The organism is Segniliparus rotundus DSM 44985 (assembly GCF_000092825.1).
GTDB classification, from domain to species: Bacteria; Actinomycetota; Actinomycetes; order Mycobacteriales; family Mycobacteriaceae; genus Segniliparus; species Segniliparus rotundus.
Map to the genome: position 1 here is coordinate 1,966,186 of NC_014168.1, position 55,803 is coordinate 2,021,988.

Annotated in this window: 58 protein-coding genes and 2 pseudogenes (1 of these 60 only partly in view); 18 read left to right on the forward strand and 42 right to left on the reverse strand. The window is 65.5% G+C overall.

Features of this window, described 5'->3' with window-relative positions:
* The first annotated feature begins 41 nt into the window (after positions 1–41).
* Both SROT_RS09710 and SROT_RS15685 read left to right on the forward strand, forming a co-directional pair.
* A complete protein-coding gene (locus SROT_RS09710) occupies positions 42–1,133 on the forward strand; it encodes a hypothetical protein (RefSeq protein WP_013138853.1) in 1,092 nt (363 codons plus the stop codon).
* The gene (locus SROT_RS15685; protein ID WP_013138854.1) at positions 1,133–1,618 is read left to right on the forward strand and encodes a hypothetical protein; all 486 of its coding nucleotides are present in this window, start codon (positions 1,133–1,135) and stop codon (positions 1,616–1,618) included. Before SROT_RS09710 ends, SROT_RS15685 begins: the two co-directional genes overlap by 1 nt.
* 7 nt (positions 1,619–1,625) lie before the next feature.
* Here SROT_RS15685 and SROT_RS16505 read toward each other — a convergent pair whose 3' ends face one another.
* From SROT_RS16505 to SROT_RS09745, 7 genes are all read right to left on the reverse strand, one after another.
* On the reverse strand, positions 1,626–1,829 hold the full coding sequence (locus SROT_RS16505; protein WP_148223412.1) for a hypothetical protein: 204 nt from the start codon (positions 1,827–1,829) through the stop codon (positions 1,626–1,628).
* A gap of 165 nt (positions 1,830–1,994) precedes the next feature.
* On the reverse strand, positions 1,995–2,873 hold the full coding sequence (locus SROT_RS09725) for a hypothetical protein (protein WP_013138856.1): 879 nt from the start codon (positions 2,871–2,873) through the stop codon (positions 1,995–1,997).
* Positions 2,870–3,337, reverse strand: coding sequence for a hypothetical protein (locus SROT_RS09730; protein ID WP_013138857.1), 468 nt, complete (start codon positions 3,335–3,337; stop codon positions 2,870–2,872). The genes SROT_RS09725 and SROT_RS09730 overlap by 4 nt, the downstream gene beginning before the upstream one ends.
* Positions 3,338–3,359: 22 nt before the next feature.
* The gene (locus SROT_RS16510) at positions 3,360–5,558 is read right to left on the reverse strand and encodes a hypothetical protein (RefSeq protein WP_187288026.1); all 2,199 of its coding nucleotides are present in this window, start codon (positions 5,556–5,558) and stop codon (positions 3,360–3,362) included.
* A gap of 110 nt (positions 5,559–5,668) precedes the next feature.
* Positions 5,669–6,190 carry a hypothetical protein gene (locus SROT_RS16515; RefSeq protein WP_013138859.1) on the reverse strand — a complete coding sequence of 174 codons (522 nt, stop codon included), beginning with the start codon at positions 6,188–6,190 and terminating at the stop codon, positions 5,669–5,671.
* A gap of 75 nt (positions 6,191–6,265) precedes the next feature.
* Entirely contained in the window at positions 6,266–6,595 is a 330-nt protein-coding gene (locus SROT_RS09740; protein WP_013138860.1) for a hypothetical protein, read from the reverse strand.
* Positions 6,596–6,747: 152 nt separating this feature from the next.
* The gene (locus SROT_RS09745) at positions 6,748–7,560 is read right to left on the reverse strand and encodes a hypothetical protein (protein WP_013138861.1); all 813 of its coding nucleotides are present in this window, start codon (positions 7,558–7,560) and stop codon (positions 6,748–6,750) included.
* Positions 7,561–7,914: 354 nt separating this feature from the next.
* On the opposite strand from SROT_RS09745, the gene SROT_RS09750 reads away from it, so the two are divergent.
* Complete coding sequence (locus SROT_RS09750) at positions 7,915–8,856, forward strand: transposase (protein ID WP_013138862.1); 942 nt, start codon at positions 7,915–7,917, stop codon at positions 8,854–8,856.
* 421 nt (positions 8,857–9,277) lie between these two features.
* Here SROT_RS09750 and SROT_RS09755 read toward each other — a convergent pair whose 3' ends face one another.
* Both SROT_RS09755 and SROT_RS09760 read right to left on the reverse strand, forming a co-directional pair.
* On the reverse strand, positions 9,278–10,114 hold the full coding sequence (locus tag SROT_RS09755; protein WP_013138863.1) for an inositol monophosphatase family protein: 837 nt from the start codon (positions 10,112–10,114) through the stop codon (positions 9,278–9,280).
* The gene (locus SROT_RS09760) at positions 10,101–10,973 is read right to left on the reverse strand and encodes a DUF5919 domain-containing protein (RefSeq protein ID WP_013138864.1); all 873 of its coding nucleotides are present in this window, start codon (positions 10,971–10,973) and stop codon (positions 10,101–10,103) included. Before SROT_RS09760 ends, SROT_RS09755 begins: the two co-directional genes overlap by 14 nt.
* 240 nt (positions 10,974–11,213) lie before the next feature.
* Here SROT_RS09760 and SROT_RS09765 point away from each other — a divergent pair, with 240 nt between their 5' ends.
* The 3 genes from SROT_RS09765 (at position 11,214) to SROT_RS09775 (ending at position 14,506) form a co-directional block, all read left to right on the forward strand.
* Positions 11,214–11,597: a hypothetical protein gene (locus tag SROT_RS09765; RefSeq protein ID WP_013138865.1), complete on the forward strand. Its 384-nt coding sequence runs from the start codon at positions 11,214–11,216 to the stop codon at positions 11,595–11,597.
* Positions 11,598–11,711: 114 nt separating this feature from the next.
* A complete protein-coding gene (locus SROT_RS09770; RefSeq protein ID WP_013138866.1) occupies positions 11,712–13,103 on the forward strand; it encodes an FtsK/SpoIIIE domain-containing protein in 1,392 nt (463 codons plus the stop codon).
* Positions 13,100–14,506 (forward strand): replication initiator, encoded by a 1,407-nt coding sequence (locus SROT_RS09775; RefSeq protein WP_013138867.1) that lies wholly within the window; start codon positions 13,100–13,102, stop codon positions 14,504–14,506. Before SROT_RS09770 ends, SROT_RS09775 begins: the two co-directional genes overlap by 4 nt.
* 179 nt (positions 14,507–14,685) lie before the next feature.
* Here the strand turns inward: SROT_RS09775 and SROT_RS09780 are convergent, their stop codons facing one another.
* A complete protein-coding gene (locus SROT_RS09780) occupies positions 14,686–16,116 on the reverse strand; it encodes a recombinase family protein (RefSeq protein ID WP_013138868.1) in 1,431 nt (476 codons plus the stop codon).
* A 2-nt stretch (positions 16,117–16,118) separates the two neighbouring features.
* Between SROT_RS09780 and SROT_RS09785 the strand changes: the two genes are divergently transcribed.
* Positions 16,119–16,703 (forward strand): DNA-processing protein DprA, encoded by a 585-nt coding sequence (locus SROT_RS09785; RefSeq protein WP_083777865.1) that lies wholly within the window; start codon positions 16,119–16,121, stop codon positions 16,701–16,703.
* Here the strand turns inward: SROT_RS09785 and SROT_RS09790 are convergent.
* Positions 16,700–17,557, reverse strand: coding sequence for a metal-dependent hydrolase (locus tag SROT_RS09790; protein WP_013138869.1), 858 nt, complete (start codon positions 17,555–17,557; stop codon positions 16,700–16,702). The genes SROT_RS09785 and SROT_RS09790 overlap by 4 nt on opposite strands.
* Positions 17,558–17,682: 125 nt before the next feature.
* Between SROT_RS09790 and SROT_RS09795 the strand changes: the two genes are divergently transcribed.
* The 3 genes from SROT_RS09795 (at position 17,683) to SROT_RS17100 (ending at position 19,625) form a co-directional block, all read left to right on the forward strand.
* Positions 17,683–18,333, forward strand: coding sequence for a TetR/AcrR family transcriptional regulator (locus SROT_RS09795; protein ID WP_013138870.1), 651 nt, complete (start codon positions 17,683–17,685; stop codon positions 18,331–18,333).
* Between the two features lie 55 nt (positions 18,334–18,388).
* On the forward strand, positions 18,389–19,303 hold the full coding sequence (locus SROT_RS09800) for a tyrosine recombinase XerC (protein WP_013138871.1): 915 nt from the start codon (positions 18,389–18,391) through the stop codon (positions 19,301–19,303).
* A gap of 121 nt (positions 19,304–19,424) precedes the next feature.
* Positions 19,425–19,625, forward strand: coding sequence for a hypothetical protein (locus tag SROT_RS17100; RefSeq protein WP_041407160.1), 201 nt, complete (start codon positions 19,425–19,427; stop codon positions 19,623–19,625).
* 26 nt (positions 19,626–19,651) lie between these two features.
* On the opposite strand, the pseudogene SROT_RS17105 reads toward SROT_RS17100, so the two are convergent.
* From SROT_RS17105 to rplS, 5 genes and pseudogenes are all read right to left on the reverse strand, one after another.
* A pseudogene (locus SROT_RS17105) lies at positions 19,652–20,077 on the reverse strand (M23 family metallopeptidase); the annotation flags it as partial.
* A 97-nt stretch (positions 20,078–20,174) separates the two neighbouring features.
* Complete coding sequence (locus SROT_RS09810) at positions 20,175–20,489, reverse strand: DUF2469 domain-containing protein (RefSeq protein ID WP_007470795.1); 315 nt, start codon at positions 20,487–20,489, stop codon at positions 20,175–20,177.
* 33 nt (positions 20,490–20,522) lie between these two features.
* A complete protein-coding gene (locus SROT_RS09815; protein WP_013138873.1) occupies positions 20,523–21,188 on the reverse strand; it encodes a ribonuclease HII in 666 nt (221 codons plus the stop codon).
* 36 nt (positions 21,189–21,224) lie between these two features.
* Positions 21,225–22,100, reverse strand: a complete 876-nt coding sequence (gene lepB, locus SROT_RS09820) for a signal peptidase I (RefSeq protein WP_013138874.1) — start codon at positions 22,098–22,100, stop codon at positions 21,225–21,227.
* On the reverse strand, positions 22,097–22,450 hold the full coding sequence (gene rplS / locus SROT_RS09825) for a 50S ribosomal protein L19 (RefSeq protein WP_013138875.1): 354 nt from the start codon (positions 22,448–22,450) through the stop codon (positions 22,097–22,099). The genes lepB and rplS overlap by 4 nt, the downstream gene beginning before the upstream one ends.
* A gap of 374 nt (positions 22,451–22,824) precedes the next feature.
* On the opposite strand from rplS, the gene SROT_RS09830 reads away from it, so the two are divergent.
* Positions 22,825–23,877, forward strand: a complete 1,053-nt coding sequence (locus SROT_RS09830) for a hypothetical protein (protein WP_013138876.1) — start codon at positions 22,825–22,827, stop codon at positions 23,875–23,877.
* A 14-nt stretch (positions 23,878–23,891) separates the two neighbouring features.
* Here the strand turns inward: SROT_RS09830 and trmD are convergent, their stop codons facing one another.
* The 7 genes from trmD to SROT_RS09865 form a co-directional block, all read right to left on the reverse strand.
* Positions 23,892–24,599, reverse strand: a complete 708-nt coding sequence (gene trmD / locus SROT_RS09835; RefSeq protein ID WP_013138877.1) for a tRNA (guanosine(37)-N1)-methyltransferase TrmD — start codon at positions 24,597–24,599, stop codon at positions 23,892–23,894.
* Positions 24,600–24,705: 106 nt separating this feature from the next.
* On the reverse strand, positions 24,706–25,233 hold the full coding sequence (gene rimM, locus SROT_RS09840) for a ribosome maturation factor RimM (RefSeq protein ID WP_041407167.1): 528 nt from the start codon (positions 25,231–25,233) through the stop codon (positions 24,706–24,708).
* Positions 25,234–25,248: 15 nt separating this feature from the next.
* Entirely contained in the window at positions 25,249–25,491 is a 243-nt protein-coding gene (locus tag SROT_RS09845) for an RNA-binding protein (protein ID WP_013138879.1), read from the reverse strand.
* Entirely contained in the window at positions 25,488–25,988 is a 501-nt protein-coding gene (rpsP, locus tag SROT_RS09850; protein WP_013138880.1) for a 30S ribosomal protein S16, read from the reverse strand. The genes SROT_RS09845 and rpsP overlap by 4 nt, the downstream gene beginning before the upstream one ends.
* 140 nt (positions 25,989–26,128) lie before the next feature.
* Entirely contained in the window at positions 26,129–27,679 is a 1,551-nt protein-coding gene (gene ffh / locus SROT_RS09855) for a signal recognition particle protein (protein ID WP_013138881.1), read from the reverse strand.
* Positions 27,680–27,733: 54 nt separating this feature from the next.
* Positions 27,734–28,528 carry an isoprenyl transferase gene (locus SROT_RS09860; RefSeq protein WP_013138882.1) on the reverse strand — a complete coding sequence of 265 codons (795 nt, stop codon included), beginning with the start codon at positions 28,526–28,528 and terminating at the stop codon, positions 27,734–27,736.
* On the reverse strand, positions 28,522–29,586 hold the full coding sequence (locus tag SROT_RS09865) for an MBL fold metallo-hydrolase (RefSeq protein WP_013138883.1): 1,065 nt from the start codon (positions 29,584–29,586) through the stop codon (positions 28,522–28,524). The genes SROT_RS09860 and SROT_RS09865 overlap by 7 nt, the downstream gene beginning before the upstream one ends.
* Positions 29,587–29,636: 50 nt before the next feature.
* Between SROT_RS09865 and trhA the strand changes: the two genes are divergently transcribed.
* Positions 29,637–30,326: a PAQR family membrane homeostasis protein TrhA gene (trhA, locus tag SROT_RS09870; protein ID WP_049773427.1), complete on the forward strand. Its 690-nt coding sequence runs from the start codon at positions 29,637–29,639 to the stop codon at positions 30,324–30,326.
* Positions 30,327–30,341: 15 nt separating this feature from the next.
* Here the strand turns inward: trhA and SROT_RS09875 are convergent, their stop codons facing one another.
* Positions 30,342–30,560 (reverse strand): hypothetical protein, encoded by a 219-nt coding sequence (locus SROT_RS09875; protein ID WP_013138885.1) that lies wholly within the window; start codon positions 30,558–30,560, stop codon positions 30,342–30,344.
* Positions 30,557–31,423, reverse strand: a complete 867-nt coding sequence (mca, locus tag SROT_RS09880) for a mycothiol conjugate amidase Mca (RefSeq protein ID WP_013138886.1) — start codon at positions 31,421–31,423, stop codon at positions 30,557–30,559. The genes SROT_RS09875 and mca overlap by 4 nt, the downstream gene beginning before the upstream one ends.
* Positions 31,424–31,714: 291 nt before the next feature.
* Between mca and greA the strand changes: the two genes are divergently transcribed.
* A complete protein-coding gene (greA, locus tag SROT_RS09885; RefSeq protein ID WP_148223414.1) occupies positions 31,715–32,212 on the forward strand; it encodes a transcription elongation factor GreA in 498 nt (165 codons plus the stop codon).
* Between the two features lie 106 nt (positions 32,213–32,318).
* On the opposite strand, the gene SROT_RS09890 is transcribed toward greA, so the two are convergent.
* From SROT_RS09890 to SROT_RS09905, 4 genes are all read right to left on the reverse strand, one after another.
* Positions 32,319–33,479: a cystathionine gamma-synthase gene (locus SROT_RS09890; RefSeq protein ID WP_013138888.1), complete on the reverse strand. Its 1,161-nt coding sequence runs from the start codon at positions 33,477–33,479 to the stop codon at positions 32,319–32,321.
* A 67-nt stretch (positions 33,480–33,546) separates the two neighbouring features.
* Positions 33,547–34,932, reverse strand: a complete 1,386-nt coding sequence (locus tag SROT_RS09895; RefSeq protein ID WP_013138889.1) for a cystathionine beta-synthase — start codon at positions 34,930–34,932, stop codon at positions 33,547–33,549.
* 129 nt (positions 34,933–35,061) lie between these two features.
* The gene (locus SROT_RS09900; protein WP_013138890.1) at positions 35,062–36,123 is read right to left on the reverse strand and encodes an alpha/beta hydrolase; all 1,062 of its coding nucleotides are present in this window, start codon (positions 36,121–36,123) and stop codon (positions 35,062–35,064) included.
* A 134-nt stretch (positions 36,124–36,257) separates the two neighbouring features.
* Positions 36,258–37,088 carry a Bax inhibitor-1/YccA family protein gene (locus SROT_RS09905; protein WP_013138891.1) on the reverse strand — a complete coding sequence of 277 codons (831 nt, stop codon included), beginning with the start codon at positions 37,086–37,088 and terminating at the stop codon, positions 36,258–36,260.
* Positions 37,089–37,271: 183 nt separating this feature from the next.
* Between SROT_RS09905 and SROT_RS09910 the strand changes: the two genes are divergently transcribed.
* Positions 37,272–38,738: an MFS transporter gene (locus SROT_RS09910; RefSeq protein WP_013138892.1), complete on the forward strand. Its 1,467-nt coding sequence runs from the start codon at positions 37,272–37,274 to the stop codon at positions 38,736–38,738.
* Between the two features lie 64 nt (positions 38,739–38,802).
* On the opposite strand, the gene lpdA is transcribed toward SROT_RS09910, so the two are convergent.
* The gene (lpdA, locus tag SROT_RS09915; RefSeq protein WP_013138893.1) at positions 38,803–40,203 is read right to left on the reverse strand and encodes a dihydrolipoyl dehydrogenase; all 1,401 of its coding nucleotides are present in this window, start codon (positions 40,201–40,203) and stop codon (positions 38,803–38,805) included.
* Between the two features lie 68 nt (positions 40,204–40,271).
* Between lpdA and SROT_RS09920 the strand changes: the two genes are divergently transcribed.
* On the forward strand, positions 40,272–42,329 hold the full coding sequence (locus SROT_RS09920) for a prolyl oligopeptidase family serine peptidase (protein ID WP_013138894.1): 2,058 nt from the start codon (positions 40,272–40,274) through the stop codon (positions 42,327–42,329).
* Here the strand turns inward: SROT_RS09920 and SROT_RS09925 are convergent.
* Complete coding sequence (locus tag SROT_RS09925; protein ID WP_013138895.1) at positions 42,304–43,713, reverse strand: cytochrome P450; 1,410 nt, start codon at positions 43,711–43,713, stop codon at positions 42,304–42,306. The two genes, SROT_RS09920 and SROT_RS09925, sit on opposite strands and share 26 nt — an antisense overlap.
* 128 nt (positions 43,714–43,841) lie before the next feature.
* Between SROT_RS09925 and SROT_RS09930 the strand changes: the two genes are divergently transcribed.
* Positions 43,842–44,780, forward strand: a complete 939-nt coding sequence (locus tag SROT_RS09930; protein WP_013138896.1) for an alpha/beta hydrolase — start codon at positions 43,842–43,844, stop codon at positions 44,778–44,780.
* A gap of 73 nt (positions 44,781–44,853) precedes the next feature.
* Here the strand turns inward: SROT_RS09930 and SROT_RS09935 are convergent, their stop codons facing one another.
* Genes SROT_RS09935 through dapB form a run of 8 tightly spaced genes read right to left on the reverse strand, consistent with a single transcriptional unit; the run spans position 44,854 to position 51,732 of the window.
* On the reverse strand, positions 44,854–46,593 hold the full coding sequence (locus SROT_RS09935; protein ID WP_013138897.1) for a ribonuclease J: 1,740 nt from the start codon (positions 46,591–46,593) through the stop codon (positions 44,854–44,856).
* Positions 46,590–47,486: a 4-hydroxy-tetrahydrodipicolinate synthase gene (gene dapA / locus SROT_RS09940; RefSeq protein ID WP_013138898.1), complete on the reverse strand. Its 897-nt coding sequence runs from the start codon at positions 47,484–47,486 to the stop codon at positions 46,590–46,592. Before dapA ends, SROT_RS09935 begins: the two co-directional genes overlap by 4 nt.
* Positions 47,487–47,497: 11 nt before the next feature.
* A complete protein-coding gene (locus tag SROT_RS09945) occupies positions 47,498–48,694 on the reverse strand; it encodes a winged helix-turn-helix domain-containing protein (protein WP_013138899.1) in 1,197 nt (398 codons plus the stop codon).
* Between the two features lies 1 nt (position 48,695).
* A complete protein-coding gene (locus tag SROT_RS09950) occupies positions 48,696–49,184 on the reverse strand; it encodes a dihydrofolate reductase (RefSeq protein WP_013138900.1) in 489 nt (162 codons plus the stop codon).
* A 2-nt stretch (positions 49,185–49,186) separates the two neighbouring features.
* Positions 49,187–49,999 (reverse strand): thymidylate synthase, encoded by an 813-nt coding sequence (locus SROT_RS09955; protein WP_013138901.1) that lies wholly within the window; start codon positions 49,997–49,999, stop codon positions 49,187–49,189.
* 36 nt (positions 50,000–50,035) lie between these two features.
* Positions 50,036–50,500 (reverse strand): flavodoxin family protein, encoded by a 465-nt coding sequence (locus SROT_RS09960; protein WP_013138902.1) that lies wholly within the window; start codon positions 50,498–50,500, stop codon positions 50,036–50,038.
* The gene (locus tag SROT_RS09965; protein ID WP_013138903.1) at positions 50,493–50,963 is read right to left on the reverse strand and encodes a hypothetical protein; all 471 of its coding nucleotides are present in this window, start codon (positions 50,961–50,963) and stop codon (positions 50,493–50,495) included. Before SROT_RS09965 ends, SROT_RS09960 begins: the two co-directional genes overlap by 8 nt.
* Before the next feature lies 1 nt (position 50,964).
* Complete coding sequence (gene dapB, locus SROT_RS09970; protein WP_013138904.1) at positions 50,965–51,732, reverse strand: 4-hydroxy-tetrahydrodipicolinate reductase; 768 nt, start codon at positions 51,730–51,732, stop codon at positions 50,965–50,967.
* Positions 51,733–51,825: 93 nt separating this feature from the next.
* Here dapB and SROT_RS09975 point away from each other — a divergent pair, with 93 nt between their 5' ends.
* Positions 51,826–52,296 carry a hypothetical protein gene (locus SROT_RS09975; RefSeq protein WP_013138905.1) on the forward strand — a complete coding sequence of 157 codons (471 nt, stop codon included), beginning with the start codon at positions 51,826–51,828 and terminating at the stop codon, positions 52,294–52,296.
* 66 nt (positions 52,297–52,362) lie between these two features.
* Here SROT_RS09975 and SROT_RS09980 read toward each other — a convergent pair whose 3' ends face one another.
* Positions 52,363–52,683 (reverse strand): hypothetical protein, encoded by a 321-nt coding sequence (locus SROT_RS09980; protein ID WP_013138906.1) that lies wholly within the window; start codon positions 52,681–52,683, stop codon positions 52,363–52,365.
* Positions 52,684–52,748: 65 nt separating this feature from the next.
* Here SROT_RS09980 and SROT_RS17365 point away from each other — a divergent pair.
* A pseudogene (locus SROT_RS17365) lies at positions 52,749–52,937 on the forward strand (MerR family DNA-binding transcriptional regulator); the annotation flags it as partial.
* Positions 52,938–53,113: 176 nt separating this feature from the next.
* Here SROT_RS17365 and SROT_RS09985 read toward each other — a convergent pair.
* Together SROT_RS09985 and rpsO are read right to left on the reverse strand one after the other, a co-directional pair.
* A complete protein-coding gene (locus SROT_RS09985) occupies positions 53,114–55,327 on the reverse strand; it encodes a polyribonucleotide nucleotidyltransferase (protein WP_013138907.1) in 2,214 nt (737 codons plus the stop codon).
* A 255-nt stretch (positions 55,328–55,582) separates the two neighbouring features.
* Positions 55,583–55,803 carry the 3' portion of a 30S ribosomal protein S15 gene (gene rpsO, locus SROT_RS09990; RefSeq protein ID WP_013138908.1) on the reverse strand. 49 nt of this gene lie beyond the right edge of the window, so 221 of the gene's 270 nt are visible here — the last part of the coding sequence; the start codon falls outside the window, past its right edge; its stop codon occupies positions 55,583–55,585.

The window sequence follows — 55,803 nt, forward strand, 5'->3', positions numbered from 1 at the left end:
CCTGCTAGAATCCTCGCAGGATTGAGAGGAGAGGAACCAGAATGACGTTGACCGTGAATCCTGCCGCGTTGTCGCATTTCAGGGATGTGGAGACGGCTTTGGCGGGCAAGACCGAGGACGCGAAGAAATACGTCGAGAAGCATCTCGAAGACCTCGGCGTGTTCAGCACGGGGGTGGCTGGCGTTGTGACGTGGCAGGTCGCGATCAGCAAGATCCCCGAAGCCCGCGAAGCGGTCCTCGCCAACCTCGACCGGCTGCACGAACTCGTGACCGGATCGGCGAAAACCGTGGGAGATTCCGGGGACGAGTACAAAAAGCTCGACCTGCACCACGCCCAGCAGATCGACGAAGGATTCACCGAACAGCCCTATGAGCATTACAAACCAGCGGGCAAGCCCGGAGCGGCGGAAGATCCCGCGTCGAAGCTCACCGATCCAAAGGCGGAGCATAAGATCCCCGAGGTCATTGGCGAGACGTTCTCCCTCGGCAGTTGGCTGAGCCTGGGCAAGCTGGCGGACGAAGCCATTAAGGCGATCTGCGGGGTGAATCCTGGGGAATGGGTGGCTCAGCGGCTCGCGGGTGATTGGGAGGAGTTCTCGAAAGCGGCGGACTCACTGCGGCATGTTGGTGATTTCTACGCCGCGTTCGCGGACAATATCGGGGCTGATCTGGATACGATGCTCCAATCGTGGCAAGGGCACGCCGCGACAGAGGCTGGCGCGTATTTCACCTCGCTCGCCGCGAGCGTGCAAAACCAAAAGAATCCTCTTTTCGCCTTGGCGCAACAGATGGACATCACCGCCGAGGGTGTCGCTTCGTTCGTGGATTTCGTGAAGGGCTTGCTAGAAGAACTCATGGATTACGGCATAAGCCTCGGTATTGAAGCGGCTGCCGCAGCTGCCAGCTCGGAGACTCTACTAGGTCCCCTGATCGCAGGAGGGTGCGCCGCTTACACGATTTATAAGGCAGAGCAGACCTGGAAGAAAATAGCGGATACAATCGACAAGGCTTGGTCGATATCCCAAGCCTTTGTAGGTTTCACCACTGGCACTATGGGCGCTCTGCGCGACTTGCAGAACAGCCCTCTGCCCGCAGGGGCGTACCAGCACCCTAGCGCTCCGGAGCATCACTGATGGGCGGCGAGGCGAAGCCGCTGCTCGATGTGGCGCGGGGCGATCAGGCGCAGTCAGAAGTGCTGCGGGCCTCCCTGAAAATACTGCGGGACAAGAGCGGCAACCCCGAGTTCAAATCTCTAGTCGACGATGTTCTCGCAGGGCGCAGAAGCCTCCGGGACGTGTCGCGCAATGCCGTTTTCAACGACAGCATCGCGAAGGACGCGGCCAAAGGCATCGCCGCCTACAACGACCTTTCCGAAGAGGAACGGCAAACGCTCGCAGCGAAAGGCGAAGCCCAGCTTGAGCGCATACCCTCCGGCGAGATCAGCGCCATAGAGGCAATTTCAGGCGAGGCCCCGCAAGAAGACGAGTACGAGTTCGACCCCGACGACCCATTGCGCCGCAACGCCCCTGCAGGCCAATCACCCCAAAACACTCTCGCTCATGAGGAAGAAGACGAGTACGAGTTCGACCCTTCCGACCCTCTTCGAAGAAGGGGTTGAGTCGTGTTCATCCTGTGAGGGAGAACAGCGCCCCCAGTCCCGCGACCAGCAAGAGCATCGCCACGTTGGTTATAAGCCATCCGCCGAATGTTCTCATGGGGACGCGTGGCAGCACTCCTCGCGGAGTCTCGACGCGCAATTGCGCGAGTTTGAGGAAGACACGGAAGTTGAAGACCGCGAGCGCGAAGAGCACGCCCGCCATCGCTATCACGAAAGCGAGCCTCCACCCGAACCGGTTGAAATTCAAAATGCCGGATACGACGACCGCGACCCCGAAAATCCCCCATCCCGCCGCTGCTCCCGCGAAACGAGCCCCAGTCAGAGACTGAACAGTGAACATACGCGTTTCGGCATTGGGTTCAGGCGTTGACACTGTTTAAAGCTCCTTAGCCTCGAGGAGCCAGGTTTTGGTGTGGCGGTGTTCTTCGATGTGTTCGAGGAGCCATATGGCGAGTTTGCCCATGGTGTAGTCGAAGGAGAGCAGCATCCAGTTCAGGTACTGATACCAAGACTCGACGAGCTCCGCATGACATCCGAGGGGCAGGCCGGAGTGCTCTGCCTGCTGGTCTCTGACGATTTTGAGGACTTTGTGGACGCGCTCGCGCATGTCCCTGGTCGCGCCCGGCTCGCCCGCGTCTATCAGGGCGATGCGGGCGTGATAGTCCTCGAAGAAGTAGCGTTTGCCCTCGGGATCCTCCTCCGGCCCCGGCTCGCGCCAAACCCCGCCCGACTTGGGCCATGGCCCCGCTCTTCCCCATTCAGGCAGCCCGATGTCTTCGGGGGTCTCTTCCCGTTGGAACCACGCGGCCTCCCCGAATTTCGTCCATTCGTCCTCGCCCGCAGCCCACGCGCGCACCGACGCGAGATATCGCGCGGCCTCGGCCTGGGCTTCTTCGGCGTGGACCCATGTCGCGAGGGTGAGACGGTCCCAACAGGCCTCCAAGGTTCGGCGCACGGTGCGGATCATCGGATGCGTCCCGAAGCCCCGCCCGTCGCGGATCGACAGCATTTCCCGATGCGCCGGGATCCAGCCCACGCGCTGCTCACGGCATGTGCGGTGGTTCACCGGGCAGTAGGAGCAACCGCAGTTGGTCAACCCATACGGGAATCCGATCATCTCGTGCGCGCACGCTCTCGCCCGAACCTCCTCCTCGACCATCGCTGTGGCGCCGAGGAAGTCCTCCAGGTGCGCCTCAATGAGCGCTGCGTGCTCCGCGCGCGCCGCCCGGACATCGCGGCCAGTCACTTGTGTCACGCCCCCGCGCCGCTGAGGGATTCGGAGAGCGCCGTCGCCTCCACGCCCGCGTTGCGCAGCAGCAACACCACGTCCAACAACCGGTCCTCGTGCTCGGCGGTGTACAGGCTGGCGAACGCCCGCAACAACGCGACACGCTGCGCCGTGGAGAGGACCTCGCCCGCCGACGGCTCGAAGCCATCCACCTTCGCCCACCCCGCGACCGCGGCCCGCGCCGCCGCCGCGTCGCGCTCCGCGGCCTCGACCGCCTCCCACGCCGCGCGCACCAGCTCCGCGTCCGGGGCCTGCCCGTTGTTCGCCAAACCGTACAAGGCGGAGAAGACCCGGTCGTCCTCGCTGGAGAAGTTGCTGCTCGCCAACTGCGGGCGCAGCAACGCGTACCCGACCTCCCGGAACCTATCGCGCCGGACACTCGCGGCCCGGCCCGCCAGCTCGGGGTCCATCGCCCGCAACGGATGCGCCATCAACCTGCCTGCCCTTCCCCGCTTAGAAGCTGAAACTGTCGTCGACCGTGCCGTCCGGGCGGCGTTTGCGCGCGAGCCGGTCCTCCACGTACTCCTTCGCCGTGGGGGAGCGGCCCAGCTCCCGCTGGTAATTGTCGTGGCTCGCCTTGTCTACACCTGTGAGGCCCGCCCCGTCGAACGGGGCGTCCGGGACGGTTCCCGGCGGCACCCCGAACCTCCCGCCCTTCTCGTCGAACTTTGCCTGCGCCTCCCGGTCCGCCCGCGACGAGGCCGCGCCGACCTGGCCGGTCCCGGCCACCAACGCGTCCTCCGCAGGCTCGCTCTCCATCGTGTAGCCGCCCCGACCGGGCCAATACGCCTCGACCCCGAGCTGCGCCAACCCCGCCACCGGGCCCTCGCCGGGATCCTGCAGGAACCCCACCGCAACCGGGCGCCAACTCGTCGCGTGCGACTCGAACAGGCCCAGCCGCCACTTCGCCAAATACAACGCCAACTTCCCCGGGTCCGCCTCCGCGTCCGACGCCACCGACAACGCCTTGTCCGAGCGGTCCATCACCCCCACGCCCTCGGGCACCTCGAAGCCAGGGCGCAACGACCCGTTCGCCTCCGTGCTCGTCACCTCCGAGAACACCGGGCGGAACACGCCCGCGCCCGGGTTCGGCGCCGTCGAATAATCCTCGTACACGAACAACAAGAACGACGCGCCCCGATACCCGCCCAAATCCGGCAGCGGCAACCGGCGGAACACCAACTTCTCGTCAAAACCCCGCGCGGCCGCACCCACAAGCGTTCCGCCGCCGAACAACGTTTGCGCGTCCTCCGCGCCCAACACCGGCGAACGCGCCGAGAAACGATCCGGCAACGCCTCCCACGCCCCCGCAGCCGCCTGCGTCCGCGTCGTCAACGCGCCCAACGACGGCCCAGAAAGGCTCGACGTCAACCCCGTCCCAAGGATCTGCTGATTCGCCGCCGCCTTGTCCGCGTACGCCCCAGCCCCAGCAGCCGTGTCACCCGTCCGCAACGCATCCCGCAAAGCAGCCTGCTGAGCGCTCATCGCCCTCGTCTCCCCGCCGACCCCGCCAGCACCAGCCACAGCGCGGCTCACACCAGCACCCCGCTGCTCACCCGGCGACCCCGACGACGGCGTCGCCGCAGGCTTCTCCGCCGCCCCCGAACCCTGCACACCAGTCCGAGGAGCCTCCGAACCACCACCAACCCCACCGATACGCGAACCCTGGCCCCCACCCCCACCAGCAGGACCACCACTGCCGATACCCCCAATCGACGGAGGAACCCCAACACCCCCACCACTGCCAGAAGACTGCGCAGCCCCCTGCGGTGCGACAGGAGCAGCCCCATGCTCCGCAACCGCGGCACCGCTCTGCAACGAAGTCGCAGCACCACCAGAAGCACCGCTGCCACCGCTTGAACTAGCAGAAGATGTTGGATTACTTGCTGATTGAGCAGAGGTAGATGCACTGGACTGGCCGTTGATTGCCGATTGCTGTTTGTAGGCGTCTTGGCCGCCGATGTTTCCAGCTTGTTTGTAGGCGTCTTGGCCGCCGATGTTTCCAGCTTGTTTGTAGGCGTCTTGGCCGCCGATGTTTCCAGCTTGTTTGTACGCGTCCTGGCCGCCAATGCTCACAACCTGCTTAAATCTGGTCCCTGATCCGAGCGGCCCCGAGTCGTCTCCGTCAGCGATTTTGCCGTCCTCCCACCTGACCAGCGGTGGGGAGTAGAGGTCTTGGTTTCCAGAGGCGTAGGATTGCTGTCTGGAGGAGGAGTCTTTCTTGAACTTCTCTTTGGCCTCGTTCTCCAAGTAACTGGTGAGAGCGTTGCCGACTGTGCTTGATCCGAGGATGCCGGCGACACCGCCGATTGCTGATGTGAGGCCGCTCGCGAGGGAGCCTCGTTTTTTCGCGTTGGCGATGTCGGCCATCGCCTTGCTGCCGATGTCGTTGATGTCGTTCTTCGCCTGGGTGGTGTTCTGCGCGGCCTGCTTCTCGAACTTCACCTGTGCCTGCATCTGCTGCAGAAGATGGTCCGTGGTCCGGGTGAACTCGTCCAACTCCTGCTGGGCGGCCTGCTGCGACGAAGACGGCGGTTTGCTCGGATCAGCGTGAAGCGAATCCACCTTTTGCTTCATCCCAGCTTTGATGCCCTCGACCATGGACTGAAACTCGCCGATCAGCGACTCGTGCCGCGCAGCGACACCCGCCATGCCCTCCTCATTGGCCTGCGGCCACCTACCCCCAAGCAAGCCCTCAAGCTCAGGGTATTTAAACGTTATCGGTGCCATCCGTGAAACTCCTCGTTCCTGATTGCCTAAATCTATCCTGGGCAGGCCGCATTCAGTCCGTCAATAGAGTCTTGAAAAGCACTAGCCTTCGCGTTCCTGCTGTCATTGGCTGAACCACCACTGATCGAGTCTGTGAAATCTTGGGCAGACTCCGTAAATTTGCGAACAGCGTCCGCTTGCTCTTTGGGTGCCGAGGGGCCAACTACCCCCTTTAATGCGGGTATATCTTTACCAGCGACTTCAGTAACTTTATCAATATATTTATTGAGCTGCTCATCTGTCCTATCAACACCGGGATGCGCCAAAACATACTTCCAGAAAACATCTGTAGCATTGATGAGCTCTCGCGCTTTGACCCTGACCTTGGTGCAGAGTTCTTTGCCGTCGTTCACGGCGCTCACGTCTGGCGAGGCGCTCGTGCTATTGGCCGTGTTGGTGGCGGGTTGTTGGATGATGGTGGTGGCGCCGCCTGTGTTGCCTCGTTGGCAGCCGCTGAGTGCGAGCCCTCCGACGAGGAGGACCGCTGCAGTGTGTTTGAGAGTCAGGTGGGGCATGCGCGTACTCCTTGGGTTCTTTGCTTCGTTCGGGTTCCATCTTGCCCGAACGTCCGCTGCGGGCGGGGGCGGGGTTTATTTCGGGATGGCGTTGCCGACCGTGGCGATGGAGGCTGAGCCGTCCTCGTCCCGCGCGGTGTAGGTATCGGCGGCCTCGTTCGCGGACTCGCCCGCTTGGCCCGCCCTGCGGGCAGCGACATCGCCGCCGCGCCTGTTGTCGTCCAGCGCGGTCTCGGATTGGCTCTTCAACTGCCCGTCCACGCCGTCGTCCCCGGCATGTCCGTGGAACTCCGACGTGGCGTTGTGCCATTTGTCGAACACGGCTTGCAGCCCGCTGTGGTGCTCGATGATACGCATGGCCGCGCCCGAGAGGTCCGAAGTCGAGACGTTCGTCTGTTCCGCCACCGCTGTTCCTCCTGTCGACATGTTTCTCGCCACCAACGGTGATGCTCCCACCGGTCGGCTCTCCTTAGGCTTGAATACTACCGCGGTCAGAGCTTTTCCACTAGAGGACCCCAGTTTTTGACACCAGGCCGCAGCCGGACACTTGGGGGTCGTCAACCTTGGGGGTCGTCATCGATCTTGACCAGCAGCATGTCAAGCATGCCCTGGTGCGCGCTCGCCGCGCAACGGGCGATCACCGCGCCAAGACGGTCGGAGGTGACCCTTCGGAACACCTCCGGGTGCAACCACACCTCCACCACGTTGCCGCCCCGGTCCACCGTGACCGTCGCCGTGGGATTGGCTTTGTCGTCCGCAGCGGTGAACACCGCGCTCTCAGGGACCGCCGCGACTCTCGCCAGCTCGTCGGCGAGCCGGTCGTAGCGGGCCGCCACCGCCTCGTCGTGCCGCTCTCCCGGCGGGGTCGCCCGGATCTTCTTCGGGTCCAGGTCCACCCGCATCACCGAGCCCTGATAGAGCCCGGCGCCGTCGTCGGCGGCGATCCGCTCCTCGGGATCCAGCGCGCCGCCCCTTGAGGACTGCCGTTGCGCGAGGTACTCCTCGAAGGAATCCGGGCGCTCGTGCTCCGGCAAGGACCAGTACTCGTCCCACGGATCCGGTCTCGGGGCCTGCGTGACGATCTTCGAGTGCAATTGGACAAGCGCCCCGCGCTGGGCCTTCTGGATCGCCTCCAGAATCAGCTGCGCGAGGACTTGCGATCCAATCAGTCGGTTGTCGCTCAAACGCATCGGCCCGAAATGCGCGAACGCCCCGTCCTTCAACGCCACCGAGGCCACCACACGGTCGAGGCCTTGCACCGTCACGCTCGCCCACCCCTCCGAGTCGGAGCCCTCCACCATCGCCGTCTGCGCCGCCTCGAAGACCTCCGCCAACTCCTCGGGGCCCAACGGCTGATTCGGGCTAGCCACGATCCCCCTCACCAGGCCGCGGGCCGTCCTGCGCGCGCAGGCCGTCGTCTTCGGCCGTGTCCGGCTCTCCCATCGCTGTCCTCGCCTCCCTCACGCTTGGTGCTGCTGACACAATGATCCTAGTCTCATCCTCGGGGAGGGCCGCATCCGACACTCATCCGCGCGAGCCCCTGCAGGCCGGGCTTCCCGGCAGGAGATCCGCGAGCTCAAGTCCGAGCCAGCGCGCCACGGCCTCCAGTGCAGCGTGCTGGTTCGCGATCGTCATCGCTCGAACATAACGTCGAACTCGCGCCCACGTCCAGAGCAGGCGGGGCGCGGACCGCAAACCCGGCCTTGCGGCTACACTCCCGGTGCATGCCGAGACAGCTGCCCCCGTATTTGCGGTCGCGGGCGCTGTTCCTCATCGGCAGGCACGGCATGACCGCCGAAGCGGCTGCGCGGGAGATCGGCGTGAACGTGAACACCGTGCGCGCCTGGTGGCACGAGCACCGCCTGGCGAACGACATACCCCCAGCGCAACGCCCCCACCCCGCGAAAGTCAGACAAGCCGCGCTGCGACTGGTCTTCCACGACCAGCTCACCCCGGACGAGGCCGCGAAAACCCTCGGCGTGAAACCCGGCGTCGTCCAACACTGGGCAAACCAGCACAGGAAGAACAACCAACTCCCCCCGCCCGAACGCGGCCACCCCGACAGGCTGAGGGAAGAGGCCCTGCGCCTGGTCATCGAACAAGGGCTCAGCAGTGCCCGAGCCGCCCGCGAGGTCGGCGTGCCCACTGGCACCGTCGCGCACTGGGCCAAAGAGCACCGCAAAGCGAGCGGGCTCCCGCCCATCAAAGCCCGCCACCGAGCGGAAGTGAAACAAGAAGCCGTCCGCCTCGTCATCGAAGACGGCCTCACCTACGCCCAAGCCGCCCTGCGAACCGGCACAAGCGAGACTGCTGTCGGACAGTGGGCCAAAGCGCACCGAGCGCGGCACAATCTCCTGCCCCTGAGCAAGGGCCATCCCGAGCACGTCCGCGAAGAAGCCGTCCGCCTCGTCCTGGAGGACGGGCTCAGCCGAACCCAAGCGGCGAAACAAACCGGAGCCCACACAAGCACCGTCGAAAAATGGGCCGCCCGCCGTATCCACGAACTCCACGGCAACCCCGCCGAGCTACAAGCCTTCGCCGTGGGCCTGGCAGTCAACCGAAACCAGACTCTCCCCGACATCGCCACACGGCTCCGAATACCACTCGGCGCACTCGTCCGCTGGCTCCACGACGACCACCGGGCCAAACGCGGCAAACACCGCTGAAGCATCCCCGTTCAGACACCCCGAGTCAGCCTTTTTCAGCATCCCTCCCTATAAACAACGATCGCCGCTTGATCTGAGTAAAGAAAATTCTGACAACGATCGCCGCTTGATCTGAGTAAAGAAAATTCTGACAACGATCGCCGCTTGATCTGAGTAAAGAAAATTCTGACAACGATCGCCGCTTGATCTGTTTGACCAGCTCAGCCAGGCAGTCTGTCAGGGCCGTTGGCAATGGGCGCAAGGGGGCCGAGCCGCAGGGAGCGCCAGCGGACGGTGGCGAGGAACACGCCGCGACGGTTGCCAACGGAGCACATCACATCTGCTTTATGCGAGTTAGGACACTTTTTGATCGACGGTGGCCGGTCGTTCGGCTTGCCATTGCGCTAGGTGGAGCGGGAGCGTGCGGAGCTGTTGAGTCTGGCTATTTGGCGAAGGCGCTTCGGACGAGGGCGAGAAGTTCGGCGGAGATGCCTGGGGCTGCTGCGATGGTGGCCGTCGAGCTGTAGCTATGGGCGGTGCCGTTCGCGTCGGTGACGAGGGCGCCTGCCTCGCGGGCCAAGAGCACGCCCGCTGCGGTGTCCCATGGTTTGTTCGAGAGCATGATGCAAGCATCGGTGCTGCCTTCTGCCACGAATGCCAGGTCAAGCGTTGCTGCGCCGAACATTCTGATACGTTCAACTTTACCTATCAATGCCGTCGTAAGGGCGATGCGCTGCCAGTTCTTTTCCGAGGCATCTTGTCCAACCGCGTAGTCTCCGGTGGATACGAGAGAACTATTCAATTGTGTGGTTTCGCTTACGCGTATGGGCATCCCATTCCTGAAGGCACCGCCATCTTTTGTCGCGTGGTATCGAAGGTCAAGAGACTTTGCAGCAGTTATACCGACCACGGGCTCGCCGTAATGGAGGAGCGCCAAAGACACGGAACAAAGCATGAGTCCGTGTGAGAAGTTTGATGTTCCGTCGATAGGGTCTAGGGTCCAAACGAGATCATTTTGTAAAGGATCAGCCGCTTCGGTTACAGATTCCTCGCCGAGAAATCCAATATGAGGGGTGGTGCTATTAAGATATTGGTGAACCCGTTTTTGTATCCGCAAGTCGACTTCTGTGACAAAATCTCTGTCCCCTTTTGGGTGAGCGGGATGGCCGTGGACGAACTGATTCCTTGCTGGCCAGAGCTCGTTTAGAGCTATGTCTACCGCGTCTTGGGCCACCCCTAGGAGGCGGGCTAAGTCTAGAGCAGATTTATTTCCACTCATCTGATATGTCCTTTCCTCGTTCCCACAATGAGTCGAAGACTTGTGAGAATGCGTCGAATAGCCCCTTACGATCGGGCAGGTTTTTCACGACGAGCGTGGGCGATTCTAGCCCTCGGGCGTGCGGGAGGTAGTGCTGGACGATGCAGACGGCGTTGTCGATCACGGTGACGTTGAACCGCGCCGGTTCGTCATAGACCCGGAGCAAGAGCTGACCGGGGGTGTCTTCTGGAAGTTTCTTACGGACTCGTTGGAGGGTTTGGATGTTCAGGGATGTGAGCGACGAGAGCACGCCATCCTCGTGGTCCTCCTCGGCTTCTCGTTCTTTGACATGCCTGCCCTTCGGATCTATGAAGAGGCATTTGACGGTAGCGCCATTCGCGAGGCGCTGCCTGAGCCTGCTATCGGGGTATTGCTGACAGATGATGTTAAGGGAGAGCCCGACGACGCGGATATCCTGCGCCCCGTTGAAAAAGTGTTGCGGCGGGTAGGTATTCATGAAGTCGGAGCGGGTCACGAAAGCCTCCACGAAGCCCGCCGCTTTATCGCGCTCCAGGACGGTCGCTTCCGCGAGCGCAACGGCACCGAGGTCCGTGGGCGCGTCCTGTTCGGCGGAGGCTTCCTCCTCGTGAGGCTGGAACAACTGGTCCACGGCAAATCCGGGGAACATGCTTTCCAACACTCGGCAGTGATGCGGCTGGGGGACTCCTCTTATGGTGCCGTTGATCCAGCGGTAGAACTGCGCGCTCTCGGGGCCCTGGTCGGGCGATCCTATTCTCCTTGCGTGTTTCGCGTACTCGCGCAGAAATGCGGAATGTGTTTGGATATGACGCTGCCGCAGGAGAGCCTTCAGTGTGTTCAATCGGCGCCCTTTCCCGGTCGTGGTGCCTGTAATTTTAGCACAGAAGAGACGAGAAGATACATGAGGATAAAAGGAAGAGCGCGAGAAGTCAGAGAAGATAAAGAAAAGAAGCTCCGATGAGAACAGGAAAGCGATAAACCTATTGCTGCGCCTATCAAAATGAGCGGTGCTCGCTGAAAAGCGATGAAGAAAAGCCCGGCGAAAGTAAATGGGCTAGACGAAAAGGAATAGGTACAAGAAATGAGATTGCGGATTGATACGGAGGGTGTGCAGTTCTTCTGCACGAGGGCTGCGGAGCAGCGTGTGGCGCATGACACCGGGGCGCCGCGTTTGGACCGTGAGACCGGGTTGCCGCTGTGGCAGGTGCAGGTGATGGCTTTGGACGCCTCGGGGGGCGAGGTCGTGGCGATCACGGTGGCGGGGCAGCCGAAGGTCTCGGTCGGCTCCCTGGTGAAAGTGGACGGCTTGACGGCGTTGCCGTGGAGCCAGGAGGGCCGCTCCGGAGTGGCGTTCCGCGCGGAGTCCGTCGCGTCCATCGGAGCCCCGGTGGCAGGGGTCATCGCCCCGAACAAACCAGACAGCTCTAGCGGCGGCTCTTCCGGGCCGCAGCGTCCCGCCGCGTAACTCCCTGCTGGGCGGGGCAGCCGTTTGTGCCTGATTGGTCGGCTGCCCCGCACCTGCGGTTACCGCAATTTTCTTTTTCTTCCCGACTTCTCGAAAGGCATTGGTGTCGCTGTCATGGCGAATAATCAAAATAATAAATCGAAAGAACAAAGCGCGGGCGACGCCCTGTTCGAAGACGTGCTCACCGCCCTTTTTCATGCTCTTTTCTATTTGCTCAAGTGGGCGGTGCTGTTCCCCGCGATCAGCGCCCCAGTGATTCTTTCGCTTGTCGTGGACTTCGAATACGGTGTCCAGTTCGGCGCGGTCACAGCCTGGGTGCTGCTGTGCGCCTACACCGCGTGGGGCGTTCTGCATCCGGTGTCGTTCCGGTCGCTCATCTGGTGGCCGGTGGTCGTGCGTTATCGCAAGTGGTCGCGTTATGAGCGGCGTTGGGCTGTGGTGACGGAGATGAGCGGGCTCACCGCCAAGCTCGACGGCAAGATGATCGTCCCGAAGCTGCGCCGCATCGCCATCGCGAAGACGGTGGACACTTTGACGGTGGGCCTGTTGGCGGGGCAGTCGGTCGCGGACTGGCAGCGGCAATCCGACGCTTTGGGGCACACCTTCGGCGCGTCCCGGCTCTTGATCCGCTCGACGCGCCCCGGCGAAATCCTGATCCAGGTCCACCGCGCGGACTTGTTGGCGAAACCGGTCCCGGTGCCCGCTCCGCAGCAAACCCCGGACCTCGCCGTGCTCCCGGTCGGCGTCACAGAGAGCGGCAAGCCCTGGACGGTGAGCGTCCTCGGGCGGCACGTCCTGGTGGCTGGTGCCACGGGAGCCGGGAAGGGCTCGGTGCTGTGGTCGGTCTTGGTCGGCGCCTCTCCCGCGATATGGGAGGGTCTGGCGCAGGTGTGGGTGATCGACCCGAAGGGCGGGATGGAGTTCGGGGCGGGAGAGGCGATGTTCGCCCGCTTCGCCCACGACAACGCAGAAGGCGCCTTGGCCTTGCTGCGCGACGCGGCCCGGACGATGGTCGAACGAGCGGGACGGATGCGCGGGCGCTCCCGGCAGCACGTCCCGACGAAAGACGAGCCGCTTATCCTGCTCTTGGTCGATGAGCTGGCGTCTTTGACCGCCTACCAGACAGACAGGAAGGTCAAGACCGAGATGGAGCAACTGCTCGGGTTGGTCCTCACCCAAGGCCGCGCGGTAGGCGTCGTGGTGCTCGCGGCGGCGCAAGACCCCTCGAAAGACACTCTCGCCATGCGCCAGCTCTTCCCCACACGGATCGCGTTGCGCCTCTCGGAGCCGACACAGGCCGCGATGGTGCTCGGGCAGTCCGCGCGGGACCGTGGCGCAATGGCCGATCTGATCCCGGAGTCCACCCCCGGCGTCGGGTACGTCCAGGAGGAGGAGCGCGCCGAGCCGGTGCGGGTGCGGGCGTTCCATGTCTCCGACGCGATGATCGACCGCTTGGCGCGGGCCTTCGCCACCAAGAACGCGAAGAGAAAGGCGGGCGGGCGATGAGCGGCAAGTGCGAACTGCCGCAGATCGACATTGCCGGCATGGAGTTGCCCGGTATGCGCCGAGCGGTCAAGGGGGAGGCGGTGCTCGGGCAGATGCTCAAGCGCGCCGCCTCCCCCGGCTACCGGGACTGGGAAGCGCTCGCCTCGTCGGTGGGGTGGTGCGCCTGCCCCGTCCAGCTCACAAGCACGGACGTGGACGGGCAGGCATCAGCGGCGTACTCCCGGTGCAACAACCGCCGCGCGGCGGTCTGCCCGTCCTGCTCCCGCCTCTACGGGGGCGACGTGTTCCAGCTCGTCCACGCGGGCCTGTTCGGCGGAAGACACGGCATCCCTGAGACCGTGGCGTCGCACCCTCGGGTGTTCGCCACGCTCACCGCGCCGAGCTTCGGGAAAGTCCACACCACCAGAATGGACGGGCAGTGCCACCACCACGCTTACGCCGGTCGGCGGCGGTGCGAGCACAAGCGGCCGGTGTGGTGCGACGGGCGGCACGGCAAAACCGATCCCGAACTGGGCAAGCCGTTGTGCCTTCACTGCTACGACCACACAGGGCACGCCCTGTTCTCGTGGTGCCTGCCCGAGCTTTGGTGCAGGTTCGCCATCCGCTTGCGCCGCCTCCTCGCGCGGCGGCTCCGCGACATCGGGGAGCGTCCCGGCACCGTCAAAGTGACGTTCGTCAAGATCGCGGAGGCCCAGCGGCGCGGCCTGCCGCACCTGCACGCGGTGATCCGCCTCGACGCGGCGGCGAAACCGGGAGAGCCGCCCAGCCCTCCCACAACCCGGCTGAGCGCGCTCGACCTCGCGGAACTGGTAAAACACGCCGCCGCAGACGTCTCGGTCACCGCGAACGACGGCACAGAAAAAGGTCGCGCCGTCCGATTCGGAGAGCAGACCGACGCCCAGCACATCGAACCCGACTCCCCTGACTCTGACGGGACAACCAGCCGGAAAGTCGCCGGATACCTAGCCAAATACGTCACCAAATCCACCGCCGACTTCGGCATCAGCCCCGTGCGGATCGCCCCGGCCTCTATCGAGCACTTGGAGGTCAGCGAGCACGTCAACCGCATCCTCCATGCCCTCGTCTCGCTCTCCGTCCTGCCCGGCAACGAGGGCATGTGCGACTGGCTGCACACCCTCGGCTACCGGGGCCACGTCGCCACCAAATCACGCGGCTACTCCACCACCATGACCAAACTCCGCGAGCAACGCGCCATATGGCACACAAGCCAGCACAACGACGACAACACGGCACCGGAAGAAAAGGCATGGGCGGTGCGCCGGATCGGGCACGCCACCATCGGCGACCGCGTGCTCGCCCTCACCAAAGCTGCCCAACAACGCGAAAACCACCAAGCCGCCCGCGCCGCGCTTGATAGCCGAGAGGACCAGGGGGAGCTATGAGCGACAAGAAGGAAGACGCTCCCGAAATAATCCCCGGCCTGAGCGAGGAGGCGTTCGGCGCGTGGCTGGCCTCCTCCCGCGAGCGCCAGGGCCTACCGATGAAGATCACAGATCCCGGCACTCTCCAACAAATTGCCGCGCTGTTCGGCAAATCGCAGCCTGCGCGCAAGAACAGACGCTCACACGCGCCAGACCGGCTGCACGCGGCCTATGTCCAGCGTCCGCGCGCCACGGACCCCCGGCGCGATTACCGCGTGGTCGAGCACGGATTTCACAACGGCGCAACGGCGGTCCAAGGACAGCTCTTCCCACTGGCCGCGTAGCTCCTCGCCCCGCCCCGCGAACCCCGTCAAAGCGGTCGTCTGCGTCGCCTGCGCCAAACGCCGCTCGGCATCGCGGATACGGGCCTGGATCGGGTCGCGCGCCGCGATCCACTCGCGGATCGTGATCGTCCGCTGCGAGTAGAGCTGCGCCAGCTCCTCCAGTTGCAACTGGTCCATGGTCAACGCCTCCGACAAAGCGGCGGTCTCCCCGTCTTCGCTCTCCTTGCCCGCCATCTTCTTCGCCAACTCGGGGGAGTCCAGCAAGTCCAGCACCGCGCGGGTGATCAGCTCCTCCACCGGCTCTGCGACCACCGTCAACTTTCCACAGCTGTCACGAGCGGGAAACAACACACAGATGTATCGTCTGCGTCGATTAGATATGTCGTGAGGGGTTCGCGAGGACGAGCGCAATGTGTACCCGCACTTACCGCACCGCAGCAATCCGGACAGTAGGTGCGTCCGTGGCGCGCGTCGCCCGCTCACCGCACGCGCGGCGAATTTTGCCAACACCTGCTCGCGCTCCGCGAGGCCGATGATCGGTTCCCACATCGCGTCTCCGACGATCTCGCCACAGTGCTCGCGCAATCCGGCGATCCTCGGAGAGAGAAGTATTCGCCGCACCGTCGAAATGGTCCACTGCGCTTTACCCGTGGCGGTCGGCATGCCGGTCTCGTTCAGCCAGTTCGCCAGCCCGCGCACCGACTCCCCGGCGACGAACCGGCTAGCCAGCTCCCGAATCACCTGGGCCTCCGACTCGCGAACCGTGATCTTGTCCTGCTCGTACCCGAACGGACGCGACGGCCCGTGCGGCAACCCGGCTTTCGCGTTCTGCTCCCACTTGCGTTTGATCCGCGCCGACTTCCTGCCCGACTCCTTCGCCGCCCACGCCGCGAAAATCCGCGCCATAAAAAGACCGTCGTCATTCCCCAAGTCGATGTCGGCGGTCATCGTCGCCACCTGACGCACACCAGCCGCCGCGCACACCTTACTCAACGTCTCCAACTCGGAAGGAATACGAATGAGCCGGTCGAAGTTCCATACCACAATCGCGTCAATCACCCCGTCACGGATGTCCTCGACCATCTGCTCGAAACCGGGACGCGCTACACCTGAATACGCCGACAAATCGTTGTCCACGTACTCCCGCGCTACCGCCCAGCCCTTCTCAGCGGCCTTCTTGCTGTTGTCCTCCCGCTGACGGTCTACCCCCAGCTCCAAACCCTCTTGGTCATACGAAATCCGCAGGTAAGAACCTGCCCGCTTGGTAGACTCAGCTCTGATCGGCACAGATAGTATCTTACCGAAATGCCGGGTATCCGGCCGGGCATGTCCAACTCTTGCGCAAGGTTGCTTCCAGCGGAGCTGTGATCAGTGAATATCCCCCAGGGACGCGACCAGCGAGGCATCGGTTCCTTGCGCGCAACAGGCTGATCGCGGGCCTGTCCGGCGGGGTCCTTGTCGTGGAGGCGGGCAATCGCAGCGGCGCTTTGAACACTGCGGGGTGGGCGCGCCAGCTTGGCCTCGCGGTGTTCGCGGTGCCAGGCCCGGTGTTCGCGCTTCCCTCGGCCGGCTGCCACAAGCTGATCGCCTCAGGCGAGGCCGAACTCGTGTGGGACGCGCAGATGCTCGTCGAACGGGTCGGACCGATTGGGCTCTTCGCGCCGGACGAGCCGGACCTCGCCAGAGAACTCGACAGCCTGTCCCCGGACCAAGGGCGGATACATGGGGCGCTCACCTCTCGCAAAGCAAAATCGACCGCAGAAATATCCCGCTCCAGCGGTCTGGCCGTCGCCACGGTGATCGCCGAGCTTGCGCTGCTTGAACTGTGCGGGCTTGCGAAAGAGGCGGCAGATGGCGGCTGGACTCGCGCCTAACGAAGATTGCCCGCCAACTCGCCGCCGCTGCCGAACAGCTCAGCGCTCCACCGCCGCAGGACATCGGTGTTGTCCTGATCGTTCGGGTGGAATCCGTGCTGGGTGTAGGACCTGATTCTCGCAATCACCTCACGGGTGAGAAACGGCGAGTTGCGTAGCTTGGCGACGCTCGCGACGAGTCTGCGCACGTTGTAGGCGGAGCGGTCCATCGCAAGGCTGATGGCGGTGCGCGCCAGTGTTGTCCCGAGGAAGCTGAAGTTCACAAAGCGCATCGCTCGCACCCGCGTCCGTTCGCTCGTGCCAATCGAGCGCAGCACGTCGAACGCCACGGCCCGATGCTCGGACTCCTCATACGCGTGCCACAGCAACATACGGCGGACCTCCGTGTTCCCCAGCATTTCCTGCGCCCGCGCGTCAGTCAGGAGGGTCTCCGCGAACACAGCTGTGTAATGCTCGAGCGCGGCTGTTATCGCAAGACAGAATTGAGGAGAGAAGAACCGTTCGAACAACTTCAAGCCGTTGCGGACGGCCCGATCCACATGATGCGTCGGGTAACCCATCTGCTGAAGCCGGTCGTTGAGCTCACGATGCTCGCGCCCATGCGTGACCTCTTGGCCGATGAAGCCGGCCACTTGCCGTTTCAGTTCGGGGTCGGAGATCTGGTCGGCGAAGCGGCGGACTGACCGGATGAAAAACTCCTCCCCTTCGGGGAACACTGCGGACAGCATCGCCACAAGGTGGCTCATGACAAGATCGCCCTGCACATAATGGCGCTCCAAGGAACCGGCGGGGTACTGGAATTTGATCCGACGCACTTTGATGGGCGCCGGCTCCTTCCCATCCGTCGAGCCCATCGCACATCCCTTCCTCATCGCGAAACCCGGAACTGCGAAACCGGGATGGTACTGCCGAGTACCATTGATACTATACCGCTGCCCACCATCAACGTCAACACCCGAGCGGATAAGGAGGACGCGGCGTGAACGAGGTCCGCCGGAGGCTCCTCGCCGCCCTTGAGCAATCCGTCGTCGAGCACGGGCTCTTGAACACCACCGTCGCCGAAATCGTCCGCCGCGCCGCCACATCCAGACGGACGTTCTATGAGCATTTCGAGAGCAAAGAAGCCTGCTATCTCGAATTCCTCGGCGAGATCAACAATCGCCTCGGCGAGCTGATCACAGAGGCGGTCGGCTCGACATCGCATCCGGTCGAACAGATACGCCAAGGCGTGCGCGCCTGGCTGATTGCCGCTGAAGCGAACTCCGCAGCCCATGTCAGCTTGATCCGGGAGCTGCCGAGCCTCGGAGAGCCCGGCCGACAGCTGCTCCGACGCAACCATGAGAATCTCATCGGCGTTTTCCAAAAGCTCACTGACAACCCCCAGCTGCGCGAACTCGGGGTCAAGCCGGTGACCCGTGACACGGCGCGCGTCATCCTCGGCGGCCTGAACGAACTGGTGATCTCGACTGTCGAGGACGGCGGCAAGCCCACAGACGTGGAACACGCCGCCGTCGACGCCGTGTACGCGCTCCTCGGGCCCAGAGCCGAGTTGCCCGGACTGCATCTCGCCGGACCACATCTACCCGACTCAAATGCGACCAACCGAGAAGACTCAGCCTGGTCACGATGAAGCGCGTCCGCTTGCGGGACGATCCTGCGCCCTGCACACTGCGACGGTGACCACTATGGCGGAAGCGCTCGCCCAGTACGAGCGGCACCTGCGGTTCGAGCGCGGAAGGTCCCCGAACACCGTTCGGGCGTACTTGGGCGACTTGCGCGCGTACTTCGGCCCGGCGGTGGACGGGAACGACCAGGACGACACCGCTGCGCACGAGGTGCTGGGCGCGGTCACCATAGCCGATTTGCGCGGTTGGTTGTCAGAGATGACAGCGGAAGGCGCAAGCCGGGCGACCTTGGCGCGGCGCGCGTCCGGCATGAAGACCTTTTTCGAGTGGGCGATGCGCAACGGTCTCGCCGAGCATGATCCGACCGCCCGGCTGAGCACGCCGAAGCTTCGCAGAACACTGCCGCATGTGCTGCGCCAAGACCAAGCCGAGCAGGCGCTCGGACCCGCCCCGCACCAGCGCGAGGGCCCACTGGCGCTGCGCGACCAGCTCATCCTGGAACTGCTCTACGGGACGGGAATGCGCGTCGGCGAGCTGTGCGGGCTCGACCTCGACGACATCGACCAGGACCGGCGTTTGGCGACTGTGCTCGGCAAAGGCGACAAACAGCGGGCGGTCCCGTTCGGCGCGAAAGCGGCTGACGCCCTCGCGGCATGGCTGCGCGACGGCAGACCTGCGCTCGTCGGACCCCGATCCGGGGCGGCGCTCCTGCTCGGCGCGCGCGGCAAACGATTGGACCCGCGAACCGCCCGACGCGTGGTGCAGGAACGAGTCGCCGAGGAGGCGGGACTGCCAAGCCTCGGCCCGCACGGGCTGCGGCACAGCGCCGCCACCCATTTGCTCGAAGGCGGCGCTGATCTGCGGGTGGTACAAGAGATCTTGGGGCACTCAAGCCTCGCGACAACGCAGATCTACACCCATGTCAGCGTGGAGCGCCTCAGAAAGGTCCACGAGCAAGCCCATCCGAGGGGCTAGCGCGCGGTCATTCGCGTGGGGTTCGAGCAAGCGCATGGGTTCGAGCAAGGTTTTGAAATCTTTTCCGCTGGTCTTCGAGTCACGTGCTCGGGCCGCCAAGCGTTGAAGAGGTCGCGTCGACATGGGCGCAGACGGGAAGGACATCGCCCTTCCGTGGGTCGAGCGGCTGTGGAGCGGCACCGCTGACGCCGAGGATTTGCGCGAGATCGCCGAGAAATATTTGCCAGACGCGCTGACGCGCCGCGGCGGCGAATCGACCATCCCGTCCATGGGTTTCAACCGGATCGGCAAGACCGCCACCAGCACGAGCGGGTCGTCATAGCGGTCTTGGCGGCCGTGGCCGCGCTTGAGCCCCCAATGCAAACAGGCGGCCGCTGGGCAACCCGGATGCCCTGCCGAGAGGCGGCCGATGGGCTCGCCCGCCGCGACAAGGTCGCCTGCTCGGACCGTCGGTTCCACGGGCTCGTACGTGGTGCGAAAACCGCTCGGATGCTCGACCGCGATCACGCCAATCCCACTCACCGAGCCCGCGAACACGACTGTGCCCCGCCCCGCCGAACGCACCACGGCCCCCGCCGCCGCCGCGAGGTCAACTCCTCGGTGGCCGGAGCCCCAACGCTGGCCTGGGGGGTCGAATTTCGTCACAACGCGCGGTTTCGGGGAAAGCGGCCAGACGAACCCCGTGGTCGGGGCAGGCGCGGAGACAGCTGGCGCGGCGGCGAGATCGGCGACGAGGCAGCAACACGCGACGAGAAACCCTTGGACGAACTTCATCTTTCCAGACTGCGCCTCGCCGCAGGGAGGTCATGGCCGTTCTCGGGTGCTTGTGCACCGATTGCTTCGCGCGCTCACAGACCACGCATGGCCGCGCTCACGCGGGATTGTCCGGAAGCCGGAGGTCCGGCTGCTCCAGCTCCTCGATGTTCACGTCCTTGAAGGTGATGACACGGACCTGTTTGAGGAAACGGAACGGGCGGTAACGGTCCCACACCCACGCGTCGGTCATCCGCACATCGAAATAGACCTCGCCGTCCGCGTTCCTCGGCACCACCTCGACGGAGTTCGCGAGGTAGAACCGGCGCTCGGTCTCCACGACGTAACTGAACTGGCCGACGATGTCCTTGTACTCGCGGTACAGCGACAGCTCAAGCTCTGTTTCGTAATTCTCCAGGTCTTCTGTGCTCATAGAAGTGTTCCGGCTCCTTCGGTTCGTTCCATTCTATCGCCGGGCTGCGGCGACGGGGGCGTAAGAGTATCTGTGATGCTCGCAGGGCCCGAACTGCGCCAACGCCGACATGTGCGCCGCCGTGCAGTAGCCCTTGTGGGCCGCGAAACCGTAGCCTGAGCGGGACTGGTCCAATGCCACCATGATCCGGTCGCGGGCGACTTTGGCGAGCACGCTCGCGGCGGCGATGCAGGCGACAAGCCTGTCTCCGCCGACCACCCGTTGCGCGGGCGACGGCATGCCCGGCACGTCGAACCCGTCCATGAGCACGTAGTCCGGCGGTTGGGCCAGGCCCGCGACGGCACGGCGCATGCCTTCGAGGTTGGCTTGGTGCACACCCATCGCGTCGACTTCGGCGGGCGGCATCACCACCACATGCCAGCCGAGGGACTGCTCGCGGATACGCGGCTCCAACCACTCCCGTTTCTGCGCGGTGAGCCGCTTCGAATCGTCAAGACCAGGCAACGCCCGAGCGGAGCGTGGTTTCAACACGCAGCTCGCCACCACGAGGGGCCCTGCGCAAGCTCCTCGGCCGGCTTCGTCCACACCAGCCACCGATGTGTATCCCGCACGGCGCAAAGCGGCTTCGAACGCATGCAATCCCTTGCTTATTGCTGGAAAAGGCGCTGGTCGAGCGAATTCGCCCGAACTCGTGGACATGGTCTCAGACTAACAGACATCCGGGCGCGGAATCGCTCAGCGCTGGATCTCCGGCGCGTGCACCACAGCCCATCGAGAGACGGGGTAGATGATGACACGGACCTTGCCGACGACGTTGCCAACTGGCACCGTTCCGTTTTCCACATTCGGCGGTCCGTCCTCCGTGACATAGCTGTGCGCGCGGGAGTCATTGGAGTCGGTCCGGTTGTCGCCCATCACCCAGAGCTTGCCGGGCGGGACGGTGATCGGGCCGAACTCGGCGAATCTCTCACCGGGGGGCGAAAGGCAGATATTGCCCGAGGCTTTGGCCGCGTTCATCGGTTGGTTGTCGAGGTACGGCTCGTCCAAGGGTTTCCCGTTCACCGTGAGGCCGTGCTCCGGATCGCACGCAACCGTCTGCCCTCCGGTCGCCACGACCCGCTTGACGATGTAGTTCTCGTCCGGAGGCAGCAACCTGACCAGCCTGCCCAACCATTTCAGCCCGTCGACCACGCTTCCGAGCGTGGATTCGTCCCGTTTGGGACGGCGGAGGTCGTGCGAGTTGTGCACCCAGCTTTGCGGGGAGACGAACACCACGACGTCTCCGGGGCGGGGGTCTGAGTAGCGGTAGACCATTCGGTCCACAAGGACCCGGTCGCCGGTGCACCCGAAGCACCCGTGCAAGGTGGGCTCCATCGACTCCGACGGGATCACAAAGGGACGGGCGATGAACGTCTGAACGACAAAATTGATCGCGAGAACAAGAACGACGAGGATGGCCGTCTCTTGCCAGAAGGGGCGTTCGCGCTGTTGCTTCTTCTTGCCTTTGCGGGAGTCGGCTTTGTCGTGCGCGGCGTCGCTTTTCTGGCCGTGCGCGCCCCGCGAAGCGGCACCGCCGTCCACGCCAGAACCGTCAGAGGAGACCTCGGTCATCGGGCGGCGACGCGCTTCTCCTTGATCTTCGCGGCCTTCCCGCGCAGATCGCGCAGGTAGTACAGCTTCGCGCGGCGAACGTCGCCCCGAGTCACGACATCGATCTTGGCGATGTTGCCGCTGTGCACGGGGAAGGTCCGCTCGACGCCAACGCCGAAGGACACCTTGCGCACGGTGAAAGTCTCGCGGATCCCGCCGCCCTGGCGGCGGATGACGGCCCCCTTGAAGACCTGGATGCGCTCCTTGGAGCCCTCAATGACCTTGACGTGCACTTCGACTGTGTCGCCCGGTCCGAAATCCGGGAGGTCGTCGCGCAGCAGCGGTTTCTCGACGAAATCAAGCCTGTTCATGGTGTTCTCGCAGTCCTTAACATATTTCGGAACATATTTTCGGTGGCGCGCCATGCTCTCCGAAGTGTGCTCCGGACACGCGCCAGCCCGGTCGGGCAACTGGTCTATTGTGCCAGACGCGGGCGCGAATGCGAAATCGACGGCCAGGCAGATCTGAGCGTGATCGCTGCGCTACACTCCGTGAAGTCAATAGTCGGTTTTGCGAGACGTTTCCGCGCGTTCAGCTGAGGATCGGGGTGTCCATGCGATTGGGTCGGAGCGCTCACCACGCAGCGCGTCAATTCGGGCGCGGTCAGTTCTGGCGCGCCGTCAGCGCAACCGCTCTCGCCTGCGCCGTCGCGACAAGCTGCACCATTCAGCTTCCCGTGCGGTCCATGGGCGACCAGAAGCTCGCCTCACCGTACCCCGACCTCGTCGAAAAACCAGACCCGTTCTTGTTGCCCTCAGCCGTCGAAGCATCGGTCAACGGCAAGACGAAACTCGAAGACCGGCTTGCCTCCGCGACCTTCGCCGCCGCCGCGCGCGGGGCTTCCGTTGCGATCGCGTACCGGGATCGTTCGCAAGACCCGGCAGTGACGGTGTCCAACGGAGAGGCCGCGCTCAAGCTCCAGGCCCCTGTCGCGTCGCTCGCCAAGCTCTGGATCGCCGATCACCTGCTCTATGAGGACTCGGTGTGGGCGAACAAGCCCAAGGGCGACCAACCCGAGCCCGACCGGGTGGAGCTCAGCGCCGACGAAAAGACCGACGTCGAGTCGATCCTGAAGAACTCCGACGACGCGGCGGCGTGGCGATTGTGGACGAAATACGGCAGATCGGACATCGTCGCGGAAGTCAAAGACCGGTACAAGCTCAGCGACAGCACCGCCCCGGCCCCGGACAACACCTGGTGGAACGCGTTGAGCACGCCGGAGGACGTCGTGTCCTACTACGACCAGCTGCTCGCGCAACAAAACGCCGCTCCTCCGGACGGCGGCTCCGACGACGACAGAAATGCGGCGGCGGCCTGGAAGAACGCGGCAAACCAAGTCGTTCAGAACTTGGAGCATTACGACGCCACGCAAACCGGCTCCTGCTACGAGACCGACAAGAAGGACAAGCAGCAATGCGGGGCCGCCCAGTCCTTCGGGTTCCCGCAGGCGCTTCCCGCCGAACACCCGGACAGCACGAACCTGTTCGGGGTGAAACAGTCCCGAATGTGCTGCGTCGAAGACCACTGGGTCCATTGGAGCACCGCCTTCGACCTGACGAACAATCGGAACGCCATCCTCGTCGCCCTCTCCATCGAGCGGATCGAGCCGACGGGCTCCTCGGTGAACGAGCAGCGCTACGCGAGCACCCAAGTGGCGAACGACGACTCCGCGAAACACGCCGCAGTCACGCTGACTGGGGCGCTGATGCGGACCTTCCCCGAAGGCAAACTGCCCTAAGCGCGGACTTCGCCTCAAACACCGTCGTCACGACGGCCAGGCGCCACCGTGAGCAGGTCTGGTCGGCGCTGCGCCGTGCGTAGAAGGGATTGTTCGCGCCGCCACGCCGCGATTTTGCCGTGGTCCCCGGAAAGCAGCACCTCGGGGACGTCCAGCCCGCGCCACGACTCGGGCCGTGTGTAACAGGGGGCTTCGAGCAGTCCTTCGGAGAACGAGTCCTCTTGATGAGACTGCGGGTTCCCCAGCACGCCGGGGAGCAGGCGGACCACAGCCTCCACCATCGCGAGCACGGCGACTTCACCGCCGACCAGCACGTAGTCCCCAATGCTGACCTCCGCGACCCGCACCCGCCGCTGCGCGTCTTGGACCACGCGCTGGTCGATCCCCTCGTATCGGCCGCACGCGAACACCAAGTGCTGCTCGTGCGCCCATGCGCGCGCTGTGGCTTGGACGAACGGTTGGCCTGCCGGGGTGGGAACCACAAGAAGGGCTTCGTCCGGGCAGACCGCGTCCAGGGCGGGGCCCCAGACATCGGCGCGCATCACCATGCCTGGGCCACCGCCATAAGGCGAGTCGTCCACGCTTTTATGCGCGCCTGTTGCCCATTGCCGCAATTCATGGACGTCGAGCCCGATGATCTCCCGCTCGATCGCTTTGCCGATCAAACCTTCGCGCAATGGGCTGAAGCATTCGGGGAAGATAGTGACGACGTCGAGTTTCATAGCCCGCTGATCCTATCGGATGAACGGCAAAGCAGCAGGCTCCGCTGCGCGAAGAAAAACACTCGGAACGAGCCTGCGCAGCAGAAGCGGATCGAAGAGAACCGCTCTAAAGGTCCAGCAGCCCTTCGGGCAGCTCGACCCACGCCGTCTTCTCGGCCAGCGAAACTTCCACAACGATCGCGGCAACAAAGGGCACCAGCACCTCGCGTCCGCCTTCGACCCGGGCCACCAGCCAGTCCCCGCCAGCGGAGTGGACCACGTCGGCGACTTCCCCGAGCTCCCCTCCGCCAGCGCGGTCCACGATTCGAAGACCGACCAACTCATGGTCGTAGAACTCGTCGGGGTCCTCGCTCGGCGGCAGGTCCTCAGTGCGCACAACCAAAAGTGCGCCTCGGAGCGAGTCGGCAGCCGCACGGTCCATGACTTCGGCGAAAGTGACAAGCAGATGACTCGCATGCTCCCGGGCGGAAAGCACGTGGAGCGCTTTGTCCGCCTGTTTTGCCTTCGGCATCCGCAGGAGCAATGTGGAGCCCGGCGCGAAACGTCGCTCCGGGTCGTCTGTGCGGATTTCGACGGCCACCTCGCCGGTGAGACCATGCGACTTGGCTATCCTGCCGACCACCAGCTCTGTCACTCCAGAGCCCCTATCTCAGCGATCGAGATCCACGAAGTCGACGCGCACGCCGCGGCCGCCGATCGAGTTGACCACTGTGCGCAAGGCGCTGGCCGTGCGGCCGCCTCGGCCGATGGCCTTGCCCAGATCTTCGGGATGCACGTGCACTTCCAGAACACGGCCACGACGACCGGCCACAAGCCGGACCGACACGTCGTCAGGATTGGCGACGATGCCCCGGATGAGGTGCTCGGTGGCCTCCACCAAAGTGTCGGTCACTGCTCTGTCGCACCGGTTTCTGCAACGGCCTCGGCCGCGGGTTCTTCGGCAGGAGCCTCAGCGGCTTCTTCCTTCGCCTCGGCGGCGGGCTCATCAGTTTTGTCAGCCTTCTTGCGAGACTTCTTCGGAGTGGTCGCAGCGCCTTGGCCCGCGTCGCCCACCTTGGCGAGCTCGGCGTTGAAGACCTCAAGCTTCGACGGCTTGGCCGGAGCGACCTTGAGGGTGCCCTCGGCGCCGGGGAGGCCCTTGAACTTCTGCCAGTCGCCGGTGATCTTCAGGAGCACCTCGACGGACTCGGTCGGCTGCGCGCCGACGCCGAGCCAGTACTGCGCCCTCTCGGACTCGATCTGGATGAAGCTCGGCTCCTCCTTGGGGTGGTACTTGCCGATGGTCTCGATGACCCGGCCGTCCCGGCGGGCACGGGCGTCGGCGATGACGACACGGTAATGCGGGCTACGGATCTTGCCGAGCCGCTGAAGCTTGATCTTGACTGCCACCTGGTTCCTCTGCAGAGTTCTTTTCGTTCGTTATTGGGTCTTCAGGGCGCGCTATGGACACGACGGACCCGCGCACAAATCCGGGTGTTCATCTTGCCAGAAATGTTCTGTTCAGACAAATGGCGCGCTCGCGCAGCGCATCACCGACCTGGAAACCCTGGGAAATTCGGCATCGGCGGCAGCTGGAGCGAGGAAAGATCGACGTCTTCCAGCCCCGGCGGAAGGTCGTAGAGGCCCTGCGGCAGGCCGGGCGCGCCGGGCAGGCCGCCCGCCGGCTGGCGCTGCGGCCCCCTGCCCTTTTTGCCCTTGCCCTTCTTGGCCGCCTTCGCCTTGGCTTTGCTGGGGCGGGAGCCGAAACCACCGCCGAACATGCCGCCGGCGAGCTGGCCCATGACTTTTTTCATCTGGAAGAACTGGTCGACGAGCTGGTTCACCTGGTTCACCGTCACCCCCGAGCCGTTGGCGATCCGCATCCGCCGCGACGCGTTGATGATCTTCGGATCGGCCCGCTCGCCTGGGGTCATACCGCAAATGATGGCTTCGAGCCGGTCCAAATCGCGCTCGTCCACATTCGCGAGCGCGTCTTTCATCTGGCCCGCGCCGGGCAGCATCCCGAGGACGTTGGCGAGCGGCCCGAGCTGGCGCATCTGTTTGAGCTGCTGGAGGAAGTCCTGCAGAGTCATCTCCCCCGAGGCCATTTTCTGCGCGGCCTCTTCGGCTTCGCGCTCGTCGAAAACGCGCTGCGCCTGCTCGATCAGGGAGAGGAGATCGCCCATGTCGAGGATGCGGCTCGACATGCGGTCAGGGTGGAAGACGTCGAAATCTTCGAGTTTCTCCCCCGAGGAGGCGAACAGGATCGGCTTGCCCGTCACCTGCCGGACCGACAGGGCCGCTCCGCCCCGGGCGTCGCCGTCGAGCTTGGTGAGCACGACACCGGTGAACCCGACGCCCTGGTCGAACGCGGTCGCGGCGTGCAGCGCGTCCTGGCCGATCATCGCGTCGACAGTGAACAGCACCTCGTCGGGCGACACCGCGTCGCGGATCGCGGCGGCTTGCGCCATGAGCTCCTGGTCGACGCCGAGCCGGCCAGCCGTGTCCACCACGACCACGTCGTGGTGCTGTTCGCGGGCGAGCTGAACACCCGAGCGGGCGACCGCCACCGGGTCCCCTGCTGTCACGCCGTCGTGCTCCAGGCTCGCGCCGGGCTGGGGGGCGTGAACAGCGACACCTGCTCGCTCGGCGACCACTTGGAGCTGCTTGACCGCCCCAGGACGCTGCAGGTCGCAGGCGACCAAGAGCGGGGCGTGCCCCTGGCTCTTGAGCCATTTGGCGAGCTTGCCGGCGAGCGTGGTCTTGCCCGCGCCCTGCAGGCCGACGAGCATGATGACCGTGGGCGGCGTTTTGGCGAGCCACAACCGGCGGGACTCGCCGCCGAGGATCTCCGTGAGCTCCTCGTCGACGATCTTCACGACCTGTTGGGCCGGGTTCAAGGCGCCCGAGAGGGCAACCCCTTTGGCCCGCTCCTTCACCCGTGCGACGAACTCGCGCACCACCGGCAGGGCGACGTCCGCCTCAAGCAGGGCGATGCGGATGTGCTTGCAGGTGACGTCGATGTCCTCTTCGGACAGCTTCCCTTTGCCCCGGAGCTGGGAAAGCGCTCCGACCAGGCGGTCTGACAGCGAACTGAACACGAATGAAGCTCCTTGATGAGAAAGTCTTGACGCCCCAGTCTATCGGGGCGGCGGTCAGACTCCGAATCGCCGGTGACGGGCGGCGTAGTCGCGCAGCGCCCGCAAGAAATCCACCCGGCGGAACTCCGGCCAGTACGCCTCGGTGAACCATATTTCGGAGTGCACGCTCTGCCAGAGCAAAAAGCCAGAGAGGCGTTGCTCGCCCGATGTGCGTATCACCAGGTCCGGGTCTGGCTGGCCAGAGGTGTACAGGTGCTCGCCAATGCCTGCCACGTCGATGGACTGCACAAGCTCGTTGCCGGTGAGCCCTGCCGAGAGTTTCTCGGCGACAAGCGAGCGCACGGCGTCGGAAATCTCCTGCCGCCCGCCGTAGCCGACCGCGACGTTGACGTGGTTGCCCGTGCGGCCGACCGTCTGTTTGGCGGAACGCAGGAGGTTCGTGGCGAACTCCTCCGGCAAGAACTCCAGGGCTCCCACAATCCGCACCTGCCAGTTCTTGTCCGGCGCGCACAGCTCGGCCACGACTTCGTGGATGACGTCGAGCAGCGCAGCGAGCTCTTCGGGGTCGCGTCGGAGGTTCTCGGTGGACAAAAGCCAGACGGTGACATGGCCGACGCCCTCGGCGTCGCACCAGGACAAGAACTCGGCGATTTTCAACGCCCCGACCCGATGCCCGTGGCTGACGTCCGCGAAACCGTTCGCCCGAGCCCAACGCCGATTGCCGTCGCAGAGCACCGCGATGTGCTGGGGCAGTTTCGCGCCGCGCAACTGTTTCTCCACCTGCCGCTCGTACAGGCCGTACGCCGCTCGGGCCACTGCCCGCCGCACTGGGTTGCCGCGCTTCAGCATAGGGCCGCCAGCGTGTCCGTCGAGGCCAACCGCGCCATGGCCAAAAGCCCCCTGGCCCGCAGGGAGGCAGAGCCCTCACGGCCCGAGAGCCGGTCAAAAATGACGGTGAGGCTCACCCCGAGCCGCGCCACGTCGTGCCATTCGCGGAAACCGCGCTCCGCGAATTCGCCGCCGCCCACAATGCCCTCGGCCGCGGCCAGCGCGCTCTGTCCCGCCTTATGCCGGTCGGCGCCTTCCCGCAGGACAAGCTCCCAGTAGGCGCGCAGCGCCGTGACTTGCGCTGTGGTGCTCACCGGGCCGTGTCCCGGCACGACGGTCTTCGGCTCGAACGCGAGAATCCGGTCCAACGCCGCGACCCACCGCTCGGCCGGCCCCTCCCACATGATCGGCGTGACTCCCGAGAAAAGGATGTCGCCCGCGAAAACGACGTCGACGTCGGGCACATGGGCGAGAAGGTCGCCTTTGGTGTGCGCAGGGCCGACTTTGAGCAGATCCACCCGGCGCCCGCCGACGTCCAACGTGAGCGAGCCGGCGAACAGTTCCGTGGGAAAAGCGAGCCGCACACCGCCGAAACGGTACTGGCCGCAGGACCGGAGAAAATCCGAGAGCACCATCGCGGGGCGCAGGCCGGGGAGCCGCCCGCGGAAGGGCAGACGTTCGAGCGCAGGTCCCACGAGCGAGCCGAACCGGCCTCCAGCCGCCAGGACGCGGGGACGGAACTCGACCATGTCCTCCCTCGCGCCTTCGGCGGCGATGATCCGCCGACCCGCGAGGAGCTGGTTCCCCCAGCAATGGTCTCCGTCGCCGTGCGTGTTGACGACGACCGCGATAGTGTCCGCGGACACGGGAGCGGCGTCGAGCATTCGCTGAGTGATGATCGGGTCCCAGAGCGTGTCGATGAGCAAAGCTTCGCCGTCACCGCAGATCAGACCCGCATTCGACTCGCCGAGCCTGCCGTTGGGCTGCAACCAGGCCCATGTTCCCTCGGCCACTTCGCGCCAACCGCCCTGGTACTCGGCCGAACCTCCGATCAGCGTGGGCACAGTGAAGGATGTCACCGGGACAGCTTATCCTGTATGCCGAAAGGAGCGGCATGATGACGAGCGCGATGACTGAAAGCGATTCCCGCGGCCCGGCGCCAGCATCCGTGCCCGTCAAACCCCGCATGCGCGGCTGGATCCACGTCTGGGCCTGCGCCGCTTCCGTGGTGTGCGGGATCGCCTTGGTCGGCTTCGCGGCAACGCACGCCGGGGCGCGCGCAGGATTCGCCACGGCGCTCTACTCGCTGACGGTCTGCGCGATGTTCGGAGTGAGCGCGACCTATCACCGGATCCACTGGAAGACCCCGCAGTCCAGGGGGTTGATGAAGCGTCTCGACCACTCGATGATCTTCTTGTTCATCGCGGGCACCTACACGCCGTTCTGCTACCTGTTGCTCCAACCCGGGACCTACCATTGGATCTTGTCCGTGGTGTGGGCCGGGGCGGTGGCCGGAGCGGTGCTGAAAGTCTGCTTCCCGCACTCGACCAAGTGGCTCGGGGTCGTTTTGTACCTCGCCCTCGGCTGGGTGTGCGTGTTCGTGACGCCGGAGATCTTGTCGAAAGGCGGCGTGGTCCCCGTGGCGCTGCTCGCCGTGGGCGGCGTCTTGTACAGCTTCGGTGCGATCCTGTACGCGACCAAATGGCCGAATCCGTGGCCGAAAACATTCGGCCACCACGAGTTCTTCCACGCGGCGACGGCAATCGCCGCAATCTGCCATCACATAGCCGTGTGGTTCGCAGTGATCGCGATCATCTGACCGCGCAAAAGAAACCTAGCCGCGCGGGGCGTCCTCGTCGTCGGCCCGCTCTTGCGCGTCTGGCGTGTCGAAGCTCTTCGGAATCTTCTTGAGGTGCTTCTGCATCGACCAGCCGAGAACGAACACCGCGATGGCCAAGAGCAGCATCACCACGACGCCCCACGGGGACCCCTTGCCCTGTTCGGGCCCAGGCGGCCCCACAGCGAGAAGCTGGATCACAAAATCTGACGTCATGGGGCTTGCACTCCTGCGAAAAGATCGTTCTCCGGCTGGCTTGTCGGAACCAAGGAACGGGCGAGCTCGAACTCTTCCGTCGGCCAATACTGCTGTTGCAGCGCGACGGGCACCGCGAAAAAGAAACCGTTCGGGTCGACCTGCGAGCGATGCGCCAAAAGGGCGGCTTCCCGCTGAGGGAAGTACGCCGCGCACGGCACGCTCGTGGTGACCCGGTGCGACTTGTCCTCGTCCTCCGGCACATTCGCCAAGAGCTCGGTGTAAGGGCTCTCCCCGTCCCGTTCGAGGAGCAGCTCGTGGAATTGCACCAGGCGTTTGCGGATGAACGCGTGGTCGTAATAGATCTTGCTCACCTGCCAAGCGGGTCCGGCTTCGGGGAAACGTCCGGGGTCCGCGGCAGCCTCGAACGCCGCCATCGACACCTCGTGGCAGCGGACATGGTCCGGATGCGGGTAGCCGCCCTTCTCGTCATACGTGGTCATCACGTGCGGACGGAACCGCCGGACGACGGCGACGAGATCGCGCAACGGCTCTTCGATCGGCACTGCCGCGAAGGACCCCTCGGGCAACGGCGGGGGCGGGTCGCCCTCGGGAAATCCCGAGTCCACATAGCCCAGCCAGTGATGGGACACGCCGAGGATGCGAGCCGCCTCGGCCATTTCCTGGCGGCGGATCGCCGGGAGGTTCGCTTTGACCGCAGGAGCGTCCAGCGCAGGATTGAGAACGTCCCCGCGTTCTCCACCGGTGAGGGTCACCACCAGGACCTCATTGCCTTCGGCGGCGTATCGCGCCGTTGTGGCCGCGCCCTTGCTGGACTCGTCGTCGGGATGCGCGTGAACGGCCATCAGCCGCAAGCCGCTCATGCAGTTCCGCCCCGTCGGATCTGCGTCACAATCCTCATCTTTATGTTAGCGAACGGCACAGCGTGGTATTCTAGACGCAAGCGCGCCGTGGAGTCCACGGCGCGTAATGCTTGGTGAAGGCAAAACACCTGCAGCGCCCAGCAGCTGACGGCAGGACAACCGTTCTGCCTCGTCGGCGAGCGCCGACGGCGCTGTGAGCGGTTGGCCGCTCTCCCACAGACCGTGACGCCTGGGGAGGCGCCCCGCGGACCGGAAAGCCGGCAAGTCCCAAATCGAAGAAGTAGAGGACACATGACGATGACTGAGAACGTGACCTGGTTGACGCAAGAGGCCCATGACCGGTTGAAGGCCGAACTCGACTCGCTGATCGCCAACCGGCCCGTCCTGGCCGCCGAGATCAACGAACGGCGCGAAGAGGGCGACCTGAAGGAGAACGGCGGCTACCACGCCGCCCGCGAAGAGCAAGGGCAGCAAGAGGCTCGCATCCGCCAATTGCAGGACCTCCTGGCGACCGCCAAGGTCGGCGCGGCTCCGACGCAGTCCGGCGTGGCCCTGCCCGGGTCGGTGGTGACGGTGTACTACGACGGCGACAAATCCGACACCGAGACCTTCCTCATCGCCACCCGCGAAGAAGGAGCCCAGGGCGGCAAACTCGAGGTGTACTCCCCCAACTCCCCGCTCGGCGGCGCGCTTCTCGACGCCAAGGTCGGCGAGACAAGGGAATACACCGTGCCGAACGGAGCGGTCGTCAAGGTGACCTTGGTGAGCGCGGAGCCGTACCACGGGTAGCGCCCGCGGGCTGTCCTCGCGCCAGGAACATCCGGCGCCCGGGAACGTGCTGCGCGGGAGCGCAGCGCCAACTCGAGAGAGAGAACCGCCCAGCGAGGCGGACCGTCTAACCCAATGCCTCGTCGAGATCGGCGATCAGGTCCCCGACGTCCTCAAGGCCGACAGAGAGCCGCACCAGGTCAGTCGGCACCTCCAGATCCGACCCCACCACGGAGGCATGGGTCATCCGCGCGGGGTGCTCGATGAGCGATTCAACGCCGCCCAACGACTCGCCGAGGGTGAAGACCTTGACGCGGGCGCACAGGTCGAGCGCGGCCTGTTCCCCGCCGCGCAAGCGGACTGAGAGCATCCCGCCGAATCCGCCGCGCATCTGCGCGGCGGCGATATGGTGGCCGGGGTCGCCCGCAAGGCCCGGATAGAGCACTTTGACGACTTTCGGATGATCGGCAAGGTGCTCGGCGATCCTGAGCGCGCTCTCGCTCTGACGCTGGACCCGGACGCCGAGCGTGAGCATGCCCCGGCGAATCAGGAACGCGTCGAACGGGCTCGGCACCGCGCCGGAGCCGTTCTGCAAAAATCCCACGGCGGCGTCGAGCTCCGAATCATTCGTGACCACCGCCCCGCCGATGACGTCGGAGTGCCCACCAAGGTATTTCGTGGCGGAGTGGACCACCGCATGCGCCCCGAGCTCCAATGGGCGCTGCAAATAGGGCGATGCGAACGTGTTGTCCACAAGCAGCGCGACCTGCGCCGAGCGCGCGGCTTCGGCCAGCGCGGCGATGTCAGTGACCGAGAGCAGCGGATTGCTCGGCGTCTCCACCCAGATCGCCTTGGTCTGCGGGGTGATCTGGTCCACGAAGGCCTGCGGTTCATGGGATTTGGCAATGGAGTACGCGACGCCCCACGGGCGCAGGATCTTGTCCACGAGCCGGAAGGTCCCCCCGTACGCGTCGTGCGGGATGACAAGGTGCTCGCCAGGCTTCACAAGCGCGCGCAGCACCGCGTCCGTGGCGGCCAAGCCCGAGCTGAACGCCCTGGCGTGCTGCGCCGTCTCGCTCGCCGCGAGCGTCTTCTCGAGCGCGGTGCGAGTCGGGTTGGCGCTGCGCGAGTACTCGTACCCTCCTTTGAGGCCGCCCACACCGTCCTGGGCGAAGGTGGAAGTCGCGTAGATCGGCGCGTTCACCGCGCCGAATGCGGGGTCCAATTCGTGGTCGGGATGGATGACCCGAGTGGAGAAACCTTGTTGGGAGAAATCCTGTGCGCTCACCCTGAGCAGTCTAGTCGGGCGGGCGGACGGCGCACCGCCGGCCGATCTGCGGCCAGCGGGAAATCAGTCACTTCGCTGTGCGCAGGAAGTTGAGAAGGTCTTGCCGGGTGATGACGCCGACCGGCTTGCCGTCCTCGACCACCATCAGCGCGTTCGACTCCCCCAGCGCCTTGATCGCCTGGGAGAACGGCTCGCCGATGCCGATGAACGGGAACGGCGGGCTCATATGCTTGTTCACCGGGTCGGCCAGGCTCGCCCGACCGCTGAACACAGCGGAGAGCAGTTCGCGCTCGTCCACCGAGCCCGCGACTTCGCCGAGCATGATCGGGGGTTCGGCTCCGACGACCGGCATCTGGGAGACCTCGTACTCGGCAAGAATGTCGATGGCGTCGCGGATCGTCTCCTGCGGATGCGTGTGCACAAAACTCGGCAGCTCCCCGGACTTGCCCCGCAGGATCTCGCCGACGGTGTGCTCGTCGGCGGTGCCGTCGAGGCGGGTGCGCAAGAATCCGTATGAGCGCATCCACGAGTCGTTGAAGATCTTCGACAGATACCCCCGACCGCCGTCCGGAAGGAGCGCGACCACGAGCCCGTCCGGGCCGATGCGCTGCGCGACCCTGATCGCGGCGACCACGGCGAGCCCGCTCGAGCCGCCGAGCAGAAGGCCCTCCTCCCGCGCGAGCCTGCGAGTCATGTTGAACGAGTCCGCGTCGGAGACGGCAAGGATCTCGTCGGTCACTGTCCGGTCGTACGCGTCGGGCCAGAAGTCCTCGCCCACCCCTTCCACAAGATACGGCCGTCCGGTCCCGCCCGAATACACCGAGCCCTCCGGATCGGCCCCGACGACCCGCACCGCCCCGTCGGAGACGTCTTTGAGGTACCGGCCAGCCCCGCTGATCGTGCCGCCGGTGCCGATGCCCGCGACGAAGTGGGTGATTTTCCCGTCGGTGTCCCGCCAAATTTCCGGTCCGGTGCTCTCGTAATGACTGGCCGGGCCCGCAGGATTGACGTATTGGTTCGGCTTCCAAGCGCCCTCGGTCTCCTTGGCGAGCCGATCTGAGACGCTGTAATAGCTGTTGGGGTGCTCCGGCGGGACGGCAGTCGGGCACACCACAACCTGCGCCCCATAGGCTCTGAGCACGTTCTGCTTGTCTTCGCTGACTTTGTCCGGGCAGATGAAGACACATTTGTAGCCTCGCTGCTGCGCGACGAGGGCAAGACCGACCCCGGTGTTGCCCGACGTCGGCTCCACGATGGTCCCGCCAGGTTTGAGCAGCCCGGCTTTTTCCGCCTCGTCGACCATTTTCGCGGCAATACGGTCCTTGGAGCTGGCTCCCGGGTTGAGATACTCGAGTTTCACCGCCACGGTCGCCGCACCGGCTGGCGCCACCGAGTTCAGTCGGACAAGGGGCGTGTTCCCGATGAGCTCTGTGACGTGTCCCGCGATGCGCATGCCTTCATCATCCCACACCAGGCCCGCGCGCAGAGGCAGAGATGAACGAGCGCTGTTCGCCGAATGCCGGAGCTCATGGTCCTCGCCACAGCGCGCTGCTCCGCTCGACATGCGCTGACCCAGGCAGGGTTATTCGTCTTCGTCGTGCTCGCAGTCGGCTTCGCCAGCAATGCTCGTCGCGCTCTGGACGAACTCCCCAATGTCGGCTATCGCTCTTTTTGCTTCCGGTATGAGCGCGCTCATGATGTGGAAGTCGTGCGGCTGGCCTCGCCAGAGCTTGGCGGTCACCGGCACTGCGGCCTCAGCCAGTGTTGTGGCGAGACGTTGGGCGTCCGGAAGGAGGACTTCGCTCGAAGAGGCGTGCAGCAGCACCGGCGGAAATCCTCGAGCCGGCTGATCGAAGAGGTCGATCTGGGGCGGGACGGCATTGTCCACAGTCGCCCGGTCCCTGGCCTCGCCCATTTTCCGCTCGATGTAGTACAAGAGGGGCCGGGACAGGAAAGCGTCGCGGGACTCGTTGCGGTGGTTGGTCTTGGTGCGCAAAGTCCAGTCCGTGAACGGGCAGATCCCCACCAGAGCCGCAGGCAGCGGCAAACCTTCCTGTCGAAGCCGGAAAGCAGTCGCGAACACCAGGTAGCCGCCTGCCGAGTCGCCCGCGAGGGCGATCTGCTCCGGCGTGTACCCCCCGTCCAGCAACCAACGGTAACCGAGGACGCAGTCTTCGACGGACTCGTCGACGTAATGCTCGGGGAGCTGCCGGTAGCCGACGGAGAGCACAGAGGCCTGCGCGGCATCGGCGATCTTGGTGGCCAGTCCGCGGTGCGTGTGCAGGCCGCACGAGATAAAGCCGCCGCCGTGCAGGTACAGGATCGCCCTCGGCTCGTCCTTGCGGTTTTTGGTGTGCCACAGCGCGTCACAGTGCGGCAGCCTGACCAAGGCTCCGTGGTAACCGCGCTCGGGGAAGACGACCAGCGAGGCAAGCATGTCCGCGAGCGCCCACGGGTGCCGCACCCTCGGCATGTAGGCGAGGAAGGCAAGCGCTTTGCGCACCGTCAGCCACAGGAAGAATCGGACGATCTTGGCGTTGAGGCTTGTTCTCGAATACTGCTCCCACACCACCGCCGCCTGTTCGTCGGCGGCGGCTTTCCCGCCGCCCGCGCCGGGGTTGTCTGGCCGCTCCTTCGAGCCCATAGCCGCCTTTCGGGGTCAATCGCCGCTCCGCGTGCAAATGTGTTCGATGGCACATTAACAGGGAGTCCCGGCTGCGGCGCAGCCGGGACTCCCTGTGTGATGCGGCCGAAGCCGGGTATTGTCGCTCGAATTGTCTAGTCGCTCGAGTTCAAATTCACGAGCAGGCGAAGGATTTCCAGGTAGAGCCAGACGATCGTGACCGTCAGGCCGAGGGCGACGCCCCAGGCCGCTTTCTGCGGCGCGCCAGCCCGGATCAGCTGGTCGGCCTGGTCGAAGTCGATCAGGAAGCTGTACGCCGCCAAACCGATGCAGAGCAGCGAGAAGATGATCGCGATGGGGCCGTGGGAGTACAGCCCCAGCCCGCCTGGGGTGAAGAACGAGGCGATGAAGTTCACCAAACCCAGCGCCACGACGCCGAAGATCAGCCCCGTGGCAATGCGGGTGGAGCGCGGCGTGACCCGCACTGCTCCCGTCTTGTACACACCGAGCATGCCCGCGAACACGCCGAAGGTGCCGACCAACGCCATGCCGATGAGCTTTCCGGCCTCCACGCCCTGGAACTGCAGAGTGAGCGCATTCGTGACAGCGCCGACGAAAAGCCCCTCGACCACGCTGTAGCCGAGCACCACGGCGGGGTTGTCCTGCTGGCGCCCGAAGGTCGCGAACAAAACCAGGCCCAAGCCCACCAGACCGGCGATCATGGCGATGGGGCCGCCGAGCGCCGGGGTTTGCAGGGTCAGCACGTAGGAAGCCACGGCGGTGACGGCCAGCACCGCGAGGCTGGTCGCCGTCTTCGCCACGACGTCGTCGACAGAAAGGGTGCGCGAGGCGGCCGGGGCCTGGTACTGGTAGTTGAGCGGGGCCTGCTGGTACACAGCGTGCGACTGCTGGCCGTACTGGTAAGCACCAGCTTGGGCACCGGGCCTGGAGAGGCTTCGGAAAACTGGGTTGCTGCTCTGACGCACCGTGAGTCCTTTCGTATTCTCTCATGTCCGGTTCTCTGGTTTCCCAGCCTACCCGGAATGCAGATTCTGTGGGCGTTTGAGCGCGCCCTTATCTCACTGAACGTATCACGAAGCGTTTTGGTTCCACGCATTTCAGACCGCGCATCTCTTGCCAGCGAAGCCCGCAATTGCTACTTTCATCCCATGACGAACTCGGGCGAAGGCTTTTCGCCGGAGTTCGACCAGACCGGGCCAAGGCCCGTCGAACCCGCCGCGAAGAGCGGCGCGAGCAATCGGGGGCTTTGGCCGGTGCTCGCTATCGGCGGCGCGACCCAGTTCGTCCTCAACCTCGACACGACGATCATGAGCGTCGCACTGCCCCAGGTACAGGGCGATTTACAGCTCAATGACCCCGAGCGCACGAGCGTGATCGCTTTCTACGTCTTCTTCCACGGGCTCTTCCTCCTGCTCGGCGGACGCGCCGTGGACTCCTGGGGTCCCCGGCGCGCTTTCCTCATCGGCATAGCGGGTTTCGGGGTGGTGTCCATGCTCGGCGGGGGCGCTTCGAACGCCAGCGAACTGCTGGTCGCCCGCTCGGCGCAAGGCAGCTTCGCGGCTCTGCTCGCCCCCGCTGTGCTCGCGTTGGTGAGCAATTCCTTCGCGGGCAAGCGCGAACGCGCCTTTGCGTTCGTGGTCATTGGCACGACGGCGGTCTTCGGCACCGCCTCAGGATTGGTCCTCGGCGGCATGCTCGCCCAATACGCGAGCTGGCGATGGTGCCTCTTGGTCAATGTTCCGTTGGCGCTGCTGATCTTCTACCTCGTGTTGTTCCTGCTCCAGGGCGGGCACGAGACCGGACGGCGCGGCTACGACCTGTTCGGCTCGGCGCTCTCCATCGTCGCGTTCTTCACGCTCGGCGTCGGGATCTACCACGTCGAGGCCGAGCGCTCGCGCATCCCCGTCTTTCTCTGCCTCGCGCTGTTCGTGGTGTTCACATGGTGTTTCGTCTTCGTCGAACAGCATGCGCCCGCGCCGCTCACGCCGCCGAGCGTTTTGCTCGACCGCACATGCACGCTCGCGTCGCTCGGCAACGCGTTCACGCTCTCCGGCGTCCTCGGCGGCACCCTGTTCCTCGCGACATACATGGAGAAACTGCGCGGGTACAACCCTTCAGAAACCGGCCTGCGGCTGCTGCCCATCTTGGCCGGCATCCTGATCGGCGGCCTTTCGGTCGCAAAGCTCTCCGAGTGGGCGGGAATCCGCGCGCTCAGCGTCGTCGGCTCGCTGCTCGCCGCAACCGGCATGCTGCTGTTCTCCCGGATCAGCCCGGACGACGACTACGCGACGCGGATGCTGCCCATGATAACCGTGTTCGGGCTGGGCCTCGGGGTGCTTTCGGTGTGCTTGCCGGATTTGGCGCTGGTGGGCGTGCGCAACAGCGAGGCGGGTTCCGCGAGCGCGATGTTCACCGCGTACGGACAGATCGGCGGGGCGCTTGGCACTGCTTTCCTCAGCCAGAAGTACGCCAGCGCAAAGCACTTCGTGGCCGAAGGCGGCCAAGCCGCCGAACTCGTCGGCTGCACCACGGCGTTTTTCGTGGCGGGCATGACCCTGGCCTGCGTCGCCCCTGTCGTGTTGTTCGCACGGCCCAAAGCAGGAGCGCATCCGTAGCCGTCAGCCAGGAGAAGCAACAGGCGAGCCCTGCGGCGGCGCCGCGAAACCAGGAACTGCGGAATCAGAAGTTGATCATATGGCCCGCGAGCCCGTGGAGCGCTTCTTGCAGCGCCTCGGAAAGGGTCGGGTGCGTGTGCACGTTCCGGATCAGCTCCTCAACGGTGAGGTCCCACTTCTGCGCGAGCGTCAGCTCGGGCAGAAGCTCAGAAACATCGGGGCCGATCATGTGCCCGCCCAGCAGCTCGCCGTACTTGGCGTCGGCGACGAGCTTGACGAAACCGGCGCTCTCGCCGAGTCCTGCGGCCTTGCCGTTCGCCGAGAACGGGAAGGAGGCGGTCTTGATCTCGTGCCCCTCCGCTTTCGCCTGTTCCTCAGTGAGGCCGAAGGAGGCCACTTGGGGGACGCAGAACGTCGCCCTGGGCATCTGCCGATAGTCGCCGAGCTCCAAGGTCGGGGCGCCTGCGATCGTCTCTGCCGCGACGACGCCCTGCGCCTCCGCGACATGGGCGAGCTGGAGCTTCGCGGTCACATCGCCGATGGCGTAGACGCCCTCGACATTGGTGCGCATCCGCTCGTCGATGGCGATGGCTCCCCGCTCGGTCAGCGCCACGCCCGTCTTCTCCAGGCCGAAGCCCTGCACGCGCGGCGAGAAGCCAATGGCGAGCATCACCCGGTCCACATCGATGGAGCCAGCTTTCCCGTCCCGGCTCTCGTACTCCACATGCACCTTGGAGCCGTCGTCCTGGACCGACTTCACGGCGGTGGAGGTCAAGAGCTTGACCCCGAGCTTGCGGTACTGCTTGTGGAGCTCCGCGGAGACGGCGGCGTCCTCATTCGGCAGGACTCTGTCGAGGAATTCGACGATGGTCACTTCGACGCCGTAGTTGCGCAGCACATAGGCGAACTCGACGCCGATCGCGCCAGCGCCGACGATGACGATGGAGCCGGGCAGTTCGCGGGAGAGGATCTGCTCCTCGTAGGTCACGACGTTCTTCGAGACGGAGACGCCAGGGGGAAGTTTCACCGTCGAACCGGTGGCGATGACGACATTCTTGCCGCGCACCTGTGTCGTGGTCCCGTCCTGCGATTTCACCTCGATGGTCTTCGCGTCCAGGAAAGCGCCCCAACCCGAGTACTCGGTGATGTTGTTCTTCTTCATGAGGAAGTGCACGCCGCGCACCCGCCCGTCCGCGACCTTCCTGCTGCGGTCGAAGGCGGCGCCGAAGTCGGCGCTCACCTCGCCGGAGATCCCGAACTCCTTCGCCTGCTTCTGCACGATGTGCGCGATCTCCGCGTTGCGCAGAAGAGCCTTGGAGGGGATGCACCCCACGTTCAGGCACACACCGCCCCAGTATTTCTCTTCGATCACCGCGACGGACAGACCGAGCTGGGCCGCGCGGATCGCCGCGACATACCCTCCCGGCCCCGCGCCGAGCAGGACAACGTCATATTCATCAGCCACGAGAGAAACCCTACTTCAAGTCCCTCTCGCTCCGCGAGGGCGGTCGCCCGCTCGGCTAAGGTGGCACGGTGACTCGCGACGAACGGCTCCCCGAAGACCATCTCCTCTGGCTCGAAGAGGTGACCGGCGAGCAAGCGCTGGCATGGGTCCAAGACCATAACGCCGCCACTGTCGCCGCGCTCGGCGACGAGGAATTCGACACGCTCAGAGACCAAATTCTCGCCGCGCTCGACAGCGACGAGCGAATTCCCTACCCCGCCCGCAGGGGCGAGTGGCTCTACAACTTTTGGCGTGACGAACAACACCCGAAAGGCTTGTGGCGCCGGACGAGCCACGACTCGTACAAAACGGCGGAGCCGGCATGGGATGTGCTCCTCGACCTCGACGCCCTCGCGGAGGCCGAAGGCGAGAACTGGGTGTGGGGCGGGGCGAAGGTGCTCTACCCGGACCGCGACCTCGCCCTGGTCACCCTCTCCCGAGGCGGCAGCGACGCGTCGGTGGTGCGCGAGTTCGACATCACCAGCCGGTCGTTCGTCGCAGGAGGCTTCGAACTGCCCGAGGGCAAAAACTTCGTCTCCTGGGCGTATCGCGACGCCCTCCTGGTCGGAGCGGACTTCGGGCCGGACGAGCACGGCGTCGCGGCGCTCACCGATTCGGGGTACCCGCGCACGGCGCGGCGGTGGGAGCGCGGGCAACCGCTGGAGGAAGCGAAAATCATCTTCGCCGGGCAGACCAAGGACGTCCTCGTGCACTCCTGGGCGGACCGCACGCCGGGTTTCGAGCGGGAATTCGTGGCCCGCATGCTGGATTTCCACAAGAAAGCCCAATACGAGCTCCGCCGCGCCCCCGGAGCGGAGGACGGCGAGCTGATCGAGATCCCCGTGCCGCTCGACGCGGACTCGTCCGTGCACGAGGATTGGATTTTCATCCGCCCGCGCTCACCCTGGGCATACGGCGGCACAACCCACCCGGAGGGCTCTCTGCTCGTCTTCGATTACGAGCAATTCATGGACGGCGAGGCCGAAGCCCATGTGCTCTTCACCCCGGACAGCTCCACAAGCCTCGCCGGATTCGGCTTCACCCTGAGCTATCTGGTGCTGGAGACGCTGCACGACGTGCGCTCCGAGCTGCAGCTGCGCACGCTCGGCGACTGGCAGCCCGCCGAGCTGCCCGGAGTGCCGCCGTTCGCCCAAGTCAGCGTCCTGACCACCGATCCGGACGAAGACGACGACGTGTTCCTGACGGCGACCTCGTTCACCGCGCCGTCCAGCCTTCTGGCCGGTTCGCCAGAGACAGGGCTGCACGTCGTCAAACAGTCCCCCGCCTTCTGGGACGCGACCGGCGTCGAAGTGCGCCAACGCTTCGCCGTGTCCACGGACGGGACGAGAATCCCGTACTTCCTCGTGGGCAAACACCTCGACGAGGCCCGTCCGACGATCCTGTACGGGTACGGCGGCTTCGAGATCTCGATGACTCCGAACTACAGCCCGGCTTTGGGCTTGGGCTGGCTGCGGCGCGGCGGGACGTACGCGCTCGCGAACATCCGGGGCGGCGGCGAGTACGGGCCTTCCTGGCACACGAGCGTCCTGCGGGAGAACAGGCCGCAAGGGTTCGCCGATTTCGCGTCCGTGGCCAGCGACCTGGTCGAGACAGGGGCCACAACCGTGGCGCAGCTCGGCGCGATGGGCGGCAGCAACGGAGGGCTGCTCATGGGCGTGATGGCGACGCGCTACCCGGAACGGTTCGGCGCGATCGTCTGCCAAGTGCCGCTCACCGACATGCTGCGCTACCACCTGTTGCTCGCCGGAGCGTCATGGATGGCGGAATACGGCGACCCAGAAGCACCAGCGGACCGGGAATTCCTCGCGGCCTACTCCCCCTACCACAATGTCCCCGAGACTGGCGGGCGAACTCCGGCGATGCTCATCACCACGTCGACGAAAGACGACCGCGTGCATCCGGGGCACGCCCGCAAACTCGCCGCGCGCTTCGAGGAGCGCGGCCACCCGGTTCTCTACTACGAGAACATCGAAGGCGGCCACGGCATGGCGGCGGACAACAAGCAGACCGCGTTCATGACCGCGCTCGCGTACCGGTTCTTCACGAACCGGCTCGGCGCGCGCTGAAAGGGCACGCGCCCCCTTCCGCGAACGCCGCCTGCGCAACTGGAGGCTTCGAGCGCCGCTCGCGGCGGGCCAGGCGCACTTGGCCGCCGAACTTCGGGCCGATCACGATGTTCGGCATATGGCTCTGCGGCTCCATCTCGGCGCGCATCGGCGAAACCGTGTAGCGGGTCAACACCGACCGCAGGATGGCTGCGGCTTCGGCCTGCGAGAACGACGCGCCGATGCACCGGTACACGCCGCCCCCGAACGGAGCCCAATGGTGTCCGGGCGGCTGGTTCTGATCGAGGAAGCGCTCCGGGCGGAATGCCTCCGGCTGCGGGAACAGCTCTTCGTCGTGGTGCAACGGATAGAAAGAAATGGCTGCCCGAGAGCCAGCAGCGAGGCGGCGCTCGCCGATCTGGTCGGTCTCCATGAGCAATCGGGCCACCCCGGACACCACGGGGTGCAGCCGCAAGGTCTCTTTGAAGACGGCGGTCAAGTGCTCGACATCCCCCTCGTCCGCCGCCGCCTGCGCCCTTTGCTGCGCGGCGGGGTTGTGCGCCAGGTCCAGCAAACACCACGCCAAAGCCTTGGCGGTCGTCTCAAAACCTGCCATCACCAGCGTGAGCAGCTGGTCGCGCAACTCCTCGTCGCAGAGCCGGTCCCCGTCCTCGTTCGCCGCCACCATCCGGGAGAGCACGTCTTTGCGCTCATGCACTGCCGAATCCGCCCGACGCGCGGCGATCTCCTCGGCGAGGATCCGGTTCAATGCAGCGAGATTTCCCCGATACCCCCGGGCCACCCCGAGCCGCGCCGACCGAGGCGCCCAAGCCCAGAGCGCGGTTCCTGGCCCCGGCAAGGCCACGCGCAGCACGCGCGGGCGCAACACAGCCGAGCGCTGCGGGTCGCTGACCCCGAACACAGTGCGCAGGATGATGTCGAGCGTGAGCCGGTGCGTGTGCTCCAACGCGGCCGTCACCCGGCCCGTCGGCCATTGCTGCGCGTCCGCTTCCGCCAGCTCCTCGAACATTGAGGCATAGCCCCGCAGCGCCGCCCCGGCGAACGACGGCATCAGCAGCTTGCGAATCCGAGCGTGGTCCTCCCCGTCGATGCTCAAAAGCGAACGCTTCCCGAGCACCGGCGCCAAAATGGCGTTGCTGGCTCCCGCGTGATAGACCTTCGGCGAACCGGCGAACACCTGCCGCGCCATAGCCGGATCGCTGGTCAACAATGTCGGAATCGAAACCCAGGAGCCTCGTCGGTAGGACCGGACTTCCACGGTCTTCGCGTAGTGCCCGCGCAACCAACTGCCCACTTCCCACCCTCGCGTGAAAGCCAGGAACGTCTGCACCGCCGCAGGCCAGCGCGGGCCAGGCACGATTTTTTCGCCGGACGCTACACCCATGGCATCAATGTACGCTTGCTTGCCCGCCTCCTCTGCCGAAGGCTCAGCCCAGCCCCTGCCGCATCACGACCAGTTGTCGTCACGACCAGTTGTACAGTGGCGAACATCCGCAGACACGAAGGAGAGCCATGCCCCTCGACCCGATTCTCGAACAAATCGCAGCAGGCGGCGGGTTCGCGCCCATGGACGAGGACCTTGCGATTCTGCACGCCGAACGGGCTGCGGCCCGCGCCCTCGCGCTCGCCAATCGGTCTCGGACCAAAGTCAAACGGACCCAAGACCGGCAGATCGAGGGACGGGAAGGCCCCATCGGCGTCCGGATCTACTGGCCGGACACAGACTCTGCGGCGCCGGCCCCGCTCGTCGTTTTCTACCACGGCGGCGGGTTCGCCCGAGGCGACCTCGAGACGCACGACCCAGTCGCGCGCGCGATCAGCGCCAAAGCCGAAGCGGTGGTCGTCGCCGTGGACTACCGGCTCGCCCCCGAGCACCCGTATCCGGCCGCTGCGCACGACTCGTTCGACGCCCTGCTGTGGTCGCACGAACACGCGGCGGAACTCGGCGCAGACCCGGGGCGCATCGCCGTGGCCGGGGACTCGGCTGGCGGCAACCTGGCCGCCGTCGTCACACAGCTCGCACGGGACGCGGGCGGACCGCCGTTGAAGTTCCAGCTGCTCTGGTACCCCGCCGTCACCTTCGACCTCTCCCTCCCCTCCGCCGAGGAAAACGCGCACGGCCCATTGCTCACCCGCAAGGACATGGAACTCTACGGCCGATTCTACCTCGGCGACACGGCAACGGGCGCCCCTGCGGACCTGCCCGCGACAGCGGCTCCGGTCAACGGGAATCTGGCAGGGCTGCCGCCCGCCTACATCGCCACCGCGCAGTACGACCCGATCCGAGACGACGGAACGACATACGCCAAGCTGCTCGCGGAAGCCGGGGTTCCGGTCGAACTGCACAACGCCGAAACCCTCGCCCACGGTTATGTCAGTTTCGCAGCGGCCGTCCCTGTGGCCAAAGAAGCCCGCGACCGATCGCTCGCCGCGCTCAAAGCAGCCCTGTGACCCGCGGCGGCGAGCGCCAGCGCAGAAAAAAGAAACCACAGATCCCAGCGAGATCGCACGACGGCAGCAGGTTTTACGACGACTTTGCGGGGCCCGTTTCCACCGCGGTCACAGTCGGCACGATCATCGGCCTGCGCCGGTAGGCGTCCGAGACCCAGCGTCCGACCGCGCGGCGCACCGACTGGGCGATCTGATGCGTGTCAACCTTCTTGAACTCCGCGTTGGGGCCACGCTCGGAGGCAAGTTTCGCAAGCTCCGCGACCACCAGCTCCTGTGCGGCCACGAGCGCCTTCGGATCGTCCGAGAAGCCTTTGCCCAACAAAGCGGGCGGGCTGACCGCGGCCCCGGTGGCCGAGTCCACCACGACATTGATCGCGATGAATCCGCCCTCGCCGAGGATCAACCGCTCGGAGAGGGTCGATTCCCCCACGTCGCCGACGGACAAACCATCCACGTACACGTAGCCGACAGGAACTTTGCCGACGGCTTTCGCGACCCCGCCGTGCAAGTCCACCGCGACGCCGTTCTCGGCCAGCACGACGTTCTTCTCCGGGATGCCGGTCGCTTGCGCGAGAGCGCCGTTGGCCCGCAAGTGGCGCCACTCCCCGTGCACCGGCATCGCGTTTTTGGGCCGCACCGCGTTGTAGAGGAACAACAGCTCGCCCGCCGACGCGTGGCCCGAGACGTGGACTTTCGCGTTCTGCTGGGTCACCACTTTCGCGCCGAGCCGGGTCAGTCCGTTCACCACTGCGAAAACAGAGTTCTCATTGCCGGGGATGAGCGAGGAGGCGAGGATGACAAGATCCCCGGACTGGATGCTGATGCTCTGATGATCGCCGCGCGCCATGCGGGAAAGCGCGGAAAGCGGCTCGCCCTGCGAGCCGGTCGAGATGAGCACGACTTTCGAATCCTGCAGCTCGGCCGCCTTCTCCATATTCACCACCACGCCTTGCGGAACAGTGAGATACCCGAGCTCTTGGGCGATGCGCATGTTGCGGTACATGGAGCGGCCGACATAGGCGACCTTGCGGCCGTTCGCGACAGCAACATCGATGACCTGCTGCACTCGGTGGACATGGCTGGCGAAACAGGCGACGATCACACGTTGGCCCGCCTTGCCGATGACCCGGTCGAGCACTTCGCCGATCTCACGCTCCGGCATGACGAATCCCGGCACCTCGGCGTTGGTGGAGTCCACGAGGAAAAGGTCCACGCCCGCGTCGCCCAACCGCGACATGCCCGCGAGGTCGGTGAGCTTGCCGTCGAGCGGGATCTGGTCGAGCTTGATGTCCCCGGTGTGCAGCACAACCCCGGCGGGGGTGCGGATGGCGACAGCGAGCGCGTCGGGAATGGAATGGTTGACTGTCAAGAACTCCAGGCCGAACACGTCGACTTGGCGCTGCTCGCCGCCAGTCACCTCGACGAACGTCGGCTTTTGCCGGTGCTCGCGGCACTTCGCGGCGACCAGCGCAAGAGTGAACTTCGAGCCGATGACCGGCAGGTCGGGGCAGACGCGCAGCAAAAACGGCACCGCGCCGATATGGTCCTCGTGCCCATGGGTGAGGACAATGCCGACGATGTCTTCCGCCCGGTTCTCGATCGAAGAGAAGTCGGGAAGGATGAGATCGACTCCGGGCTGGCGGTCTTCTGGGAAAAGGACGCCGCAGTCGACGATGAGCAGTTTGCTGCCGTATTCGAAGACGGTCATGTTCCGGCCGATCTCGCCGAGACCGCCGAGAGCGGTCACCCGCAAAGCGCCGTCCGCCAACGCGGGAGGGGCCGAGAGGCTGTCGAGGATGTGCGCGTCGGTCATTGGCGGGCGCCCACGAGCTCGAGGTCTTGCGCGAGGGCCGCGGTCTCCTCGCCGTCCAAACCGAGGATGGGGAGCCTCGGCTCGCCGACCGGCTGGCCCAGCAGCGCCAGACCGGCCTTGGCCAAGGCGACACCGCCGTAACGTGCTTGCGCCCGCACAAGCGGCAATATGCTGACCTGCAGTTCCCTGGCACGCGCAAGGTCGCCTTCGGCGAACGCGGTGTGCAGCTCGCGCAGTTGCTCGGGGACAAGGTGCCCGAGGACGCTCACCACGCCGACCGCGCCGACCGCGAGCCAGGGCAAATACACCACATCATCGCCAGAATAATACTGGAGCCCGGTGGTCGCGATCAGCTCCGCGCCCGAGCCGAAATCGCCCTTCGCCTCTTTCATGGCGGCGATGTTCGGGTGCGCCGCGAGCTCCTGGAGCGTGGCCGGTTCGATCGCGAGCGCGGTCCGGTGAGGAACGTCGTACAGCATGATCGGCGTGGTCACCGCGTCGGCGACCGCGCGGCAATGCGCCGCCAAGCCTGCCTGGGAAGGTTTGGAGTAATACGGTGTGACGACGAGAAGGCCATGAGCGCCAGCGGCTTGCGCGTCGCGCGCGGCCTGAACAGATTTCGCCGTGTCGTAGCTGCCGACCCCCTGGGTGATCTTGGCCCGGTCGCCGACTGCGGCGAGAACAGCGGAGAGCAGCTCCAACTTTTCAGCGGGCGAGGTGGTCGGCGACTCACCGGTGGTGCCGCCGAGGACCAAACCGTCCACACCTCGGGCAACAAGCCGTTCGGCGAGCGCGACACCGGCTCGCACGTCGAGTGAGCCGTCCGCCGAGAAAGGCGTCACCATGGCCACAGCGACCGTTCCGAACAGGGGCTCTGCTGCGCTCTGTGTCATGGGTGCAGAGCCTACCCGCGTGCCCTGAGGATCTGCTGAAGGGCTGGCGCGAGATCCCCGTTTCCGATGGCCTGGACCTGTTCGAGGCCCTGCCAACCGGCCAGTTCGGCAAGGCTCGCGGCAAGAGGCTCCGCTGTGTCGGCCGCTGTGGCGTGGTCTTCCAAAAACGCGCCTTGGACGAGCAGAACGCCCGCTCTGCGATCCGCTTTCACATCGACGCGGGCGACAAGGCGCTCGCCGCACAGGAACGGCAAAACGTAGTAGCCGTGTTCTCGTTTGTGTTTCGGCGTGTAAATCCCAATCCGGTATTGGAACCCGAAAAGACGCTCCAACCTTGGCCGGAAGAACACAAGAGGATCAAAGGGGCACAAAAGCGCCCGTGCGCCGGAAGTCCTCGGGATAGCCGTGTCCGGGGCGAGGTACGCGGTCTGGCGCCAGCCTCGCACCTGGGCCTCTTCCAACTCGCCTCTGGCGACGAGATGGCCGAGAGCGGCCTTCGTGTCCTTGGCCTCAAGGCGGTAGTAATCGCGGATGTCTTGTTCGGTGGCGATCCCGAGCGCGGCGGCGGCGTTCGCCGCCAGCTGCGCGACTGCCTCCTCCCGAGTGAGCTGGACCTCACGGAACGCGCGGGGCACGACGTTTTCCACGAGGTCGTAATACCGTTGGAAATTGACCCGCTTTCCGGTGGTGAGGACCCCCGCCGCGAAGAGCGCCTCGCAGACGATCTTGGTCTCGCCCCGATCCCACCACGGCCCTTTCGCGCCGTCTCGGCCGAGGCCCAAGCGGCGCTCCAGCTCGCCCGCGGTCAACGGCCCCGCCTCGTCGACGAGCGCGCAAATCTTCTGGCCCAATGCGGAACGAGCCGCGATGAGCTCTTTCTGAACGTGCCAACGGCCGTGCTGGTAGTCCTGCATGCGCCAGCGGAACGCCGGCCAATCCTCGAAGGGGATCAAGGCCGCCTCGTGCGCCCAGTACTCGACCAAGGCGCGATGTTTCTTCGACCAGGCGAGCCTGTCCAGGGCGGCTTTGTCGTACGCGCCGACACGGCTGAAAACAGGGAGGTAATGCGCTCGCTCCAGAACGTTGACCGAGTCGAGTTGGAGGAGCCTCGTCCGGGCGAGCGCCTTTCGGATCGTGGCGGCGCCGCCGGTGAAGCCCTGCGCTCGCAGAGCGAGCCTTCGCGCCTGGCCAATGGTCAGGGTCGCCATGTCAGGCTCTGCGGAAGGTGGTGAAGCGATACCGCAGCCCCGACTCGGAGCGCTGCCAGGGGCCTTCTGCGGCGACCCGCCAGCCCACGCCGAGCTGAGGGGCGTACACATCGCCTTCGACTTCGAAGTCCACCTCGGTGATCTCGGCGATCGCAGCGAGATGCACAGCCTTGGCGTAGACCTCCCCCCCGCCGATGACCCAGACTGTCTCCCCCGCCCGGCCCGGAGCGGTCGCAGTGACGACGTCATGCGCGACCTGCGCGCCTTGGGCGGTGTAACCCCGGTCCCTGGAGAGCACCACATTGGTCCGTTCGGGCAACGGGCGGAACCGCGCGGGCAGCGAGTCCCAGGTCTTGCGGCCCATGACCACCGTGTGTCCGACCGTGAGCTGGCGAAACCTGCGCATGTCCTCGGGGATCGACCACGGCAGCTCGCCATCAATGCCGATCACCCCGTTGCGCCCCTGCGCCCAAAGAACACCGACCGCCATCGCTAGACCGCCACCGGAGCCTTGATCGCGGGGTGCGACCGGTAGTCGACGATCTGAATGTCCTCGTACTCGTACTCGAAGACCGAAGGGCGTTGCCGCAGCTCGAGCCTCGGATACGGGTACGGGGTCCGGGCGATCTGCTCGCGCGCCTGATCGAGATGGTTGCGGTACAAGTGGCAGTCTCCCCCGGTCCAAACGAAATCTCCGACGTGCAGGCCCGCCTGTTGGGCCATCATGTGCGTGAGGAGCGCGTAGCTCGCGATGTTGAACGGAACGCCGAGGAAAAGGTCGGCGCTGCGCTGGTACAGCTGGCAGGAGAGTTTCCCGTCCGCGACATAGAACTGGAAGAGGATGTGGCAGGGCGCGAGGGCCATTTTCGAAAGCTCCCCGACGTTCCACGCGGAGACGACGATCCGCCGGGAATGCGGGTCTGAGCGCAAAAGCCGCACGGCCTGGTCGATCTGATCCACGACCTCGCCGTCCGGCGTGGGCCAGCTGCGCCACTGCGCCCCGTAGACCGGGCCCAGGCTGCCGTCCTCACGCGCCCATTCGTCCCAGATCGTCACGCCGCGCTCTTGGAGCCACCGGACGTTCGTGTCGCCGCGCAAAAACCACAAGAGCTCGTGAACGATCGACTTCAGATGCACCTTCTTCGTCGTCACCAGCGGAAAACCCTTCGCGAGGTCGTAGCGCAGCTGATGGCCGAAAAGACTGAGCGTGCCCGTCCCGGTGCGATCAGGACGTTCAGCCCCCCGCTCCAACACCAGCCGCAGAAGGTCTTCGTACGGCGTGGGAACCCCGGGCGTGTTTGTCATACGTCCAATGTAAACGAGAGGTCCGACAACGAAACGTCAGCGCATGAGACTGGCGGCCACAGCGGCCCCGAGCTCGTAACACGCCTCCCGAGCTGTGGAGTCCGGCGCGCCCGTGAGCTCCAAAGGGGCGGCGGTCTGCGCCAGCCCCATGCCGCCCGCGAGTTTGAGCACCGCGCGGACCGCTCCCCCGGTGTCGTCGGAGCCGTGCGCCCACAGGCCGAACCCACGCCCCGCCACCGCGTCGAGGCACGGGTAATAGACCGTGTCGAAGAAATGCTTCAACGCCCCGGACATGTAGCCGAAGTTGGCCGTGGTGCCGAAAAGGTAGCCGTCGGCCGACAACATGTCGAAGGCCGTGGCCGACAACGCTGGCACAGCGCGGACCTGGACCCCTTCGATCTCCGGGTCTTTGGCGCCCGCCAGCACCTTTTCGAAGATCTCCCTGGTCGCTGGCGACGGAGTGTGGTGGACGACCAACAAGGTCTTGGGGCCGTCAGGCACGGGCGCGCTCCTCCCGTTCCAGGTCGACGGCGCGGCGCATCGAAGCCCGCGCCGCGCTCCGCCGCCCCGCGGTGTCCTGCCCCCGCGCGAGCCGATACCAGGACTGCCACTCATCGGGCCGCCGCTCCACGGCGTCTTGCAGCTGCGCCACGAGTGTTTCGCCCGCTTCAGCGGTGAGCTTGCCCGACGGCGTGCGCGGCACGTTCGACACATCCAGCTCCTGGCCGCACTCGCGCATGGCCGAAGCGAGCCGTTGGTGGGCCATCGCCTCGCGCAAGGTCGCGACCACCAGCCACAGCCCGAGAACCGCGAGCAGCAGCACTCCGAAGGCGAGCATGCCCGCGACAGCGCCGCCGTTGCGCCAGAGCAAGACCGAGCGCCACGCCATGACGGCGAGATAGCCGACGAGGAAGACCGTGACGAGCAAAGCCCCCCAGATCGTCTTGCGGCCAGAGCTGCCCATCTCAGAGCCCGAGCAGGGGGGCGAGGCCGAGCGTGAGCCCCGGCCTGGCTGGAATCGCTTTGGCGGCGGCGAGCACGCCGGGGCCGTACGCGGCGCGGTCGACGCAGTCCGCCCGGATGACGAGCGTCTCGCCCGGATTGCCGAACAGGATCTCCTCATGCGCGAGATAGCCGGACATGCGCACCGAGTGGACAGGCACGCCGTCCACATCCGCCCCTCTGGATCCGGGCACAGCGTGCGTGGTGGCGTCCGGGGCGGGCGGGACGGCGGCTTCGGCCCGGCGCCGCGCGATCACCTGCGCGGTGTGCGTGGCGGTCCCGGACGGGGCGTCCACCTTTTTCGGGTGGTGCATCTCGATCACTTCGACCGACTCGAAGAACCGTGCGGCCTGCTCGGCGAGGTGCACGGCGAGCACAGTGCCGAGGGCGAAGTTCGGAATCACCGCGACGCCCACCGAGGGCTGGCGCGCCAGCGCGTCCCGGATCTCGTCGTGGTGCCCCGGGGTGAGCCCGGAGGTGCCGACCACGGCATGCAGGCCGTGGGCAACGCTGAACAAGGTGTTGCCGAGCGCCGAGTCCGGGTGGGTGAAGTCGACGACGACCTGCGCCCGCGCCTCGACGAGGCTCTCCAACGGGTCGTCTTTGTCCAACGCCGCGACGAGCTCGACCCCGGGGGCTTGGCTCAAGATCGGGACCAAGGTGCTGCCGACCCTGCCGAGGGCTCCGAGCAGGCCGACCCGCAGGGTGTCTGATTGCGTGCTGTGTGTCATCAACCTCAACCTTAGTCTTCGAACGACGCGGCCTTGCGCTAGGCTCAGACGCCTGTGTTGCTTGGATAACAAGAACCTTGGGAAGGAAGACTCATGCGTCGCAGATCGGCCGGTGCTGTCATCGCCTTGCTCGCCGCCTGGCCGATGTGCGCCCCCGGCGCGCGAGCGGACGCTCCCGCGTTCCCCGACCTCGACGGTTACCAGTGGACCTCCCCCGACTGGTTCTTCCGGCACGGTTCGCGCCCGATGACCGCGGAATTCTCCACTCCCGACGGGCTGTACTGCTGGGTGAGCTGGTACATGGAGCTGCGCTACGGCTGCGACGGGCAACTGCCCGGAGCGCCGGCGGGCGCGAACAGCGTGCGCGTGCAGCGCGGCAAGCCCGGACAGTTCCTCACCGCCGCGTCGCACGACATACCGGGCTCCCCGGCCATGGCGCTGGAGCCGAACCATTACTTCAACGACGCCGGAGCAGTGTGCCTGGTGGACGACGAGGGCATGACCGCCTGCGGCTACGGAGACCACGGGTTCATTTTGCGGCCCTCGGGCTCTGTCGCCTGGTGAACAAACAGCCCGAACCGTTAGGAACACGGGCGCTTGGGCGCTGTCGCGTCCCTCTCATCAGCCCGTTCAGAACCCCTGGCGAGTGGTCACCACGGCAGCCCACGCGGGCGCCCGGCCGTCGGCCTCGAGTTTGCGCCATTCGGTGAGCTGGATGAAATCCCTGTCCTGGTTCAACGCGGCCACCGCTGGGACAAGCCCGAAGCCGTCCACCTTGATCGCGTACTTCGCCCGGCCCGCGACGCGAATCGCGGCGGAACTCGTCAAACCGGGCAAGGAGTCGGCCGGGAGGAACAGCACCCACGCGCCGAAGTCCTCGAACAATTCGTCCTCGAACACCACTGCGTAGAGAAGATCCTCTCCGAGAGGTGGGATGCCGTCTTGAATCACCGAACGATAGTATCCGCATATCCTCATTTGACCCGCACGTTGCGTGATGGCGCACAGTTGGAGCTGTGGACGAGCGCGCCGTCGGCGAGGTCGCCGAGATCGCGCGCGTCACGGTGCGGACATCACACCACTACGAGGCAATCGGGCTGCTCATGCGGAGCGGGCGGAGCTCCGCGGGCTACCGGCGGCACTCGGCCACAGATCTGACGCGCCCGCACCAGATCTTGTTCTATCGGACGCTGGGTTTCGGGCTGGGGGAAATCAGCACCACCTCGCTGATCCGCGCTCTCTGGAGGAGGAGAGCCGGCAACCGGGCCTCGCCCGACACATGCGCGACGCGATCAAAGCGGACGCGCGACTGGCGGATAATCCGCCGCGAAGGAAGAGGGCCCCGACCAGTCGGTCGGGGCCCTCTTCTCCGTGCGGACGCTCACGCGGTCGCCGGGGCCCCGTCGGTCGCTGGAGCCTCGTCCAAGGCAAGGATCAGGCTGATCTTGCCCCGGTCGTCGATGTCGGCGATCTCGACGCGCAGCTTCGAGCCGATCTGCACCACGTCTTCGACGCTCACGATCCGCTTGCCGTTGCCGAGCTTCGAGATGTGCACGAGGCCGTCCTTGCCCGGAGTGAGCGAGACGAACGCGCCGAAGGCAGTGGTCTTCACGACGGTGCCGAGGTAGCGCTCGCCGACCTTGGGCAACTGCGGGTTCGCGATGGCGTTGATCTTGTCGATCGCCGCCTGGGCGGAGTCTCCGCTGGCCGCTGCGACGTACACGGTGCCGTCGTCCTCGATGGAGATGTTCGCGCCGGTCTCCTCGGTGATCGAGTTAATCATCTTGCCCTTCGGCCCGATGACCTCGCCGATCTTGTCGACCGGGATCTTGATGGTGGTGATCCGAGGCGCGAACGGCGAAAGCTCGGCGGGCTCGTCGATCGCGTTCGCGATCACGTCGAGCAGCGTGTCACGGGCCTCCTTGGCCTGCGCGAGCGCCTCGGCGAGCACCTGCGAGGGGATGCCGTCGAGCTTGGTGTCCAGCTGCAACGCGGTCACAAAGTCGGCGGTGCCCGCCACCTTGAAGTCCATGTCGCCGAACGCGTCCTCGGCTCCGAGGATGTCCGTCAACGTCACATACTTCGTCTCGCCGTTGACCTCGCCGGAGACCAGGCCCATCGCGATGCCCGCGACGGGAGCTTTGATCGGGACGCCCGCGGCCAGCAGAGACATCGTGGAGGCGCAGACCGAGCCCATCGACGTGGAACCGTTCGAGCTCAACGCTTCGGAGACCTGCCGGATGGCGTACGGGAACTCCTCGACCGAAGGCAGAACCGGCACCAGGGCGCGCTCGGCCAGCGCGCCATGGCCGATTTCGCGGCGCTTGGGGGACCCGACGCGGCCGGTCTCGCCGGTGGAGTACGGCGGGAAGTTGTAATGGTGCATGTAGTGCCGCTTGCTCACCGGGCCGAGCGCGTCGACCTCTTGGGCCATCTTGAGCAGGTCCAGCGTGGTGACGCCGAGGATCTGGGTTTCCCCGCGCTGGAAGAGCGCGCTGCCGTGCACCCGCGGGACCGGGCTGATCTCCGCAGAGAGCGGACGGATGTCCCGCAAGCCCCGGCCGTCGATGCGGAACCCGTCGGAGAGAATGCGCTCGCGCACGAGCTTCTTGTTGAGCGAGCGGAACGCGGCGGAGATCTCGCTCTCGCGGCCCTCGAACTGCGGCTCCAACTGGGCCTTGGCCTCAGCCTTGATCGCTTCGATCCGCGCTTCGCGCTCCACCTTGCCCGGCAGGCTCAACGCCTCGGACAGCACAGCGCCGGCGTTGAATTCCACAGCGTCGTAGACGTCTTGCTGGTAAGGGTGGAACTGCTGGAGCTCGAAAGCCTCTTTGCCCGCGACGGCGGCCAGCGCCTCCTGCGCGATGGCGAGCTGCTTGAGGAAGGGTTTGGCGGCCTCGAGGCCCTCGGCGACAACCTGCTCGGTCGGCTTGGTCGCGCCGCCCTCGATGAGCTTGATCGCGTGGTCGGTGGCCTCAGCCTCGACCATCATGACCGCAACGTCGCCGTCTTCGAGCACACGGCCCGCGACGACCATGTCGAAGACAGCCTCCTGGAGCTGCTCGACGGTCGGGAAGGCGACCCATTGGCTGCCGATGAGCGCGACCCGAACCCCGGCGATAGGACCGGAGAACGGGAGCCCCGAGAGCCGGGTGGAGGCGGAGGCCGCATTGATCGCGAGCACGTCGTAGACGGCGTTCGGGTTCAACGAGAGCACGGTGACGACAATCTGGACCTCGTTGCGCAGCCCGTCCGCGAAGGAGGGGCGCAGCGGCCGGTCGATGAGACGGCAGGTGAGAATGGCGTCGGTGGAGGGGCGGCCTTCACGGCGGAAGAACGAGCCGGGGATGCGGCCCGCCGCGTACATCCGCTCTTCCACGTCCACGGTCAGGGGGAAGAAGTCGAACTGGCTCTTCGGCTGCGCGGAGAACGTGGTGGCGGACAGGACGCTGGTGTCCTCGTCGAGCGTGGCGAAGACCGAGCCGGCCGCCTGTTGGGCGAGCTTGCCAGTCTGGAACTTCACGGTGCGGACGCCGAAGGCGCCGTTGTCGAGCTCACAAGTGACCTCGTGCACATTTGGGGTCAAACTATTCATCAGTGGGATTGGTCCTCTCAATAGGAATGTTCGAGACATGGCTGCGCCCGCCAGCAATGCCGAACTATCTCCCACACGCACGGTCATCGATCGAAGCCACCGCAAACGACCAGTTTGCGGCAGCCACTACCGAGGACCGAAGGAAAACCCGGCCACGCCAAAGGCTGCTGCCGCGTCGAGCCTAGCATTGCGGCGCGAGAAACCGGAAACGGCAGGCCAGGAATCGGCCTGCCGTGTGCGGTCGAGAAACAAAACTCAGCGGCGGATGCCCAGCTTCGCGATGATCTGACGGTAGCGGTTGATGTCCACCCGGGTGAGGTACTTCAGCAGGCGACGACGCTGGCCGACCAGGAGCAAGAGGCCCCGGCGGGAGTGGTGGTCGTGCTTGTGCTCTTTGAGGTGCTCGGTGAGGTCCGAGATGCGACGGGTCAGCAGCGCGATCTGCGCCTCGGGGGAACCGGTGTCGCTCTCGTGCA

Excerpts from the sequence above, each read along its gene's own strand:
- SROT_RS09710 (WP_013138853.1), top strand. The coding sequence starts at position 42 with ATGACGTTGACCGTGAATCCTGCCGCGTTGTCGCATTTCAGGGATGTG.
- SROT_RS15685 (WP_013138854.1), top strand. The coding sequence starts at position 1,133 with ATGGGCGGCGAGGCGAAGCCGCTGCTCGATGTGGCGCGGGGCGATCAG.
- SROT_RS09730 (WP_013138857.1), bottom strand. The coding sequence starts at position 3,337 with ATGGCGCATCCGTTGCGGGCGATGGACCCCGAGCTGGCGGGCCGGGCC.
- SROT_RS16510 (WP_187288026.1), bottom strand. The coding sequence starts at position 5,558 with ATGGCGGGTGTCGCTGCGCGGCACGAGTCGCTGATCGGCGAGTTTCAG.
- SROT_RS16515 (WP_013138859.1), bottom strand. The coding sequence starts at position 6,190 with ATGCCCCACCTGACTCTCAAACACACTGCAGCGGTCCTCCTCGTCGGA.
- SROT_RS09750 (WP_013138862.1), top strand. The coding sequence starts at position 7,915 with ATGCCGAGACAGCTGCCCCCGTATTTGCGGTCGCGGGCGCTGTTCCTC.
- SROT_RS09755 (WP_013138863.1), bottom strand. The coding sequence starts at position 10,114 with ATGAGTGGAAATAAATCTGCTCTAGACTTAGCCCGCCTCCTAGGGGTG.
- SROT_RS09765 (WP_013138865.1), top strand. The coding sequence starts at position 11,214 with ATGAGATTGCGGATTGATACGGAGGGTGTGCAGTTCTTCTGCACGAGG.
- SROT_RS09770 (WP_013138866.1), top strand. The coding sequence starts at position 11,712 with ATGGCGAATAATCAAAATAATAAATCGAAAGAACAAAGCGCGGGCGAC.
- SROT_RS09775 (WP_013138867.1), top strand. The coding sequence starts at position 13,100 with ATGAGCGGCAAGTGCGAACTGCCGCAGATCGACATTGCCGGCATGGAG.
- SROT_RS09790 (WP_013138869.1), bottom strand. The coding sequence starts at position 17,557 with ATGGGCTCGACGGATGGGAAGGAGCCGGCGCCCATCAAAGTGCGTCGG.
- SROT_RS09800 (WP_013138871.1), top strand. The coding sequence starts at position 18,389 with ATGGCGGAAGCGCTCGCCCAGTACGAGCGGCACCTGCGGTTCGAGCGC.
- SROT_RS17100 (WP_041407160.1), top strand. The coding sequence starts at position 19,425 with ATGGGCGCAGACGGGAAGGACATCGCCCTTCCGTGGGTCGAGCGGCTG.
- SROT_RS09810 (WP_007470795.1), bottom strand. The coding sequence starts at position 20,489 with ATGAGCACAGAAGACCTGGAGAATTACGAAACAGAGCTTGAGCTGTCG.
- SROT_RS09815 (WP_013138873.1), bottom strand. The coding sequence starts at position 21,188 with ATGTCCACGAGTTCGGGCGAATTCGCTCGACCAGCGCCTTTTCCAGCA.
- lepB (WP_013138874.1), bottom strand. The coding sequence starts at position 22,100 with ATGACCGAGGTCTCCTCTGACGGTTCTGGCGTGGACGGCGGTGCCGCT.
- rplS (WP_013138875.1), bottom strand. The coding sequence starts at position 22,450 with ATGAACAGGCTTGATTTCGTCGAGAAACCGCTGCTGCGCGACGACCTC.
- SROT_RS09830 (WP_013138876.1), top strand. The coding sequence starts at position 22,825 with ATGGGCGACCAGAAGCTCGCCTCACCGTACCCCGACCTCGTCGAAAAA.
- trmD (WP_013138877.1), bottom strand. The coding sequence starts at position 24,599 with ATGAAACTCGACGTCGTCACTATCTTCCCCGAATGCTTCAGCCCATTG.
- SROT_RS09860 (WP_013138882.1), bottom strand. The coding sequence starts at position 28,528 with ATGCTGAAGCGCGGCAACCCAGTGCGGCGGGCAGTGGCCCGAGCGGCG.
- trhA (WP_049773427.1), top strand. The coding sequence starts at position 29,637 with ATGACTGAAAGCGATTCCCGCGGCCCGGCGCCAGCATCCGTGCCCGTC.
- SROT_RS09875 (WP_013138885.1), bottom strand. The coding sequence starts at position 30,560 with ATGACGTCAGATTTTGTGATCCAGCTTCTCGCTGTGGGGCCGCCTGGG.
- mca (WP_013138886.1), bottom strand. The coding sequence starts at position 31,423 with ATGAGCGGCTTGCGGCTGATGGCCGTTCACGCGCATCCCGACGACGAG.
- greA (WP_148223414.1), top strand. The coding sequence starts at position 31,715 with ATGACGATGACTGAGAACGTGACCTGGTTGACGCAAGAGGCCCATGAC.
- SROT_RS09895 (WP_013138889.1), bottom strand. The coding sequence starts at position 34,932 with ATGCGCATCGCGGGACACGTCACAGAGCTCATCGGGAACACGCCCCTT.
- SROT_RS09900 (WP_013138890.1), bottom strand. The coding sequence starts at position 36,123 with ATGGGCTCGAAGGAGCGGCCAGACAACCCCGGCGCGGGCGGCGGGAAA.
- SROT_RS09910 (WP_013138892.1), top strand. The coding sequence starts at position 37,272 with ATGACGAACTCGGGCGAAGGCTTTTCGCCGGAGTTCGACCAGACCGGG.
- SROT_RS09925 (WP_013138895.1), bottom strand. The coding sequence starts at position 43,713 with ATGGGTGTAGCGTCCGGCGAAAAAATCGTGCCTGGCCCGCGCTGGCCT.
- SROT_RS09930 (WP_013138896.1), top strand. The coding sequence starts at position 43,842 with ATGCCCCTCGACCCGATTCTCGAACAAATCGCAGCAGGCGGCGGGTTC.
- SROT_RS09935 (WP_013138897.1), bottom strand. The coding sequence starts at position 46,593 with ATGACCGACGCGCACATCCTCGACAGCCTCTCGGCCCCTCCCGCGTTG.
- dapA (WP_013138898.1), bottom strand. The coding sequence starts at position 47,486 with ATGACACAGAGCGCAGCAGAGCCCCTGTTCGGAACGGTCGCTGTGGCC.
- SROT_RS09945 (WP_013138899.1), bottom strand. The coding sequence starts at position 48,694 with ATGGCGACCCTGACCATTGGCCAGGCGCGAAGGCTCGCTCTGCGAGCG.
- SROT_RS09950 (WP_013138900.1), bottom strand. The coding sequence starts at position 49,184 with ATGGCGGTCGGTGTTCTTTGGGCGCAGGGGCGCAACGGGGTGATCGGC.
- SROT_RS09955 (WP_013138901.1), bottom strand. The coding sequence starts at position 49,999 with ATGACAAACACGCCCGGGGTTCCCACGCCGTACGAAGACCTTCTGCGG.
- SROT_RS09965 (WP_013138903.1), bottom strand. The coding sequence starts at position 50,963 with ATGGGCAGCTCTGGCCGCAAGACGATCTGGGGGGCTTTGCTCGTCACG.
- dapB (WP_013138904.1), bottom strand. The coding sequence starts at position 51,732 with ATGACACACAGCACGCAATCAGACACCCTGCGGGTCGGCCTGCTCGGA.
- SROT_RS09975 (WP_013138905.1), top strand. The coding sequence starts at position 51,826 with ATGCGTCGCAGATCGGCCGGTGCTGTCATCGCCTTGCTCGCCGCCTGG.
- SROT_RS09985 (WP_013138907.1), bottom strand. The coding sequence starts at position 55,327 with ATGAATAGTTTGACCCCAAATGTGCACGAGGTCACTTGTGAGCTCGAC.